At 59.8% G+C, this 55,413-nt stretch carries 54 protein-coding genes and 1 pseudogene; 31 read left to right on the top strand and 24 right to left on the bottom strand.

The window, feature by feature from the left end; translation table 11 throughout:
• Nucleotides 1-262: 262 nt before the first annotated feature.
• Nucleotides 263-1,366 carry an NADH:flavin oxidoreductase gene (locus tag AC07V9_RS24815; RefSeq protein ID WP_495018278.1) on the top strand — a complete coding sequence of 368 codons (1,104 nt, stop codon included), beginning with the start codon at nt 263-265 and terminating at the stop codon, nt 1,364-1,366.
• 155 nt (nt 1,367-1,521) lie between these two features.
• Here the strand turns inward: AC07V9_RS24815 and AC07V9_RS24810 are convergent, their stop codons facing one another.
• Entirely contained in the window at nt 1,522-2,688 is a 1,167-nt protein-coding gene (locus tag AC07V9_RS24810; protein ID WP_495018297.1) for a glycosyltransferase family 4 protein, read from the bottom strand.
• A gap of 317 nt (nt 2,689-3,005) precedes the next feature.
• On the opposite strand from AC07V9_RS24810, the gene AC07V9_RS24805 reads away from it, so the two are divergent.
• Entirely contained in the window at nt 3,006-3,422 is a 417-nt protein-coding gene (locus AC07V9_RS24805) for a flagellar protein FlhE (protein ID WP_495018277.1), read from the top strand.
• A gap of 44 nt (nt 3,423-3,466) precedes the next feature.
• On the opposite strand, the gene AC07V9_RS24800 is transcribed toward AC07V9_RS24805, so the two are convergent.
• A complete protein-coding gene (locus AC07V9_RS24800; protein ID WP_495018276.1) occupies nt 3,467-3,949 on the bottom strand; it encodes a hypothetical protein in 483 nt (160 codons plus the stop codon).
• Nucleotides 3,950-3,995: 46 nt separating this feature from the next.
• Nucleotides 3,996-4,286: a hypothetical protein gene (locus tag AC07V9_RS24795; RefSeq protein WP_495018275.1), complete on the bottom strand. Its 291-nt coding sequence runs from the start codon at nt 4,284-4,286 to the stop codon at nt 3,996-3,998.
• Nucleotides 4,287-4,460: 174 nt separating this feature from the next.
• Between AC07V9_RS24795 and AC07V9_RS24790 the strand changes: the two genes are divergently transcribed.
• The gene (locus AC07V9_RS24790) at nt 4,461-5,069 is read left to right on the top strand and encodes a hypothetical protein (protein ID WP_495018274.1); all 609 of its coding nucleotides are present in this window, start codon (nt 4,461-4,463) and stop codon (nt 5,067-5,069) included.
• Between the two features lie 32 nt (nt 5,070-5,101).
• On the opposite strand, the gene cysZ is transcribed toward AC07V9_RS24790, so the two are convergent.
• Nucleotides 5,102-5,857, bottom strand: a complete 756-nt coding sequence (cysZ, locus tag AC07V9_RS24785) for a sulfate transporter CysZ (RefSeq protein ID WP_495018273.1) — start codon at nt 5,855-5,857, stop codon at nt 5,102-5,104.
• A 262-nt stretch (nt 5,858-6,119) separates the two neighbouring features.
• Between cysZ and AC07V9_RS24780 the strand changes: the two genes are divergently transcribed.
• Together AC07V9_RS24780 and trxB are read left to right on the top strand one after the other, a co-directional pair.
• The gene (locus AC07V9_RS24780; RefSeq protein WP_404633863.1) at nt 6,120-6,719 is read left to right on the top strand and encodes a peroxiredoxin; all 600 of its coding nucleotides are present in this window, start codon (nt 6,120-6,122) and stop codon (nt 6,717-6,719) included.
• 162 nt (nt 6,720-6,881) lie between these two features.
• Nucleotides 6,882-7,847, top strand: coding sequence for a thioredoxin-disulfide reductase (gene trxB / locus AC07V9_RS24775; protein WP_495018272.1), 966 nt, complete (start codon nt 6,882-6,884; stop codon nt 7,845-7,847).
• Between the two features lie 332 nt (nt 7,848-8,179).
• On the opposite strand, the gene AC07V9_RS24770 is transcribed toward trxB, so the two are convergent.
• The 7 genes from AC07V9_RS24770 to AC07V9_RS24740 form a co-directional block, all read right to left on the bottom strand.
• Entirely contained in the window at nt 8,180-8,521 is a 342-nt protein-coding gene (locus AC07V9_RS24770; protein ID WP_495018271.1) for a HopJ type III effector protein, read from the bottom strand.
• Nucleotides 8,514-8,810, bottom strand: coding sequence for a DUF1244 domain-containing protein (locus AC07V9_RS24765; protein WP_166597198.1), 297 nt, complete (start codon nt 8,808-8,810; stop codon nt 8,514-8,516). Before AC07V9_RS24765 ends, AC07V9_RS24770 begins: the two co-directional genes overlap by 8 nt.
• 201 nt (nt 8,811-9,011) lie before the next feature.
• Entirely contained in the window at nt 9,012-9,383 is a 372-nt protein-coding gene (gene folX, locus AC07V9_RS24760) for a dihydroneopterin triphosphate 2'-epimerase (RefSeq protein WP_495018270.1), read from the bottom strand.
• Between the two features lie 3 nt (nt 9,384-9,386).
• Entirely contained in the window at nt 9,387-9,947 is a 561-nt protein-coding gene (gene folE / locus AC07V9_RS24755) for a GTP cyclohydrolase I FolE (protein WP_495018269.1), read from the bottom strand.
• Between the two features lie 20 nt (nt 9,948-9,967).
• Nucleotides 9,968-10,678, bottom strand: a complete 711-nt coding sequence (folM, locus tag AC07V9_RS24750) for a dihydromonapterin reductase (RefSeq protein WP_495018268.1) — start codon at nt 10,676-10,678, stop codon at nt 9,968-9,970.
• 291 nt (nt 10,679-10,969) lie between these two features.
• Nucleotides 10,970-11,539 carry an antibiotic biosynthesis monooxygenase gene (locus AC07V9_RS24745; protein ID WP_495018267.1) on the bottom strand — a complete coding sequence of 190 codons (570 nt, stop codon included), beginning with the start codon at nt 11,537-11,539 and terminating at the stop codon, nt 10,970-10,972.
• A gap of 199 nt (nt 11,540-11,738) precedes the next feature.
• Nucleotides 11,739-12,344 (bottom strand): hypothetical protein, encoded by a 606-nt coding sequence (locus AC07V9_RS24740; RefSeq protein ID WP_495018266.1) that lies wholly within the window; start codon nt 12,342-12,344, stop codon nt 11,739-11,741.
• A gap of 237 nt (nt 12,345-12,581) precedes the next feature.
• On the opposite strand from AC07V9_RS24740, the gene AC07V9_RS24735 reads away from it, so the two are divergent.
• Nucleotides 12,582-13,037: a flavodoxin gene (locus tag AC07V9_RS24735; protein ID WP_495018265.1), complete on the top strand. Its 456-nt coding sequence runs from the start codon at nt 12,582-12,584 to the stop codon at nt 13,035-13,037.
• Between the two features lie 4 nt (nt 13,038-13,041).
• On the opposite strand, the gene AC07V9_RS24730 is transcribed toward AC07V9_RS24735, so the two are convergent.
• Nucleotides 13,042-13,914, bottom strand: coding sequence for a LysR family transcriptional regulator (locus AC07V9_RS24730; RefSeq protein WP_495018264.1), 873 nt, complete (start codon nt 13,912-13,914; stop codon nt 13,042-13,044).
• Between the two features lie 137 nt (nt 13,915-14,051).
• On the opposite strand from AC07V9_RS24730, the gene AC07V9_RS24725 reads away from it, so the two are divergent.
• The 6 genes from AC07V9_RS24725 (at nt 14,052) to AC07V9_RS24700 (ending at nt 18,751) form a co-directional block, all read left to right on the top strand.
• The gene (locus AC07V9_RS24725) at nt 14,052-14,441 is read left to right on the top strand and encodes a CidA/LrgA family protein (protein WP_495018263.1); all 390 of its coding nucleotides are present in this window, start codon (nt 14,052-14,054) and stop codon (nt 14,439-14,441) included.
• Nucleotides 14,438-15,124, top strand: coding sequence for an LrgB family protein (locus AC07V9_RS24720; protein ID WP_495018262.1), 687 nt, complete (start codon nt 14,438-14,440; stop codon nt 15,122-15,124). Before AC07V9_RS24725 ends, AC07V9_RS24720 begins: the two co-directional genes overlap by 4 nt.
• A gap of 189 nt (nt 15,125-15,313) precedes the next feature.
• Nucleotides 15,314-16,063, top strand: a complete 750-nt coding sequence (locus AC07V9_RS24715; RefSeq protein WP_495018296.1) for a class II aldolase/adducin family protein — start codon at nt 15,314-15,316, stop codon at nt 16,061-16,063.
• Nucleotides 16,063-17,037: an alpha/beta fold hydrolase gene (locus tag AC07V9_RS24710; protein ID WP_495018261.1), complete on the top strand. Its 975-nt coding sequence runs from the start codon at nt 16,063-16,065 to the stop codon at nt 17,035-17,037. The genes AC07V9_RS24715 and AC07V9_RS24710 overlap by 1 nt, the downstream gene beginning before the upstream one ends.
• A gap of 101 nt (nt 17,038-17,138) precedes the next feature.
• Nucleotides 17,139-18,050, top strand: a complete 912-nt coding sequence (locus AC07V9_RS24705) for an SDR family oxidoreductase (protein ID WP_495018260.1) — start codon at nt 17,139-17,141, stop codon at nt 18,048-18,050.
• 176 nt (nt 18,051-18,226) lie between these two features.
• Entirely contained in the window at nt 18,227-18,751 is a 525-nt protein-coding gene (locus tag AC07V9_RS24700; RefSeq protein WP_495018259.1) for a hypothetical protein, read from the top strand.
• A gap of 993 nt (nt 18,752-19,744) precedes the next feature.
• Here the strand turns inward: AC07V9_RS24700 and AC07V9_RS24695 are convergent.
• Nucleotides 19,745-20,548 carry a SirB1 family protein gene (locus AC07V9_RS24695; protein ID WP_495018258.1) on the bottom strand — a complete coding sequence of 268 codons (804 nt, stop codon included), beginning with the start codon at nt 20,546-20,548 and terminating at the stop codon, nt 19,745-19,747.
• 206 nt (nt 20,549-20,754) lie between these two features.
• Here AC07V9_RS24695 and AC07V9_RS24690 point away from each other — a divergent pair, with 206 nt between their 5' ends.
• The 5 genes from AC07V9_RS24690 to argH all read left to right on the top strand — a co-directional run bounded on the left by AC07V9_RS24690 (nt 20,755) and on the right by argH (nt 26,807).
• Nucleotides 20,755-21,777 carry a Glu/Leu/Phe/Val dehydrogenase family protein gene (locus AC07V9_RS24690; protein ID WP_495018257.1) on the top strand — a complete coding sequence of 341 codons (1,023 nt, stop codon included), beginning with the start codon at nt 20,755-20,757 and terminating at the stop codon, nt 21,775-21,777.
• Between the two features lie 96 nt (nt 21,778-21,873).
• Nucleotides 21,874-22,974, top strand: a complete 1,101-nt coding sequence (gene pdhA, locus AC07V9_RS24685) for a pyruvate dehydrogenase (acetyl-transferring) E1 component subunit alpha (protein ID WP_495018256.1) — start codon at nt 21,874-21,876, stop codon at nt 22,972-22,974.
• Entirely contained in the window at nt 22,964-23,965 is a 1,002-nt protein-coding gene (locus tag AC07V9_RS24680) for an alpha-ketoacid dehydrogenase subunit beta (RefSeq protein WP_495018255.1), read from the top strand. Before pdhA ends, AC07V9_RS24680 begins: the two co-directional genes overlap by 11 nt.
• A gap of 18 nt (nt 23,966-23,983) precedes the next feature.
• The gene (locus AC07V9_RS24675; protein WP_495018254.1) at nt 23,984-25,090 is read left to right on the top strand and encodes a dihydrolipoamide acetyltransferase family protein; all 1,107 of its coding nucleotides are present in this window, start codon (nt 23,984-23,986) and stop codon (nt 25,088-25,090) included.
• Nucleotides 25,091-25,379: 289 nt separating this feature from the next.
• Nucleotides 25,380-26,807, top strand: coding sequence for an argininosuccinate lyase (gene argH / locus AC07V9_RS24670; protein ID WP_495018253.1), 1,428 nt, complete (start codon nt 25,380-25,382; stop codon nt 26,805-26,807).
• Nucleotides 26,808-26,907: 100 nt separating this feature from the next.
• On the opposite strand, the gene AC07V9_RS24665 is transcribed toward argH, so the two are convergent.
• A complete protein-coding gene (locus AC07V9_RS24665) occupies nt 26,908-27,942 on the bottom strand; it encodes an alpha/beta hydrolase (RefSeq protein WP_495018252.1) in 1,035 nt (344 codons plus the stop codon).
• Between the two features lie 247 nt (nt 27,943-28,189).
• On the bottom strand, nt 28,190-28,462 hold the full coding sequence (locus tag AC07V9_RS24660; RefSeq protein WP_495018251.1) for a YebG family protein: 273 nt from the start codon (nt 28,460-28,462) through the stop codon (nt 28,190-28,192).
• Nucleotides 28,463-28,795: 333 nt separating this feature from the next.
• Here AC07V9_RS24660 and AC07V9_RS24655 point away from each other — a divergent pair, with 333 nt between their 5' ends.
• Nucleotides 28,796-29,284 (top strand): phosphate-starvation-inducible protein PsiE, encoded by a 489-nt coding sequence (locus AC07V9_RS24655; protein WP_495018250.1) that lies wholly within the window; start codon nt 28,796-28,798, stop codon nt 29,282-29,284.
• Between the two features lie 97 nt (nt 29,285-29,381).
• On the opposite strand, the gene AC07V9_RS24650 is transcribed toward AC07V9_RS24655, so the two are convergent.
• Nucleotides 29,382-29,711, bottom strand: coding sequence for a DUF3509 domain-containing protein (locus tag AC07V9_RS24650; RefSeq protein ID WP_495018249.1), 330 nt, complete (start codon nt 29,709-29,711; stop codon nt 29,382-29,384).
• A gap of 555 nt (nt 29,712-30,266) precedes the next feature.
• Nucleotides 30,267-30,686, bottom strand: a complete 420-nt coding sequence (locus AC07V9_RS24645; protein WP_495018248.1) for an HPF/RaiA family ribosome-associated protein — start codon at nt 30,684-30,686, stop codon at nt 30,267-30,269.
• A gap of 414 nt (nt 30,687-31,100) precedes the next feature.
• Here AC07V9_RS24645 and AC07V9_RS24640 point away from each other — a divergent pair, with 414 nt between their 5' ends.
• The 6 genes from AC07V9_RS24640 (at nt 31,101) to AC07V9_RS24615 (ending at nt 37,583) form a co-directional block, all read left to right on the top strand.
• Nucleotides 31,101-31,448 (top strand): DUF3649 domain-containing protein, encoded by a 348-nt coding sequence (locus tag AC07V9_RS24640; protein ID WP_495018247.1) that lies wholly within the window; start codon nt 31,101-31,103, stop codon nt 31,446-31,448.
• Nucleotides 31,445-33,091, top strand: a complete 1,647-nt coding sequence (locus AC07V9_RS24635; protein WP_495018246.1) for a PepSY-associated TM helix domain-containing protein — start codon at nt 31,445-31,447, stop codon at nt 33,089-33,091. The genes AC07V9_RS24640 and AC07V9_RS24635 overlap by 4 nt, the downstream gene beginning before the upstream one ends.
• Nucleotides 33,091-33,423 (top strand): DUF3325 domain-containing protein, encoded by a 333-nt coding sequence (locus AC07V9_RS24630; protein ID WP_495018245.1) that lies wholly within the window; start codon nt 33,091-33,093, stop codon nt 33,421-33,423. Before AC07V9_RS24635 ends, AC07V9_RS24630 begins: the two co-directional genes overlap by 1 nt.
• 7 nt (nt 33,424-33,430) lie before the next feature.
• A complete protein-coding gene (locus tag AC07V9_RS24625; protein WP_495018244.1) occupies nt 33,431-34,036 on the top strand; it encodes an RNA polymerase sigma factor in 606 nt (201 codons plus the stop codon).
• The gene (locus AC07V9_RS24620; RefSeq protein ID WP_495018243.1) at nt 34,033-35,034 is read left to right on the top strand and encodes a FecR family protein; all 1,002 of its coding nucleotides are present in this window, start codon (nt 34,033-34,035) and stop codon (nt 35,032-35,034) included. Before AC07V9_RS24625 ends, AC07V9_RS24620 begins: the two co-directional genes overlap by 4 nt.
• Nucleotides 35,035-35,174: 140 nt before the next feature.
• Complete coding sequence (locus tag AC07V9_RS24615) at nt 35,175-37,583, top strand: TonB-dependent siderophore receptor (RefSeq protein ID WP_495018242.1); 2,409 nt, start codon at nt 35,175-35,177, stop codon at nt 37,581-37,583.
• Nucleotides 37,584-37,735: 152 nt separating this feature from the next.
• Here AC07V9_RS24615 and AC07V9_RS24610 read toward each other — a convergent pair whose 3' ends face one another.
• Nucleotides 37,736-38,608: a helix-turn-helix domain-containing protein gene (locus AC07V9_RS24610; protein WP_495018241.1), complete on the bottom strand. Its 873-nt coding sequence runs from the start codon at nt 38,606-38,608 to the stop codon at nt 37,736-37,738.
• A 148-nt stretch (nt 38,609-38,756) separates the two neighbouring features.
• Between AC07V9_RS24610 and AC07V9_RS24605 the strand changes: the two genes are divergently transcribed.
• A complete protein-coding gene (locus AC07V9_RS24605) occupies nt 38,757-39,656 on the top strand; it encodes a DMT family transporter (protein WP_495018240.1) in 900 nt (299 codons plus the stop codon).
• A gap of 128 nt (nt 39,657-39,784) precedes the next feature.
• Here the strand turns inward: AC07V9_RS24605 and AC07V9_RS24600 are convergent, their stop codons facing one another.
• Both AC07V9_RS24600 and AC07V9_RS24595 read right to left on the bottom strand, forming a co-directional pair.
• On the bottom strand, nt 39,785-40,759 hold the full coding sequence (locus tag AC07V9_RS24600) for a 2-hydroxyacid dehydrogenase (protein WP_495018239.1): 975 nt from the start codon (nt 40,757-40,759) through the stop codon (nt 39,785-39,787).
• Between the two features lie 213 nt (nt 40,760-40,972).
• A complete protein-coding gene (locus AC07V9_RS24595) occupies nt 40,973-41,920 on the bottom strand; it encodes a LysR family transcriptional regulator (RefSeq protein ID WP_495018238.1) in 948 nt (315 codons plus the stop codon).
• Between the two features lie 181 nt (nt 41,921-42,101).
• Between AC07V9_RS24595 and AC07V9_RS24590 the strand changes: the two genes are divergently transcribed.
• The 4 genes from AC07V9_RS24590 (at nt 42,102) to AC07V9_RS24575 (ending at nt 47,010) form a co-directional block, all read left to right on the top strand.
• A complete protein-coding gene (locus AC07V9_RS24590; protein WP_495018237.1) occupies nt 42,102-43,613 on the top strand; it encodes an efflux transporter outer membrane subunit in 1,512 nt (503 codons plus the stop codon).
• A 132-nt stretch (nt 43,614-43,745) separates the two neighbouring features.
• Entirely contained in the window at nt 43,746-45,944 is a 2,199-nt protein-coding gene (locus tag AC07V9_RS24585; protein ID WP_495018236.1) for an FUSC family protein, read from the top strand.
• Complete coding sequence (locus AC07V9_RS24580) at nt 45,934-46,134, top strand: DUF1656 domain-containing protein (protein ID WP_495018235.1); 201 nt, start codon at nt 45,934-45,936, stop codon at nt 46,132-46,134. The genes AC07V9_RS24585 and AC07V9_RS24580 overlap by 11 nt, the downstream gene beginning before the upstream one ends.
• 18 nt (nt 46,135-46,152) lie before the next feature.
• A complete protein-coding gene (locus tag AC07V9_RS24575; protein ID WP_495018234.1) occupies nt 46,153-47,010 on the top strand; it encodes an efflux RND transporter periplasmic adaptor subunit in 858 nt (285 codons plus the stop codon).
• Here AC07V9_RS24575 and AC07V9_RS24570 read toward each other — a convergent pair whose 3' ends face one another.
• From AC07V9_RS24570 to AC07V9_RS24560, 3 genes are all read right to left on the bottom strand, one after another.
• Complete coding sequence (locus tag AC07V9_RS24570) at nt 47,011-49,641, bottom strand: hypothetical protein (RefSeq protein WP_495018233.1); 2,631 nt, start codon at nt 49,639-49,641, stop codon at nt 47,011-47,013.
• Nucleotides 49,642-49,819: 178 nt separating this feature from the next.
• Entirely contained in the window at nt 49,820-50,644 is an 825-nt protein-coding gene (locus AC07V9_RS24565) for an SDR family oxidoreductase (protein WP_495018232.1), read from the bottom strand.
• Nucleotides 50,645-50,674: 30 nt separating this feature from the next.
• On the bottom strand, nt 50,675-51,139 hold the full coding sequence (locus tag AC07V9_RS24560; protein WP_495018231.1) for a multidrug transporter: 465 nt from the start codon (nt 51,137-51,139) through the stop codon (nt 50,675-50,677).
• Nucleotides 51,140-51,294: 155 nt separating this feature from the next.
• Between AC07V9_RS24560 and AC07V9_RS24555 the strand changes: the two genes are divergently transcribed.
• A complete protein-coding gene (locus tag AC07V9_RS24555) occupies nt 51,295-53,976 on the top strand; it encodes an RHS repeat domain-containing protein (RefSeq protein ID WP_495018230.1) in 2,682 nt (893 codons plus the stop codon).
• A gap of 169 nt (nt 53,977-54,145) precedes the next feature.
• Here the strand turns inward: AC07V9_RS24555 and AC07V9_RS24550 are convergent.
• A pseudogene (locus AC07V9_RS24550) lies at nt 54,146-54,490 on the bottom strand (cupin domain-containing protein); the annotation flags it as partial.
• A gap of 106 nt (nt 54,491-54,596) precedes the next feature.
• On the opposite strand from AC07V9_RS24550, the gene AC07V9_RS24545 reads away from it, so the two are divergent.
• Nucleotides 54,597-55,367: a hypothetical protein gene (locus AC07V9_RS24545; RefSeq protein ID WP_495018229.1), complete on the top strand. Its 771-nt coding sequence runs from the start codon at nt 54,597-54,599 to the stop codon at nt 55,365-55,367.
• Nucleotides 55,368-55,413 lie beyond the last annotated feature (46 nt).

Genomic DNA, 55,413 nt, shown 5'->3' with positions numbered 1-55,413 from the left:
CTGTAATCCAGTGGTACTCCTCTGTGGGAGCGAATTCATTCGCGAGAGGTCGGTACACCCGATAGAGCTGTATCGAGCCGACGTCGCATCGCGAATGAATTCGCTCCCACAGGGCGTTAAGTGTTCACCTCGCGGTTCTGTTCACCGTCCTGTTCTATCTTCTAAACCTTAATCAGCTAGATCAATAGTGCTTTGCATCGTGCCTAGGTCGGCTCATTCTGTATGACCTTCATAATATTTTCCTGTAGCCGAGGATGTTTGCATGCCAGTCAAAGCCTTGTTCAAACCCTTTCACATGGGCAGCCTGGAACTCCCGACCCGCGTGGTGATGGCGCCCATGACCCGCTCGTTCTCGCCAGGCGGCGTGCCTAACGCCAAGGTGATCGAGTACTACCGCCGTCGCGCGGCTGCAGGCGTGGGCCTGATCATCACCGAAGGCACTACGGTCGGGCACAAGGCGTCCAACGGTTATCCGAACGTGCCGCAATTCTTCGGCGAAGCGGCGCTGGCGGGTTGGAAGAACGTGGTCGAGGCGGTGCACGCCGAAGGTGGCAAAATCGTCCCTCAGCTCTGGCACGTGGGCGCGGTACGCCGCCTGGGCACTGAGCCGGATGGGACCGTCCCGGCGTACGGCCCGACTGAAAAGCTCAAGGACGGCAACGTTGTCGTTCACGGCATGAGCAAGCAGGACATCGCTGACGTCATCGCCGCATTCGCTCAGGCGGCCAAGGACGCTAAGGCCATCGGCATGGATGGCGTGGAAATCCACGGCGCCCACGGCTATATCGTCGACCAGTTCTTCTGGGAAGGCACCAACCAGCGCACCGACGAATACGGCGGTGATCTGGCCCAACGCTCGCGTTTTGCCATCGAGCTGATTGAAGCCGTGCGTGCTGCCGTCGGCCCGGATTACCCGATCATTTTTCGTTACTCCCAGTGGAAGCAGCAGGACTACACCGCGCGCCTGGTGCAGACGCCGGAGGAATTGGGCGCATTCCTCAAGCCGTTGTCTGACGCAGGCGTGGACATTTTCCACTGCTCGACGCGGCGTTTCTGGGAGCCGGAATTTGAAGGTTCCGACCTCAACCTGGCAGGGTGGACACGCAAGCTGACCGGCAAACCGACCATTACCGTCGGCAGCGTCGGACTGGACGGCGAGTTCCTGCAGTTCATGGTCAACACCGACAAGGTCGCGCAGCCAGCCAGCCTTGAGAACCTGCTCAAGCGGCTGGGGGATGATGAATTCGATCTGGTGGCCGTGGGCCGTGCATTGCTGGTCGATCCGGATTGGGCAGTGAAGGTGCGCGACGGTCGTGAGGACGACATCCTGCCGTTCAGCCGGGATGCGCTGGGTAAACTGGAGTAATTTTGGTTGCACTCTTGCCTTCAGCTCATGGAGGCAATGTGGGAGTTTGCTGGCTCATGAAGACTGACTTACAGGTTCCACATCTGATGTGGATGTCCTGACCTCTTCTTGAGCAAGCTCACTCCCACAGGAAGGGCCGCGGCTGGGAAGCTTTGTTACACCCCTAAAGCGATCCCGTCGCGGGTCTCACTGGCAGTCCGCAGATAACACTCGAACGCCTCGATAATCCCTGCCCAGCCCTGACGGCTCGCGTGCTGTCGCGCATTCAGACGCACCCGGCGCAGCGTCTCGTCGTCCTCCAGCATCCAGCGCGCAGCGTCGATGAAACTCTCTTCATCCCCCGGCATCGCCACGGCGCCGTTGTGCCCGTGACGAATATGCTGGCCCGCCGCCGCTTCGTCATACGCGACCACGCCCAACCCCGAGGCCAGCGCCTCCAGCACAACGTTGCCAAAGGTTTCGGTGAGGCTTGGAAACAGGAACAGATCTCCGGAAGCGTAATGAGTGGCCAAGGCCTCGCCACGTTGCGTACCGCAGAAAATAGCGTCCGGTAATTGTTCTTGCAGCGCTGCGCGCAACGGGCCGTCACCGACGATGATCAGCTTGAGTTTCTTCTCGGGGTAGGCGCTGACCAGGCTGTCAAAACTGGTCTTCAGCAGGCCGAGGTTCTTCTCCGCCGCCAGGCGTCCTACATGCAGGACGGCCGTGTCGTCGGGCAGAAGGCCCCACGTCTCGCGCAGAAAGGTCGAACGTCGGGAAGGATGAAACAGTTGGCAGTCCACACCACGAGACAGCAACTCCAAGCGCTCGAAACCTCGCCGCTCCAGCTCGGTTTTCTGACTGGCACTGGGCACCAGGGTGGCGCTCGAACGGTTGTGGAACCAGCGCAGGTACGAGGTCAGCAAACGCGTCACGAACCCCAGCCCATATTGCCGCGTGTACTGCTGAAAGTTGGTATGAAAGCCACTGACGATCGCAATCCGCAGCCGCCGCGCAGCCCGCAACGCAGAAAGCCCCAGCGGGCCCTCGGTGGCGATGTACAGCACGTCCGGCCGATTGCGCTGCCAGCGCCGCAGCAACTTGTGCATCGACGACTGCCCCCACTGCAACCCCGGATACCCCGGAATCGGCCAGCCGCGACACAGCATCAAATCATCCCCGGCCGCCCGCAATTCATCGTCACTCTGCCGCGGCCGAATCACCTCAACCCGATGCCCGCGCAGGCGCAGACCATCGCACAACCGGCTCAGCGTATTGGCCACGCCATTGATTTCGGGAGCGAAGGTTTCGGTGATCAGCGTGATATGCAGGGATTTACTCATGACAGCCAGTTTCAAAGGCGCGCGTTGCGCTTGTGTGGCGGTTGGGTGATGGATTTGTGACATTGTAAGTTCGTTTTGAAGAACAGAACGGTACATGCCAAAACAGCGCTCGTCCTACAGTTTGTCTTTTTTGGTCTGATGACTGCGTAAGAAGTTTCTGAAAGCTTTTTATCTGGTAGTTCTCCTGTTGACTCAGAGGCGCTCCTGAATAACGTCGGATTATCAGTTATCTTTCTCGTTGTGCGAAGAAGTTACTGATGAGGCCATTTAATCTCATTCTTGAGATTAATAAGTTCGTCTGTTCAGGAAGTGAAAAAATGAAAAACTTTAAAAAGTTGAACGGTATCGCTCTGCGTGCAGGTTTTATATCCGTGGCTTTGTCTCTGTCGGCTCACACGTTCGCCGGAACCTACACCTCTACGGTGCAGCTACCTACGCTGCACTCGAAAAATCATGTCTATACCGCCCATATGCCTATCCCGGTTGGAGTGGGCGAAGGTTTTATAAAAAATATAAGTTGGAACTGGAATGTGCATGGCTGGCCAAGGGGGCTTCAAGTCTATCTGTGCCAAACGTCAACGCGTTGTATCGACGTTTCCCGACAACGAGTTGGCTCAAAGGCTGCTTTCACTCAGTTTCATTCGTCGCAACCGTTCTTTTACGAGCTTAAATTGTCTGATCCTGGTAGGGTGCCGGTGGCCGGCCTGTTAGGCCGGCTCACCGTCAATTGGTGATGTAAGCATAGGTTGTCCCCACAAGTGTGGTGGGGACAACTCTCTTAAATACCAAGCATTTCTCTGAATCGAAGCGGCATGCTGTCATGAATGCTGAATATCTTTTCAAGGATTTCCACGGCAGGTGTTCCTTTGGATGTTTCCTGACGATAAAGGGTATCGCATTGCCTCTGTATTGCTTGGTTGATTTGTTCAAAATAAGCTTGGGTTTTAGAATTCACTAATTCTCCTGTTAGGGAGTAGCGAATGTTAGGGCGATCAGAAAGATCCAATAGTGGCGAGCCTAGAGAGTTGTAAGCGTAGTCATAAGCGAGTCTTGATGCGGCACTAGCGTCGTCTTTCGCTAAGCTTAATATTTCGTTTCTGACGTGGGCCAGTTCCACTTTTCGATCAGTCAAATCAGATTTTGAAAACAGTGCCTGACCTAGAATGCTCGAAAACTCGTTTGAGTGCTTTGTACGATGGTCTCTATTGTTTGCAGATGTATAACCGCTGTCGCCAATTTTTTGATTAGCTTCAATATGCATGGATGCATCCTCACTAAAAGCGCGTTCCCAAGAGTGATCAGCGAATTTAACCGACTGTGAACGGAACAATTCGCGACTTGCCAACCCGTTCCAGCGCTGCTGCCTCAGGCGTGTAGTGAGTTTGTACGGAGTTGAGACTGACGAGATTCAGGTGGCAACGAGTTTTGACCTGTTTCGCAAGATTTGCTGGCTCGGCTTTCAGTGTTTGCGAGGTGGCCGTTTCCACCGCCTCGGCGAGCGTCTGCATGAATCTCGGTGCATTGGGTTCTGGCCTGGGTTTTGTCTTCAGCAGGGTAGAGACGGACTGACTCGAAGCATTGACACGATTCGTTTCCATGGACATGGCACTCCCGATGATCAAGGCGCCCGGAGTGGGCAAGCCCATGGTTGAACAGCTCGGTCGTGGGATGTTTGGAAGACTTTTGTAGGAATGGTCCTGATTTTTTTTGCATTGATTCAACGCGCTTTTTGATCGGTAGGATGCGCGGCACTTACTCACCGAGGGAACGATGTGTCTGAGGTTTTTTATACGCCGCCTGCTGCTGATCTACAGCCAATCAAAAGCGATGACCCCGAGTTTTTCACGGTCGCGCCACGCAAACTGATCGTGATGATGCTGCTAACCCACGGCCTGTACGGCGCTTACTGGCTCTACCAGAACTGGAAACACTACAAAGTTCGCTCAGGTCGCCCGATTTGGCCGTTGGCGCGTACGATTCTCGCGCTCTTCTATGTACCTTCGTTGTTCTGCAAGATCGACAGGGCCTGCAAGTCCGGGGATGAAAGGGGCATGCCTCACTGGTGTGTGAGTGCAGTTCTGTATGTTTTCCTGCCTTTCGCGCCTTTCATTATCGGAATGACCTATGGCCTATACAGGGCGTTTGCCGGTTTCGACTCCGCGCCGGTCGGATTCTGGTTTGAGTTTTTGACAGGGACGGCAGTATTCCTGTCCCAGAGCTTGATCGTTTTGAGGGTTCAACGATTCATCAACCTGATAAATAAAGATCCGAAAGGACAGGCAAACGAACGCTACTCATTGGGTAACGCTATCTGGATCTTCGTTGGAATGCTCATCTGGTTGTGGATGACCATCGGAATGTACATCACATCCCAGCCGTGAAAAAAGGCCTCATCCGAGGCCCTTTCATTTATTCAGCGAATCTTCTCCGCCAGCGATTCCGTTCCCCGTTCTCTCACCCAGAACAACGTCGCCCCCGCCACCGCTGCGGGCATCATCAGGATGTTGACCACCGGAATCAGCAGCACCAGATACACAATCCCGCCAAAGCTCATGCTCTGCCAGCGTTTGGCGCGCAGCCAGGCGAGCATGTCTTGCCAGCTCATCTTGTGGTTGTCGGCGGGGTAGTCGATGTACTGGATAGCCATCATCCAGACGCCGAACAGCAGCCACAGCGGCGCGGCGATGATGTTGACCACGGGAATCCACGACAGGATGAACAGGCCGATGGCGCGGGGCAGGAAGTAGCCCAATTTGCGCATTTCGCGGCTCAGGGTGCGGGGGATCATTTCGATCAGTTCGGCCCAGCTGAAAGCCGGGAAGTCGTCGGTGCCGCGCAGCACCACTTCGACCTTTTCCGAGAGGAAGCCGTTGAAGGGCGCGGCGATGACGTTGGCGATCATGGTGAAGGTGAAGAACACCATCAGCACGACCAGCACCACGAACAGCGGCCAGAGGATGTAATTAAGGAAGCTCAGCCAGCTGGGCAGGGTGGGCATGAACGAGTCGACCCAGAGGCTGAACTCGTGGCCGGCGAAATAGATGAGCGCGCTGAACAGCACCAGGTTGATGGTCAGCGGCAGCAGGACGAACAGGCGCAGGCCGGGGCTCAGGACCAGTTTCAGGCCCTCGCGCAGGTATTGCGGGCCGGACAGGGTGGGTGCGGGCATAGGGGCCTCCAATCGTGGAAAACGCGCCGACCTTACCGGCTTTGTCAGAGCGGCGGAAGCCGGATAGGTGCCATGACATTCGCCGAAACAATCTGGCGAGGTTAAAGTCTATCGACAGATCACCGTGCAAACGTTTGTCGGGATAGGTGCGGTCTATGAGCTGGATTGTGAAACGATATTTCCTTAATCTTCCCCGCCCCGATAAGCTTGGGGGCAACTTTTAGACCTATTCCCATTCACTTTGAACCTCGAAGGAGTCCTAATGAGCGTTCTGGTAAACAAACAAGCCCCTGATTTCACAGCAGCGGCAGTCCTGGGTGACGGGTCGATCGTCGACAGCTTCCAGCTGTCGTCCCTGCGCGGCAAATATGTCGTGCTGTTCTTCTGGCCTCTGGACTTCACGTTCGTGTGCCCGTCGGAAATCATCGCGCACGACAACCGCGTCGCTAAATTCCGCGATCTGGGCGTTGAAGTGGTTGGCGTTTCCGTCGACTCGCACTTCACCCACGCCGCATGGCGCAACACCCCGGTTGAAAAGGGCGGCATTGGCCAAGTCCAGTTCACCATGGTTGCCGACATCAAGCACGAGATCACTCGCGCTTACGGTATCGAACACGAAGACGGCGTTGCGCTGCGCGGTTCGTTCCTGATCGACCAGAATGGCGTGGTTCAGCACCAGGTAGTGAACAACCTGCCGCTGGGTCGTGACGTTGACGAGATGGTACGTCTGGTCGAGGCACTGCAGTTCACCGAACAGCACGGCGAAGTTTGCCCGGCTGGCTGGCGTCCAGGTCAAAAAGGCATGAAGGCTGACGCGTCTGGCGTTGCCGACTACCTGGCCGAGAACGCCAAGAGCTTGTAATACCGTCGCTGCGGCCTCGGCCGCAGCTTCAAGTTTTCAGGATTGGCGAGTCGACCCTTCCCCAAGTGCGCTCGCGGGTCCGTTTTATTCAAGCCGGTGCGCCGGTTCAGATCTCAGTAACTCCGACCACCCGTAACGATGGCCGGTCGATAGGAGTGTGTCATGTCCGATGTACGTCATTCCCGAGTGATTATTCTCGGCTCCGGCCCTGCCGGTTACAGCGCTGCGGTGTATGCGGCCCGTGCCAACCTCAAGCCTCTGTTGATCACCGGCATGCAGGCCGGCGGTCAACTGACCACTACCACCGAAGTCGACAACTGGCCGGGCGATCCCCATGGCCTCACCGGCCCGGTGCTGATGGAGCGTATGCGCGAGCACGCCGAGCGTTTCGAGACCGAGATCGTGTTCGATCACATCAACGCCGTCGATCTGGCGGGTAAACCGTTCAGCCTCAAGGGCGACAGCGGCACCTACACCTGCGACGCGCTGATCATCGCCACCGGCGCCAGCGCTCGTTACCTGGGCCTGCCATCGGAAGAGGCGTTCATGGGCAAGGGCGTATCGGCCTGCGCGACCTGTGACGGTTTCTTCTACCGCAACAAGCCGGTGGCTGTGGTCGGTGGCGGCAACACGGCCGTTGAAGAGGCGCTGTACCTGGCCAACATCGCCAGCAAGGTGACCCTGGTTCACCGGCGCGACACATTCCGCGCCGAGAAGATCCTGATCGACAAGCTGCACGCGCGTGTCGCTGAAGGCAAGATCGAGCTCAAGCTGCATTCGACGCTGGACGAAGTGCTGGGCGACAACATGGGCGTGACCGGTGCGCGTTTGAAGAACGTCAGCGATGGCAGCACGTCGGAGCTCAAAGTCGACGGCGTGTTCATCGCCATCGGCCACACCCCAAACACTTCGCTGTTCGAAGGCCAGCTGGCACTCAAAGACGGCTACATGGTGGTCAATGGCGGTCGCGAAGGTAATGCGACGGCGACCAGCGTGGATGGCGTGTTCGCAGCAGGCGACGTGGCTGATCACGTGTACCGCCAGGCGATTACCTCGGCCGGCGCAGGCTGCATGGCCGCACTGGACGTCGAGCGTTACCTGGATGGCCTGGCGAACGCTTCGTTCTGATCAGGCGCTGCTATAAAAAACCGGCTCATTGAGCCGGTTTTTTTGTGCCGGTATCACGGCGAATGGCGTTAAACCCTGTGGGAGCGAATTCATTCGCGATGCGGTGTATCAGGCGACACATCTGTATCGGCTGTACCAGCCAATCGCGAATGAATTCGCTCCCACAGCAATGCGCAGTCGCTGCGAAGTGCGAGGCCAGGCCAGGCCCGAATCCAACTGTGGGAGCGAATTTATTCGCGAAAAATCGGACAGACGCTGCACAGGTGTCATCTACACGGCCAATCGCGCTCCCACAGAACCAGCGCGCGCCGCATATACCGGCGTAGAGGCGATCAGTCCTTGCGAGCAAGAGGCGGGGCGTTGAACGTCACACCCGCCAGCCCGTGAGCGATCAGCGCACGAATGTTGCCATGGTCGTTGCCCTCAGGGGTCGCAACCACCGAGCGGTAGTGCTCCCCGAACGCCAGCAGGGCTTCTTCGTCGCTCAGGCCTTCCAGCTTCGCCAGACCCAGCGTCTTGCACGAGCCTTCATTCTGGCCCGCAGCGTTTTCCACCGGACCGTTGCTGAAGGCTTGCGGCTGGTAGTCATAGTTCGCAGCCACGAACGCCAGGGTGTCGGCGAAAACGTGCTCGCCGGATGCTAGGCTCACGCGCAGGGTGTTCAGGTCAGTCATGCTTCTTTTCCTTGGCGAACGCCGCTTGCTGATCGGCGCTGGCTTCTTTCTGGTAAAGGGATTTCCACTCGCTGTACGGCATGCCGTAAACCACTTCGCGGGCGTCATCGAGGCTGATGTCGATCTGCTTCTCGTCGGCGGCGGCCTTGTACCACTTGGACAGGCAGTTGCGGCAGAAACCGGAGAGGTTCATCAGATCGATGTTCTGCACGTCCTTGCGGCTGTCCAGGTGCGCGACCAAACGGCGAAAGGCAGCGGCTTCGAGTTCCAGGCGTTGTTGCTCGGTCATGATGGACTCTGTGCGAATGAAGGTGGGGCGGATGATAAGAGGCTGAGCCGGGGTGAGCAATCTTTGCGGGGTGTGAATGCACAACCTGTGGGAGTGAGCTTGCTCACGAAAGCAATCTGTCCTTCACCGTGGGGTGTCAGACCTGCCTTCGTGAGCAAGCTCACTCCCACAGCAGCGGGGGGGCGGCCGGTGATTCGGCTCTCAGCGCTCGGCGGCCAGCGTAATCGACACCGATTCGGCGAAGCGCAGCGCGTGGGGCTTGTCGACTTCGACCTCGGCGTATTGCACCGCGTCGTGAGCCATGACCAGGTCGAGCACTTCCTGTGTCAGACGTTCCAGCAGGGCGAAGCGGTTGCTTTCGACGTGTTGAATGATGGCCTTGGTGATGGTCCGGTAGTTCAGCGCGTGATCGATGTCATTGTCGCGCACCGCCTCTTGGGCCGGGTACAGGATCGTCAGGTTGATCAGCACGTCCTGCTTGTTGAGGATTTCGTCCTCGTTGATGCCGATGTAAGTGCGCAGGCACAGGTCCTTGACCCGGATGCGTGCGGTGCCTGGTTCGAGTCTTGCCATGGACTACTTGCTCCGTCCGATCAGTTGCAGAAATTCCATCCGTGTCGTGTTCGATTCGCGAAACGCGCCGAGCATCACCGAGGTGTTCATGGTCGAGTTCTGCTTTTCGACACCGCGCATCATCATGCACATGTGCCGGGCCTCGATGACCACCGCCACACCCGCGGCGCTGGTTACGCCTTGAATCGCGTCGGCGATCTGGCGGGTCAGGTTCTCCTGAATCTGCAGTCGGCGAGCGAACATGTCGACGATACGAGCGATCTTCGAAAGACCCAAGACTTTTCCGGTGGGGATGTAGGCCACGTGCGCCTTGCCAATGAACGGCAACAGGTGATGCTCACACAGCGAGTACAGCTCGATGTCCTTGACGATGACCATTTCATCGTTGTCCGAAGCGAACAGCGCGCCGTTGACGATCCCGTCCAGCGTCTGGTCGTAGCCATGACACAGGTACTGCATGGCCTTGGCCGCACGCTTGGGGGTGTCCAGCAAGCCTTCGCGCTCAGGATCTTCACCCAGTCCGATGAGGATTTCACGGTAGTGCTGTGGCAGTGACAAGGTCATCAAAAGGTCCTCGGGGCGGCTTACTTGACGTGCCGTCCGCCGTTTACGGTCAGTGTGGTGCCGGTGACGTAGGGGTTATCCAGCAGGTAGCGCAGACTCTGGTAGATCACCTCGGCACCGGGCTCGATGCCCAGCGCGGATTTGGCCAGCGTGCGCGCGCGATATGCCGCATCGTCGTCCGGTTGAAACATCAGCATGGCCGGAGCGATGCCGTTGACCTTGATTTTGGGGGCGTAGCGCGCCGCGAACGACAGAGTCAGGTTGTCCAGCCCCGCTTTGCTCGCGCAGTAGGCGATGTGCTTGCTGCTGCCCTTACGCGTGACGTCGTCACCGATATGGATGATGTCGGCCTGCTCCGAACGCTGCAACAGGTCGGCGCAATGCAGGTTGATCAGATAAGGCGCGAGCATGTGCACATTGAACATGCGCTGGAACACTTCAGCCTCGTCGCCTTCGGTCTCCGGCAGCCACTCTGAGGCGTTGTGAACGATGGCGCGCAGGCTGGGGGTTTGATCCTTGAGCTGCGCGATGAAGGTCATCACGCTGTCCCGGGAGGAAAAGTCCGCCTGAATCGCAACGGCGCCCAATGCCTTCAGTCGCTCGACGCCGGGCCGTTCGCTTCGGTAGGTGATGATCACCGGCTGACCTTCGCCCAGCAGCCGTTCTGCGCAATGCAGGCCGATGCGCTGGCTGGCACCAGTGATCAGGACAGGGGCAGGGGAGGAGGCCATGGCAGCTCACGCGTTTATCAGGGAGAAGAGAACCGGCAGGTCGCGGGCGTATCGGCTCTGGATTGCTGGCGGCAATTACTTGCAATGGGCCATCAGAGAACGAACATCTGGGGCAAAGTTAACCCAATGGTCAGTGGTGTACAACTGCGGCTTGGAGGCAGACGGGATCCTTGTGGGAGCCGGCTTGCTGGCGAATGCGCTGGGTCAGTAACAGGTGATTGACTGACACGCCACGTTCGCCAGCGGAACGGCTTTCACCGGTAAGACGTTGAGGGCCGGGGCGAGTTGTCGTCAGTGGGTAGACGCGGACTCGGCCTGAGCCACGGGCACCTGCGTGTTGCTGTTCAACCACCCGGACAACAAATGCGTCGACAGCGGAATGAACCAGAACACCATCAATGGCGTGAGAATCAGCGTGCTGATCAGGATTCGCGGCAGCAATTCCAACTGCCCGAGCAGCGGGCCGAGGATGTAGTTGAAGATCAGCGACACAGGAAAGAACGCCAGCCAGATGGCCACGGCCTGTTTCCAGCGCGGCGGGCGCTGACCGACGGTGCCGAACCAGCCGTCCATGCCGCGTACACGGTGCACGGAATTCTTGGCGAACAGGCCGCTGCCGCGCACCAACCAGGAGCGCCGGGACGCTGAATGCTCCCAGGCGTGCATGGTGGCTTCATCGGCAAAGCGGAAAATGATCTGGAATTCGTCGTCTCCCGGAGGCGGTGCGAGCACGCCTGAACCCAGGTAGCCGGGGAAGTCGGTGGCCAGTTGCTCGCCTTCATGCAGCCAGGCGATCAGTTCCTGATAGCGGCCATGGGCGACGCGACGGGCGACCATCAGCGTGACGGGTGAGGTAGACATTGTGTATCTCCGATAAACGAGTGAGCTTCCCGGGTAGGGAAATCACATGACGTTACGCCGGGGTGGTGGCGTGGCGTCAGCTTCGCTGAAAAAACAAGCAAGGATTATTCCCGAAGGCACCGGGGAGCCACAAGCGGCAAGCGACAAGATGCCCGTTGCGGCGGCGTTCGCGGCGTGCTGTGCGCTGCTCAAAGCGGTTTCAGAGATGCATCGAAGGGTGGATTTTACGGTGTTCCTGAAGGATGTACTGGCGCAGGCGCTCGGTGTCTTCCTTGCTGTTCTGGCTCAGGCGATACGCCGCAAGGCCGTGTTCGGTCAGGCGTTCGAAGGTGCCACGCAGAGCGATCGGGGCAAGCCCTGCCGGGGTGAACCAGGCGGAGAAATATTTCGGCGGTTTGGTCTGCTTGCGGATTTCCAGCAGGATGCCCTTGAAGGAAATCTCGTGAACCCACAATGCGGTGAGCGAGCCTTTTTCGGTTTCCAGCGCAACGGGTTCAGGCAATATGAGGCGCCAGGGGCGAATGCGCGGGCCTTCTTCAAAAATGCTGGGAGCGCCCAGTTCCAGGTGCAGGGCATGGAATTCGTCTTCGACCAGATGCAGCGGGAAGGTCATCTGTTGGTTGTCGAACTGGGCTTGAATGGTCACTTGCTCGTGAGCAGCCAGACGCGTCAGCAGATCCTGGATCTGGACACCCCCGTTGACCACCAGGCTGCTGGATTTGTCGCGCAGGTTCAGCTTGGGGTTGTGCTGCATGTTCTGGATGAAATCCAGCTCATCCTGCGTGAGGATATTGTCGCGCTGCATGGTCAAGCTCTGTTAACCGGTTATTGAAAAAGCTGACAGCAGATTCGGTTTTAGGTTGCTGCCATTCGTCAGTTGGAATGGATTGCCGGTGCAACGCACGGCCCTGACAGTGAGCTTGCGCCAGTTTCGCGTGCAGTTCGACTACTTTTTGCGGCGCGACAGCTGCGCACATTCTAAGACATTGAGGCGGTCTAGGGCATAATGCCGCACGATTTCAATCAGTCACAGGATCACTCAATGAAAGTCGCCATTGTTTCGGGCTCAGTGTACGGCTCTGCCGAAGAGGTTGCCCGACACGCTCAGCACATCATCAAGGATGCCGGTCACGAAGTATTGTTCAACCCGCGCGTGACATTGGCCGATCTGCAAACCTTCGCCCCTGAGGCGTTTCTGGCCGTGACCTCGACCACCGGGCTTGGCGAATTGCCTGACAACGTCCAGCCGCTGTATTCGCAGATCCGCGACGTGTTGCCTGCCGCCTGGCGCGGCCTGCCGGGCGGCGTGATCGCCCTGGGTGACGCCAGCTATGGCGACACTTTCTGTGGCGGCGGCGAGCAGTTCCGCGAGCTGTTCATGGAACTGGGTATTCGTGAGGTGCAGGAAATGCTGCGTCTGGACGCCAGTGAAACGGTCACCCCCGAATCCGATGCCGAGCCCTGGTTGGCCGAGTTCGTCGAAAAACTAGGCGCGTAAACCGTTATCGACGCACCAGCGCCAGCCAGGCTTGCGCCGCCTTGGACAGATACGCGCCTTCACGCCAAATGAAGGCGATGTCCCAGCGCAGCATGTCGGGCGCCTTGAGCGTCACATGCACGACCCCCGGTCGCACCAGCGCCCGCGCCACCACTTGCGGCAGCAGCACCACGCCTTGACCTGCGGCCACCAGCGCCGCAAGAAAATCCGCCTGCCCGCTGCGCCCGCCTTCCCGAGGCGTGAACCCGACCTGCTGGCAAGCCTGCAGCAGGCGGTCGTTCAGCACGAAACTGCGTTGATATAAAAGGAAGGGCGTGTCGGCCAGTTGGCTCAGCTCCACTTCCTTCAAATGGGCCAGCGGATGATCGGCGGGCAGCAGGGCGTCCAGCGGCTCGTCGCAAAAAGGCTGAGAAGCGAACGCCGCATCGCTGGGCGTGAGGCTTGCGCCCAGTTCAAGCTCGCCGGTCATGACCGCGTGTTCAATAGCGCGGCTGCCGCCCTCGATCAGGTGAATGGTAACGTTGGGGTAGCGCCTGCGGTATTCGGCGAAAGCCTTGGCGAACAGCGTGTCACTGCCCAGCATTGGCAGCCCCAGGTGCAATTCCCCGCGCGCCAGATTGCTCAGGTCGTCCAGTTCCCGGTGCAGGCTGTTGCGCATCATCAGCATTTCTTCTGCGCGGTGCAGCACGATCCTGCCTGCCGCCGTGAGGGAAACTTGTGAGCCATGGCGATCGAGCAGGGTTACGCCCAAGCTTTCTTCCAGCTGCGCGACCTGTTTGCTGACTGCCGACTGGCTGACATACAGCGTCTTGGCCGCTTGGGTGAAACCGCCCTCACGCACCACTTCGATGAAACTGCGCAGCTGTTTGAATTCCATGGTGACCCGTCGCTGGACCTGCAATTCCAGCAATATGAATGATTGGATTCCAAATTGGAATTGTTTGAAGTCTAACAATTCGTTTTTGAGATGGTGTGCCGCTCGGTAAACTGCAGTTCTCAGAGGGTGGAAAGATCATGAAACGTTTGTCCCGTCTCGCGCGTCTGGTGGTCGAACTCGTCGTTTTACTGGCGCTTTATCAAATCGGTTGCGAGATCGCGTCCTGGCTCGACTGGCCGATTCCGGGCGGGGTGATTGGACTTGCGCTGTTGCTGGCGATTTTCGCCGGTGGCGTGGTGAAGCCTTCGTCGCTGCAGACCGGTGCAGGCCTGTTACTGGCCGAGATGCTGTTGTTCTTCATTCCGCCGCTGATGAGCCTTCTGGACTATGGCGCGCTGGTGCGTAACGAGGGCTGGCGGATCATGCTGGTGATCGGCTGCAGCACCTTGATGGTCATGCTGGTGACGGCGGTCACGGTCGAGGCGGTGTGCCGTCTCAAGGACCGCGCGGCGGAGCGTCAGGCATGAAATTCGAACCCATGCCGGTGTTCTGGCTGCTCATCACAGTGGGCGCCTACGTCGGTAGCCGCTGGTTGTACCGGCGCACCGGCCGTTACCTGCTGTCGCCGCTGATCCTGGTCCCGACAGTGTTGTTGGCTATCGCCGCTCCCCTGCACACGGCCTATGCTGAATATTCCACCAACACCCACTGGCTGATGCTGGTGCTGGGCCCGGTGACCGTGGCGTTCGCCATTCCGATCTGGCAACAGCGGGCGTTACTGGTCCGGCACTGGCCAGCGCTGTTGATCGGCATGCTGGCGGGCAGCGCCGCGTCGATTGCCAGTTCGTTCGGCCTGTCCAAGGCGCTGGCGCTGGACACCTCGGTGGTGATGTCGCTGGTGCCGCGCTCCATCACTACCCCTTTCGCCATGCCGCTGGCCCATGATCTGGGCGGTGTGCCGGAACTGACCGCCGTGTTTGTGATGTGCACAGGCGTTTTCGGGGCGGCCCTGGGTGGCGCGCTGCTCAAATGGCTGCCTTTGCGCACAGCCCTGGCGCGAGGGGCATTGTTCGGGGTGGGCGCTCACGGCGCCGGTGTCAGCCGTGCCCGGGAAGTGGGCGGTGAAGAAGGTTCGGTGGCCGGGTTGGTCATGGTGCTGACCGGCCTACTCAATCTTTTTGCCGCGCCATTGCTGGTGTGGATGCTCTGAAATACCTGTTCCAGAGCCTTTTGACTGGGGCTGACTCGCCGGGCCATTAAGGTGGCTGCCAAGGCAAGTACCGGTTTTATCTCGCCTGACTAGACTGCTGATCCATTAGAGCAGAATAACCGCCGAGGAAAGCCAGACGTGAAAGTTGCCCAAGTCGTTGCCGAGTCCGCCAGCCCCCTCAACCCTTCCGTGAAAGAGCAAGTCAGCGCCGCTGAATGGCAGGCGCGGGTCGATTTAGCCGCCTGCTATCGGCTGGTGGCCATGCACGGCTGGGACGACCTGATCTTCACCCACATCTCGGCCAAGGTGCCTGGCACCGAAGACTTTCTGATCAACCCCTACGGCATGATGTTTCATGAGATGACCGCCTCAAGCTTGGTCAAGGTCGATCAGGCAGGCAACAAGCTCATGGACAGCCCCTACGAGATCAACCCGGCGGGCTACACCATCCACAGCGCCGTGCACGAGGTGCGTCATGACGTGATGTGCGTGATGCACACCCATACGGCAGCGGGCGTTGCCGTCTCTGCGCAGAAGCAGGGTGTATTGCCGATCAGCCAGCAGTCGATTTTCGTGCTGGCGAGCATGGGTTATCACGCTTACGAAGGCGTGGCGCTGAATCACGAAGAGAAAGCCCGTCTGCAGGCTGACCTGGGCCAGAGCAATTTCCTGATGCTCAACAATCACGGCCTGCTGACCTGCGCGTCCAGCATCGCTGACACCTTTCTGATGATGTTCACCTTCCAGCGCGCCTGCGAAATCCAGGTCATGGCTCAAAGTGGGGGAGCAGAGCTGATACCCATCGACGGACAGATTCTGGCGGGTGCAAAGGCGATGATCGCTGGGGTTACCCGCAGCGCGCAGGGGATGGGCGGGCAATTGGCCTGGCCTGCGCTGCTGCGAAAGCTTGATCAGTTCTCGCCGGGGTACGCGCAGTAATGAGGCTCGCGGAGATACCCCTCAGCGTATGGCGTACGCGCGGGCATGATTTCACCTTTGGCGGGCATACCATTCGTTACTGGACGGCCGGGCAGGGCGAGCCGCTGTTGCTGATTCATGGTTTCCCCACCGCCAGCTGGGACTGGAACTACCTGTGGCAGCCGTTTTCACGCCAATACCGGGTCATTGCCTGCGACATGCTCGGCTTCGGTGACTCGGCCAAGCCTCGCAACCACCGCTACAGCCTCCTCGAACAGGCCGATTTGCAACAGGCTTTGCTCGATCATCTGGGCATCCGCGAGCCGGTTCACGTCCTTGCCCACGATTACGGCGACAGCGTTGCTCAGGAGTTGCTGGCACGGCAGGCCGAAGGTCGATTCGACATGGCCAGTTGCGTGTTTCTCAATGGCGGGCTGTTTCCCGAGGTTCATCGTCCATTGCGTGCCCAGAAACTGCTGCTCGGACGCGCCGGGTGGCTGCTGAGTCGATTGTTCGATCGAGGCGCTCTGGACCGGGATTTCAGCCGCATTTTCGGGCCCGATACACGCCCCAGCGAAAGCGAGCTCGATGATTTCTGGAGCCTGATTTCTGCCAACCGTGGCCATCACCTGCTGCATCGCCTGATGAGTTACGTGCCCGAGCGGCGCGTACAGCGCGACCGCTGGGTGACTGCGATGCAGCACAGCCGCGTGCCGATGCGCTTTATCAATGGCGCTGCCGACCCGATTTCCGGTGCGCACATGGTCGAACGTTACCGCGAGCTGATCCCTGAGCCCGATACTGTGCTGATCCCCGGCATCGGCCATTACCCTCACACTGAGTCGCCGGCCAGGGTTCTGCGCCTTTACGACGCGTTCCGTCTGCCGTTGACCCACTTCACGCCTGTGCTGGCCGCGCCGCGTGCGCTGCCGGTCAGTGCAGCGACCGATCATCCCTTTGTGTTATCGAACACCATTCAGCCTGCCTCGTGTTGATTGTGACCAGCCGATGACTGGTTGACACTCGATGACTGTTTCGCCCGCTCTCGATCTTCTCTGATGCCAGAGAGCGCGCATCATCATTGGGGGAGAGCGACATGCGTGAGTCCGTACGTTTTGAAGACAAAGTAGTCGTCGTGACCGGCGCCGGTGGTGGCCTCGGGCGGGCGCACGCGTTGCTGTTCGCCCGGCATGGCGCGCGGGTAGTGGTCAACGACCTGGGCGGCTCGGCTCATGGCGAAGGCGCCAACGCTTCGGCAGCCGACCGCGTGGTTGCGGAAATTGGCGAAAGCGGCGGTCAGGCTGTGGCGAATCACGACTCCGTCACCGATGGCGACAAGATCATCCAGAACGCCCTGGACGCCTTTGGTCGTGTCGACGTCGTGGTCAATAACGCCGGCATCCTGCGCGACAAGAGCTTCGCCAAGATGGAAGACGTCGATTGGGATCTGGTCTACAAGGTCCACGTCGAAGGCGCCTACAAAGTGACCCGCGCTGCCTGGCCGCACCTTCGCGAGCAGAACTACGGGCGAGTGATTTTCACCTCCTCCACGTCCGGCATCTACGGCAACTTCGGCCAGTCCAACTACGGCATGGCCAAACTCGGCCTGTATGGCCTGACCCGCACCCTGGCGCTGGAAGGGCGCAAGAACAACATTCTGGTCAACGCCATCGCCCCCACCGGCGGCACACGCATGACCGAAGGCCTGATCCCGGCCAGCGTCTTCGAACTGCTCAAGCCCGAACTCGTCAGCCCGCTGGTGGTGTATCTGGGCAGCGAGCAGTGCCAGGACAGCGCCGGGCTGTATGAAGTCGGCGGCGGCTGGGTCGGTAAAGTCCGCTGGGAGCGCAGCCTGGGCGCTGGCTTCGATCCACGCGCAGGCTTCACTCCGGAAGATGTCGCCGCGCAATGGGGCGTGATCAATGACTTCAACGACGCCGTGCATCCTGCGGATAACGTCGAGGCGTTGAAGGAGATGATGGTGAACGTGCAGAAGTTTGCGGGTTGAAAACGATGTGATGTGTTTCGCGGCCAGTTCGGGGATCGGATTGGCCGTTTTTGTAGGAAGATTATTTTGGTGTGTGTAGGATTGCTCTCTTTATTCTGAGTTGAGTGTTGTTGATTAAAGACCGCCATTTACCTCCCGATAGGACGAGTGTAATTGCTCGCTCTCAGGAGGTTGTCATGCTTCAAAATTTTGTGGAGATACGTCAAAGGCTAAGTGCTTATTCTGTTGTGCCGGATGCCAGGTTCAGAACTCAATCGGGCGCACCTGAGCAAGAAGAAAGCATAAAGCAGAAAGTCCGCCAATATTGGGCCGATGGCAGTATTTCAAATGCGCAAAAACTCAAGGGTTTTACGCTGGATATATCAGGCTTCGACCCGCGAAATACAACGAATAGACAGCTCCGTGAAATTGGAAACGTCCTTGCCGATTTAGGCATCGTCGATTATGGGACGTCGGGTTGGCTCTCGGGTATTGATCTCGAGTTCGATGCGCAAGGTAATGAAGTGGGGCTCGATAAGCCGGTCAATATGTACGATTACTTTCAACGGCAACTTGAATTTCTGAATAAACATGTCTCCGAGGGGCAGGGCTACGCCAGAGACACGTTGACTAAGCTTAAAACAGTCATGTCAGTTACGCAGGCACTAGAAGAGTACGCCAAACGTCCCAGACAAAAATCGCTCGTTAACATTCGCGTCTAGTAGCTGCAAGATCAGAGCCGCGGCAAGCCAGCGGCCCTGTTTTGTCACTGTCAGAGAGGCAGCGAGAAACTGCCGCGGTACGAGATCGGCGTTTTGCCATGTGTGTTATCAAGAATGACGCGGAAGCTTCCTGAACCCCAGTTTACTGTCGGATCATAAGCATCTCTGGTGACTGTTACCCAGCCTGCACCCTGATTACGCTCGACGGTGATGGGTTGCACTGATCCGCCTTGAGTCCTGACGGTCAAGTTATGCATTGTTGTTCCACAGTTCACGGTATAGCTGTGGATCACCTTGTATTCCCCGGCTTGCGCAACACCGGGGGACATTTGGCTGCTGTTTCTGAAGCAGGGAAATGCTTAAGCCGCGGGAGCAGCCACTGCCATGTTTGTCAGCGAAACCACCCCCAGCGCGAGTACCAGTGCTGCCATTGTTTTCTTGTTCATGATGAATCTCCATTAGTCATTAAAATCGCTTGATCAGCGCAAGTTCCCAATCACCGGCCCTGCTCTGATGACTAACGTTTAAACATACTGCGCTGTAGGACTGGGGCTAATAATTCCGTAGGGCATTTCCCAACTGTTTTTACACGTCCCATAATGCCAATAGCACATCCGCCGCGCGATTGCACACCGCCCGCAGTGGCGACTGAAAAACAGCCAAAAAAAAAGCCGCTGCAGCGGCAGCGGCAGCGGCTTAAACAAGACGTCAGATCCAGGAGCATGAAAATCTACGTCGGGGAATCCGTTCGAACAGTCTGATGCGTCAGAGCCAAGTCAGACTAACGAAACGAACTTCCAGTTCGCGGCGAGGGTGGCCGCGAAGTGAGTGAATGGTAAGTTCTTTCGTCTTTATTAAACATAGCTGTTTACGACATGCAGTTTTACCTCGGCGGCAACAATCGGGAAGGTCGCTCTAAACAGGGGGTATCCCTTCGTGTGCACGATGCTCAGGGAGGGCGGACTCACATCCAGGGCAGCCTTTACTGGCCGATTAATGCACAGCCCGACCTGACGGCAGTTGCACCAAACGTTGCGTCAACCTGATCCGCTGCACTGGGTCGTCGCTGAGCAGCAATGCGTGCTCCAGGTCGTAGCGTTCGGCCTGCGGGCATTCCAGGGTCTGATAGAGGCTGGCGCGGGCGAGGTAATCGCTGGTGTTGGCCTGTCCCAATTCAAGGACTCGATTGGCATCTTTCAAAGACGCGATGAGATCATCGTTGATCTGGTGAAGATGACGCAGGTTTCGCGACAAGCGTTGCAGCATTGCCTGCGGGGTGGCCGCGCGCATGTGCTCGGCCTTGAGCGGCATGTCGGGGCCGAACTGGCGCAGCAGTAGTTCGCGGCAGTCCTTGGGGTAGAGCCTGCGGCCGCCACACGGGTCCAGCGTGTGGTCGGCGCCCGGCACGCGCAGCAGGAAATGCCCCGGGAAATTCACGCCTTCCAGGGGAATTTGCAGACGCCATGCCAGCTCCAGCGCCACCATCGCCAGCCCCAGCGGCTGACCGCGGCGCCGTTCGACGATCTTGTGCAGCAGCGCCACCTGCGGTTTGGGCTGGGCGACGTCGTCCTGTTGGAAACCGATCGTCGCCAGTTGCCGCAACAGGGGTTGAGCCAGTTCGACAGGCGGGAGCATGGGCAGCGCCGCACTCACCCGGCGTTGCAGTTGATCGATCAGCTCCAGCGTCTGCCGGGTATCGACTTCGGCGTCGTGCTCGACAGAAATCCACAACGCCGCCTCGAAGGTCGAAGGGGGCGTGCGGTGCAGGCAGTCGAGGCATTGCTGGCGTGGATTCATCTGCGTCTCCAACCGAATCTGGCGTCTGAAACGTCGTCCCTGGAAGCTCCGTTTTAGCCCTGGCGGCGAGGTTAGTCCAGCGGCGAATGCCCGCTGACATGTTCTGCCATGTATCGGCTTTTTTATTATCGGGATGTGTCCGGCGCGGCCGTCGTTTTTTTTGCCAGCGCCTATACTCGCAATACAAAAAAAAGGGAGCACTGCCAATGTTCGCTCTCATGCAAAGTTCGCGCGTTCAATCGTTGCACCTGATCGTCGACTCACACGCCTGCCTCAAAGCCGTGATCGCGATCCACAGTAGCCAGAAAGGTCCGGCTCTGGGTGGCGTTCGCTATCTGTCCTATCCAAATGAAGAGAGCGCTGTCGAAGACGCTATCCAGTTGGCGAGGAACATGAGCTACAAGGCTGTGCTGGCCGGCCTGCCTTTGGGCGGGGGAACGGCGGTAATCCTGCGACCTGCTCATGTGCCCGACCGGGCCGCATTATTCGAAGCGTTCGGACGTTTCATCGAGACCCTCGATGGCCGCTACATTGCTGCCATGGACAGCGGCACGTCCGGCGAAGACATGGACTGCATCGCGCAATCCACCCAGCACGTCACCAGCACCACTAAATCGGGCGACCCCTCGGCCTACACAGCCATGGGGCTGTACGCCGGTATCCGCACCACCGCCATGGCCCGTCTGGGCAGCGACAATCTGGAAGGGCTGCGCGTCGCCGTGCAAGGCTTGGGGCATGTGGGATGGGCATTGGCGGAACAGCTGCATGCCGCTGGCGCCGAATTACTGGTGGCTGATCTCGACAGCGGCAAGGTGCAATTGGCGATGGAGCAGATGGGCGCCAAACCGGTAGCCAGCGAAGCGTTGCTCAGCACCCCCTGCGACATCCTCGCGCCTTGCGGGCTGGGCGGCGTGCTCAACAGTCACAGCGTGACCAAACTGCGTTGCGCCGCCGTGGCCGGTGGCGCCAACAATCAACTGAGCTGTGCGGCCATCGCCGATCAGCTCGAAGCCCGAGGCATTCTTTACGCACCTGACTACGTCATCAATTCCGGCGGGCTGATCTACGTCGCGCTGCAACATCAAGGAGAGAACCAGCACACCATCACCGCACATCTGTCCCAGATAGGAACACGGCTGACTGAAGTATTTGCCCATGCCCAGGCCGAGAAGCGCTCACCCGCGCGGGTTGCCGATGCATTGGCAGAACGCCTGTTGAACCTCGAATAGCGCTTTACCGGTGCGCTTCGAACAGCGCTCGCGACCACAAGTGGCGAGTTGAGACCATCACGTGTCATCCGATACGACGTGTGTAAGGAGTGTGCAATGTCCAATAACAAGATCGATCTTGCGTACACCCGTTACCTCTCCCCCGACGGTCGTCTGACCGGAGAACTTCCCGATTGGGCCGATGACTTCAACCTGCTGACCCGCCTTTACCGACACATGGTGCTCACCCGGCTCTTTGACCAGAAAGCCGTCGCCTTGCAGCGCACCGGCCGCATCGGCACGTATGCCCCGACCCTCGGCCAGGAAGCCATTGGCGTTGCCATCGGCAGCCTGATGCACCCTGAAGACGTGCTGATTCCTTATTACCGCGACACCGCCGTGCAACTCATGCGCGGCGTGCGCATGGAAGAAATCCTCCTGTATTGGGGCGGAGACGAGCGGGGCAGCGATTACGCCGAGCCCGCCGTGGCGCAGGATTTTCCGCTCTGTGTGCCCATCGCCACCCAGGCGCTGCACGCCTGCGGGGTGGCCAGTGCCTTCAAGATTCGCGGCGAGCATCGCGTTGCCGTGACCACCTGCGGCGACGGAGCCACCAGCAAAGGCGACTTCCTCGAAGCACTGAACGTCGCGGGCGCCTGGCAGCTGCCGGTGGTGTTCGTGATCAACAATAACCAATGGGCGATTTCCGTGCCCCGGCGCATTCAGTGCGGCGCCCCAACCCTGGCGCAGAAAGCCATCGGCGCGGGCTTTCATGGCGAGCAGGTCGACGGCAACGACATCCTCGCGGTGTATGACCGCATGCAGGTCGCGCTGGAGCGGGCGCGCAAGGGCAAAGGCCCGGTGCTGCTGGAGTGCCTGAGTTATCGCCTCGGCGACCACACCACGGCAGATGATGCCACGCGCTATCGCGCCGCCGATGAGGTCAAGCAGGCGTGGCAGGAGGAGCCGATCAAACGCCTGCAATCGTTCATGGCCAGCCAGGGCGTCTGGGACGAGAGTCGCGAACAGGCGTTGATCGCTGAATGCAAGGGGTTGGTTCAGCAGTCTGTGGATAACTTTGAACGTGCAGGCAATCAGGCGCCGGAATCGGTCATGGACCATGTCTACGCCCAGTGGCCGGCGCCGCTGGCCGATCAGCGCGAGTGGTTCCTGGAGCGTGTGGCTCGTCGCAATGGAGGTGCCGATCATGGCGAATGATCTGTCCACAGACAAAAAGCTCAGCCTGCTGGAAGCCGTCAATCTGGCGATGCACCGGGCCATGAGCGAGGATGAAAACGTTGTGGTGCTGGGGGAGGACGTGGGCGTCAACGGTGGGGTATTTCGCGCCACTCAGGGCCTACGCGACGCCTTTGGTTTCAAGCGCGTGATCGACTCGCCGCTTGCGGAAACCATGCTCGGCGGATTGGTAGTCGGCATGGCCGCGCAGGGCCTCAAGCCTGTGGTGGAGATCCAGTTTCTGGGCTTCATTTATGCCGCCATGGAGCACTTGGTGTCCCACGCCGCACGCATGCGCAATCGTACGCGAGGGCGGTTGAGTTGCCCGATGGTCATGCGCTCGCCCATGGGCGCGGGGATTCGCGCGCCCGAGCATCACAGTGAAAGCACCGAAGCGATGTTTGCCCACGTGCCAGGCCTTCGTGTCGTGATCCCGTCCTCGCCTGCTCGCGCCTATGGCCTGTTGCTGGCGGCCATCGACGATCCGGACCCTGTCATCTTTCTCGAACCCACTCGCCTGTATCGCATGAATCCGCAAGCCCTTGTCGATGATGGCAAACGCCTGCCGCTGGACACCTGTTTCACCCTGCGCGAGGGCAGCGACATCACCCTTATCAGTTGGGGCGCCAGCGTTCACGAGACCTTTCAGGCGGCCAGTGCCCTGGCCGAGCAGGGCGTGTCGGCGGAAGTGATCGACGTCGCCTGTGTCAAACCGCTGGACCTCGACACCCTCGAAGCCTCTGTGCGCAAGACCGGGCGCTGCGTGATCGTTCACGAAGCCCCTCGCTCCGGTGGGCTGGGTGGGGAGATCGCGGCGAGTTTGTATGAGCGTGTGTTGCTGGATTTGCAGGCGCCCATTCAGCGGGTCACTGCGCCGGACATCCCGCCGCCGCTGTATCGCCTTGAGCAGCTGTACATCCCCAGCGTCGGGGACATCCTTCACGCGTGCGACAGCGCCCTGAATTTCGCCTGACGGCCCAGGAGGCTTGCGATGAAATATTTCAAACTGCCCGATCTGGGCGAAGGCTTGCAGGAAGCGGAAATCGTCGAATGGCACGTCAAGGCGGGCGACACGGTCAAGGCCGACCAACGGGTCGTCTCGGTGGAAACCGCCAAGGCCATCGTCGACATTCCCGCGCCGTACGATGGCGTGGTGGCGAAGGTGTACGGCGGCGATGGTGACATCCTGCACGTGGGCGAACCGCTGATGGCATTCGAAGGCGAGGGCGATGCGGGCACGGTCGTCGGGCGTCTTGAAGGGGGCGGCAACAGCCAGGACGACCCGTTTTTTGTCGGCGCTGCGCCCTCGACCCGCGAACATATGTCGACCCGCGCGACCCCAGCCGTAAGGCAGCTGGCACGGCAATTGGGCGTTGATCTCAACGCGCTGACGGGTTCAGGCAGCGAAGGCCTGATCACCCGCGCCGACGTGGAAAACGCCTCCCAAGCCGAGCGTGACAAGTTCGGCGGCGAGAAGCTGCGCGGCGTGCGGCGCAGCATGGCGCTGAACATGGCCAAATCCCACGCCGAGGTGGTGCCGGTGACGATTTTTGGCGATGCCGATCTGCATCGCTGGGGCGCCGCGCGCGATCCGCTGATCCGCATCGGCAAGGCCATGGCGGCGGCGTGCAAGGTCGAGCCGGTGCTTAACAGCTGGTTTGACGGTAAGTCGCTGTCGATCAAGCATCACGACAATCTGGATCTGGGGATTGCCGTCGACACCCCGGATGGCTTGTTCGTGCCGGTGTTGCGCGACGTCGGCAATCGTGAGTCCGCAGACTTGAAGGAAGGCCTGAGTTGCCTGCGCGCCGATGTGAAAGCCCGCTCAATCCCGCCACGGGAAATGATGGGCGCGACCCTCACTCTGTCCAATTTCGGGACGCTGTTCGGTCGCTATGCCAACCCCATCGTCGTCCCGCCGCAAGTGGCGATCATCGGCGCAGGCGGCATTCGCGAAGAGCCGGTCGCTATGAACGGCCAAGTGGTGGTGCATCCGATCCTGCCGCTGTCGCTGACCTTCGATCATCGCGCCGTGACGGGCGGGGAGGCGGCACGGTTCTTCAAGGCGTTGGTGGAGGCGTTGGAAAAGCCTGAATAATTGACTCATTGCTTTCGTAGCGATTCGGTTTGTCGGCGGTGGCGTCCGTTGGAACGCCTCCGCCGACAGAGTGCGATGCCGGCCGGGTGGCTCAGCCGGGAACTGATCGTCGCTGTGGATTCCCGAAGAGACTGGCGTCGGCTTCCCCGGCGAGCCTTTGCGCCATGGTTTGGCAGGTTTCCAGTTTCCGTAAGTTGACTTGCCATTTGTAACATTTCCCTCCCCGCGGATTGTTCCTAGCATCCCTGCCAAGCGATCGATTCATTCAACGTGTCAACGGAGAAGGTAAATGTCTGATGCTACCGAGCGTCTGTGGGGGGCGCGCTTCAAGTCTGGCCCGGCCGAGGCCATGGCCAATCTTTCACGCTCGCCCCATGCGTATTTTCGCCTGACGCCCTACGACGTGGCCGGGTCCAAGGCTCATGCCAACGAGTTGAACAGGGCAGGGCTGCTGGATGCTGAAGAGACTCGCCTGATCATCGCAGCGCTCACGTCCATCGATGAGGACTTTGCCGCCGGCAAGGTTCAGCCCATCCCGGCGGACGAAGACGTGCACACTTTTATCGAACGTCTGTTGACCGAACGACTCGGCGCGCTGGGCGGCAAGCTGCGGGCCGGGCGCTCGCGTAACGACCAGTCGGCCAACGATCTGCGCCTTTACCTCCGCGATCAGGTTCGTCGGTTGACCCTGGCCATTGTTGAGCTGGAAAAGGCGTTGGTGGGGCAGGCCGAGCAACACATTCACACCATCGCCCCTGGCTTCACCCATCTGCAACAGGCTCAGCCGATCGTGTTCGCCCATCATTTGATGGCTCACGCTCAGGCCATTCATCGGGACATTCAGCGTCTGCAGGATTTCGACAAGCGCTTCAGTCTTTCGCCTTTGGGCGCGGCGGCACTGGCCGGTTCGGCGATCGCCCGCGACCCGCAGCAATCGGCCGCGGAAATGGGCTATGACGGCCCGTGTGAAAACTCCATCGACGCAGTCGCCAGCCGCGATCACGTCGCCGAGTTCCTGTTTTGCAGCAGCATGCTGGGCATCAACATCTCGCGCATGGCCGAGGAGTTTTGCCTGTGGACGTCGCGGCAATTCCGCTGGGTCGAGCTGGACGACGGCTATGCGACCGGCAGTTCCATCATGCCGCAGAAGAAAAACCCCGACATCGCTGAACTTGCGCGGGGCAAATCCGGGCGCATCATCGGCTCGCTGACAGGCATTCTCTCGGTGCTCAAGGCGCAGCCGCTGTCTTACAACCGCGACCTGAGCGAGGACAAACACGCTGTCATCGATACGCTGGAAACCTTGCATCTGGTGCTCCCGGCCTTCACGGGCATGGTCGCGACCATGAACGTGCGCACCGATGAACTGCTGCGTCAGGCGCCGCTTGGTTTCACCTTGGCGACCGAAGTGGCCGACTGGCTGGCAATGCGCGGCGTGCCGTTCAAGGAAGCCCACGAAATCACCGGCCAACTGGTGCAATTGTGCGAAGCGCAGGACATCGGCCTGGAACAGCTAACCCCTGAGATGCTGTCCCGCACCGATGCCCGACTGACGCCGGACGTGCTCGATTGCCTGACCCTGGAAGCCGCGTTGGCGGCGCGCAGTGGTTGGGGCGGTACGTCGCCGGTGCGTGTTACCGAGCAGATCGAACGCTTCAAGGCGCAGTTGGACGCCCATGAAAAATGGGCACTGGCGTATGCCGGCCCTCGGGGCTGAGGCTGGCTTTTCGAGCATTCTGTAACGGCATTTCTCGCCGCCACGCAAAAGCCCGCGAAGGATCAAAGGATCGCTTCGGGGGCTTGATGATGCCTGTGGATCAGTTCAGGTGGGCTTTCAGTTCGCCTGCCGCCTGACGCATGGCCGCCTTGACCTCAGCAATGTTGGCCAGCGGGTTCAGCAGGCCGTAGTCGTGGACCATGCCGTTGTAGCGCACGGCAGTGACATCAACTCCGGCGGCATCCAGCTTGCGGGCATAAGCCTCGCCTTCGTCACGCAGCACGTCCAGGGCGGCTGTCTGCACCAGTGCTGGCGGCAGACCTTTGAGCTGCTCGGTCGTGGCCCGCAGCGGCGACGCGTAGATCTCGGCGCGCTGTTTGGCGTCGGTGGTGTAGCTGTCCCAGAACCAGGCCATCATGTTTTTGGTCAGGAAGTGGCCTTCGGCGTAGGTCTGGTAGGACCCGGTGTCGAAGTTCGCATCGGTCACCGGCCACAGCAGCAGCTGGAATCGCAGTTTCGGCGTGCCTTGTTCCTTGGCTTTGAGGGCCACGACCGCCGCCATGTTGCCCCCGACGCTGTTGCCGGCCACTGCCAGACGCGAGCTGTCGACGTGGATCTCTTTGCCGTGCTGGGCGACCCATTGGGTCGCGGCGTAGGCCTGATTGATCGCAGTCGGGTAGTGCGCTTCCGGCGATGGGGTGTAATCGACGTAAACGGCCACCGCACCCGAGCCCACCACCAAATCACGAATCAGGCGAGCGTGAGTCGGGTAGTCGCCCAGCACCCAGCCACCACCGTGGAAGTACATGAACACCGGCAGTTCACCCTTGACCCCGGCTGGGCGCACGATGGTCAGCTTGATGTTCTGACCGTCGGCCTGGATGGTCTTCTCGCTGACCTGAATGCCCGACATGTCCACTTTCACCGAGTTCTGTGCACCGGTCAGCACGGCACGTGCATCTTTGGGGCTCAGTTGTTCCAGCGGCCGACCGCCCCCCGCGGCCAGTGCATTAAGGAAGGCTTGCGTCTGATGCTCTGGGACGGCGGTTTCAGCGGCGAAGGCGCTGCCGATGGACAGGGCCAGAACGGTAGCGGTCAGTGCTTTCTTGAAGGTGCTCGGGGTGCGAGTAGACATGTCGTGTTCCTTTTGAATTCGATAAAAGGTCGGTAGTTTCGGTCGCCACTGGCAGTTCGTCGTCTGCCTGTTGGCTGGCTTGGAACTGAATTTACGGACTAATCGATGCGGGAACAATTAGGCTAAATTGAGACTCATTGTTTCTATTTTGGGGACTGTTTTGCAGGGCTTGAATTTGCGCGGCCTGGCGAAGTGTCAGGCATAAAAAAACCTCCCGAAGGAGGTCTTTTGAAAACACTTGGGCGACTCAGCTCTCGCTGTCGCCCTCGGCCGGGCTGGACAGTTCGTTCAGCGCCGTGGCGTTGTTCTTGAATGCCGCTGCGAACACCGCGCGGTTCTTCGCCATGTAAATGCTGGCGTCTTCGGCGTGCTTCTCGGAAAGGCCCGGTACGTTCTTCATCAGCACGTCGGTGAGGAGCTCTGCCAGCTCAAGCATTTGATCATGCGCATCGGCGAGTTTGCGGTCCACGAACGTAGTCTCCAAATCGCGGGTACTGCGGTAAAGGGTTTCAACAGCCATTTTGGCCTCGTCGTCATGTCCAGTGTGTTGAGATCGGCCCCGCGCGCTGCGCTGTCTGATGGCCAACAGGGTGGTGCTGAAGCGGTGGCGCAGGACCTGCGTTGCGCGGTGGCAACACGTTTTACTTTTACTGTTTATTTATACAGTGCCAAGCATAGGGGAATCTCTGCCGGTTGAATAGTGGCAATTCACGCGCATTTTCGGCGCCAAGGCCTGCCCTTGCGACAACCGGTCACGTTCTCAACCATAGCCGATGGCCCCTTTAATGCACGGCCATCAGCGCGTCACAGGCGCGCGGCATCATCCGTACCGGGTCATTCAAGGAAGTGCATCGTGAAAATCAACTGGGCCGAATCCCTTCGTCAGCACGTCCACAGCTGCGCCGAATCCATCGGCAACCTGTTCGTCGAAACCTTCCATTACCTGGCACTGTTCGCCATCGGCGCCGTCACCGCGTGGGCGGCGGTCATGGCGTTTCTGGGCATGCTCGACAAGGGTCACATCACGGTCGATGACATCCTGCTGCTGTTCATCTACCTGGAATTGGGGGCGATGGTGGGGATCTACTTCAAGACCAACCACATGCCCGTGCGCTTTCTGATCTACGTCGCGATCACCGCGCTGACGCGCCTGCTCATTTCCGACGTTTCGCACCATGCGCCGCCGGATCTGGGCGTGGTGTACCTCAGTGGTGCAATCCTGTTGCTGGCGTTTGCGATTCTGGTGGTGCGCTATGCGTCGTCGCAGTTTCCGTCGGTGAAGGTGCCGGATCCGCACAGCAATAAGAGGGGCGCTGTGATCGAGGAGAAGGGGGAGATTTAAGGCTCTTCTCAAGCGAAGAAGAGAGGCTGCGAAAAGGGAGGCGATTCAGTGAGTCGCCTCCGTTGTTTTCGCATCATGCGGGCAATCCTGCTGGCTGTCAGATACCCACGTTGAGCTGCGGGCGGTTGAGGAAATGATTGCGTGCAGGGGGTGGCGAAAGTTGTTTGAGGTCGCCATCGGTCATGGCTGCGAGGATCTTGATGGCGCTATGGCCCTGTTCGATGGCGATGCCGAATTGCACGCTCTCGATCAAGCGACGCAAGCGCTTGGGACAGTTGCGTTGCTCGGCGCTGATCAAGCGTTTAGCGACCACGCCTGAATCGTTGGAAAGCGTCAGCATGATGGTGCCGTCGAGGCCCTGGATACTCAGATTGACCCGGTAGTCTGGGTGAAAAGCATCAGTGATCTGTTGAAAAGGATTGTCCATGGCCTAATACCTGATTATCGATCTGCATAAGTTGACTTGGGGTTAGTCCCTTTAGTTCTGGACGCTGGATAGACGGTCGCAAATTTCGCGTCGGGTGAGAGTCAGCGGCCCCATCGAGCCGGAAAGGGCGGGCCTGCAGAGGTGAAGGCTCGATGACGGGATACTTGCAGGGTTCGGGCCATTCAGGACGAACGGCGCAATCAGAAGGTCCATGAGTCCTTTCAGCGCTACAACGTTGAAGCGTTTTGTCTTCTGGATTAATGCTTTAGTACTAGCGAAATGCCGCTTAATTTGCCAGCGAGCACCATTAACGCGCCGAGCGCCTGCTTTGTGTGCGTGTTGTTAGTCGGCGGATGAGGACCTGTGGGAGCGAATTCATTCGCGATGCGGTGGTACAGCCGATAGGAATCTGTCGGATGTACGGGCCAATCGCGAATGAATTCGCTCCCACAGGCTGAGTTCGTCGGACGTATTGAGCGGGGCATAAAAAAAGGCGGGCCTGTCTCCACAGGCCCGCCCCTCATTATCAGGCAGTCGATGTTTCAGGCGGAAGAATCAGCCGTTCAATGCCTGGTCGTTTTCGAGAAATTCTTCCTGTAACAGGGCGTCGGGGTTTTCGGTTTCCCGGCTGCCAGCGCCGCTGGTGGCGTACGCACCACCGCGTTTGCTGCGCAGTTTGCCGAACAGGTGATCCAGGGCGTGATCGAGTTTCACGGCGGCGCCGTCCACGGCCTGATCCAGCGTATCGGCCTTGTGGGTCACGGAAATAGGTTGGTGTCCTTTGGGCCGGGCTTCCATTTGGCAACGGATATCATGAGGGCCGGGCTTATCGCCATTTTCGTCGCGAATATGGACTTCGATGCGGGTGAGATCTTCTTCGTAGCGGTCGAGCGTGCTTTCAACGGTGGTTCGTACCCACTCCTCCAGTCGGATGCTGCTTTCGATGTGGTTATCGCTATTGACCTGGATTTGCATAGTTCTTCCCTTACTTTGGCTTGCTCGGGAGAGTCTCGACGAAGGTGAATTTTCGTCTGCCCTCACTCACAGTGTTGGCGCCGATCGAAGAACAATTCAACCCCCTTGGTGAGAGAAATATTTCGCAGTAGAAATATTTCTACCGTCGGTCTCGTCATTGCGGGAGTCGGCTTGCTGGCAAAAGCGGTGTGTCCGTCAGGGGTTTCTCGTTGCAACCCGCGAGGAGCGCACAAAATGCGCGGGATTCAGACAGGCTATTTTGCATATGAGAATATTTATCATTAATATTGCGTTCTTTTGTTCGGACGCTGCAGGCAATGTCGGTTTGCTCGTCAGATTGGTGGAAGCTTGCCCCATGCGGATTCACTTTATGCACAGCGAAATTGCCGTTGGCCCCGTCGGAGTTTTGCTCTGATGGAGGCTGCATCGGTGAGCGTTCCTGCGCCTGAAAAACGCCTCAAGCCTCGCAAACGCAGTGCTGCGGTTTCCGCGCGTTGGCGTCTGGCTGTGGCCTCTCGGGTGGCTGCCGCGGTGATTGGCGGGTATCTGCTGGCGGCGTTGTCGAGCATCTGTCTGGCGCATTTTCTGCCATTGCCGCGCGTTGAAGCGGTGGTGCTGTCGATGACCCTTTCCTTTCTGGTGTACCTGCCTGCCGTGCTGTGGTGTTTCGCCTGCCGCACCGCGTGGCGCGCGTGGTGGGGGCTATTGTTGCCGAGCGCGTTGCTGGGGGTTGTGTATGCCACTGCGCGGTGGCTGCTGTGAAAGAGGGTTTTCGTCAGGCGATGGCCTGGTTGCACACCTGGGCCGGACTGGTGTTTGGTTGGCTGCTGTTTGCCATTTTTCTGACCGGCACGCTTTCGTATTTCAAAAATGAAATCAGCGAGTGGACGCATCCGGAAATCGTCCCCCACGAAGTCACGGCGCTAGACAGCATCAACCGCGCGCAGCACTGGCTGCAGGACAACGCAGGCGATGCGAAAAGCTGGTTTATCAGCCTGCCGGATGAGCGCTCGCCCGAGCTGGGAGTGAGCTGGATCCCGGCCAAGGGGCGCTTCCAGGAGCGATCGCTGGATTCCCAGAGCGGCGCTCCGGTGCAGGCGCGGGAAAGCAGGGGCGGTGAGTTCTTCTACCGTTTCCATTACCAACTGCAGATGCCCTATCCTTGGGGGCGCTGGCTGGCGTCGATCGCTGCGATGGTGATGCTCGTCGCGCTGATCAGCGGGATCATCACCCACAAGAAGATCTTCAAGGAATTTTTCACCTTCCGCCCGCGCAAGGGCCAGCGCACCTGGCTTGACGGACACAACGCCGTGGCGGTGCTGGTGCTGCCTTTTCACCTGATGATCACCTACAGCAGCCTGGTGATCTTCATGACGATGGTCATGCCGGTGAGCATTCTCACCACGTACGGCACTGACACACGGGCGTTCTTCGACGACCTGTTTCCTGCGTTCAAGACCACAGCCCCTGCGGCTGAGCGCGCACCCTTGGCAGCCATTGCGCCGATGTTCGATGTTGCCGCAGACAAGTGGCCGGGCAGCCGCATCGGCCTCATTACTGTGAACAACCCCGGCAGCGCCAACGCCTCCGTTACCCTGACTCGCCATGGCGGCGACCACATCCCCCATGAGCCCGGCACGGCGCTGACGTTTGACGGCGTCACCGGCGCGCTCAAGGAGCAGAGCACCATGAACGCCGCCGCGTTGCTGCTGGCCGGCGGCATCTACGGGCTGCACATGGGCCATTTCGCCGGGCCGCTGTTGCGCTGGCTGTATTTTCTGGCCGGCCTCGGCGGCACGGCGATGATCGCCACCGGGCTGGTGATCTGGCTGGGCAAACGCAAGCTCAAGCACGCCAAGGCCGGGGTCTTGCCGTTCGAATTGCGGCTGGTGGAAATGCTCAACGTCGCCAGCATGTCGGGGCTGATGCTGGCGGTGGTGAGCTTCTTCTGGGCCAATCGCCTGTTGCCGGTGAGCTTCGCCGGGCGCAGCGACTGGGAAGTGAAGGTGTTCTTTTATGTCTGGGGTGCGGCGTTGCTGCATGCCTTTGTGCGAGTGTTTTTCCGTGACGGGCGCAGCGCCTGGCGTGAGCAGCTTTGCCTGGCGGCCTTTCTGTATTGCACATTGCCGGTTCTCGACATGACGACGGCGGGCAGTTACCTGTGGGCTTCGCTGAAACAGGGCTACATGACCTTGGCGGCACTGGATCTGACGGCGCTGGTCACCGGGATTTTCCTGGCATGGGGCGCGATGAGGTTTCGTGGCGATGGCAAGGTCGCTTTCCTGAGCAAGCTGCCTCCCACGAATTCGCGTCTGGAATCCGATGCCCACGCCACTCAGATTGGCGGGCCTTCGCGTGCTCACCAAGGCGTTGGCACTGTTTCCACTGCTCAGGAGGCCCGCTGATGCTGCTGGCCACCTTGCTCTGTTATGTCGGCTTCACCGCGCTGTGCCTGTCCATGGGCCGTCATTACGCTGATCTGCTCGGCGGTGCGCCGTCTGTTGGGCGTAGTCGAGGGCTGAAGCTGATCGGCTGGGGCGCCTTGGTGCTGTCGCTGTGGGTCGCGATGGGTTCCTTGAGCATCGGACAGGCGCTGGTGCAATGGTTTGCCGCATTGATGAGCAGTGCGTTGCTGCTGGTGTTCGGGATCTCTTACTGGCCAAGGCTGGCCTTGTCGTTGGCGGCAATCGGCGCGTTGCTCGTGCCGGTTGCCGCTTGCCTTCAACTGCTGGCCTGAGCCCGACATGATCGACCTCACCCCTCCCACGCCGAACGCCGCGTCATCTGACGATCAGGACGCCCCGAAGGCGGCGCGTGCGCATTTTCTGAAAGTCTTCCTGTCCCAGCGCCCGCAAATGGAAGCGCTGGTGAGTCGGCGTGTCGGCTGTCGCTCCACGGCGGCGGATCTGGTGCAGGACCTGTTCGTGCGCTTCTGGCGCCGCCCGCTGGTGCAGGTCGAGGAGCTCAACACCTACCTGTTGCGCTGCGCGGGCAATATCGCCATCGATCATCTGCGCACCGAAGGCACCCGCGCGCGCATCAATGAAGGACTGATGCCGGACGAGCAGGACCTGCGCAACGACGAGCCGCAAGCCGCGCTGGAGGCCAGTAACGACCTGCGCCACATCGAAGCGGCGCTGCGCGGTCTGCCGGAAAAGACGCGGCAGATCTTTCTGCTCAACCGCATTCACGGGCGCAAGTACGGCGAGATCGGCAAGGCAATGGGGCTTTCGCAAAGCGCGGTGGAAAAACATATGATGCGCGCCTTGCAAGCCTGCAAGGCGAGCCTGGATCAGGACGCGGCGCGGGTGACTCCCCTTCGTGCGAAGTCCGAGGACGTTCGTCGATGAAAGCGCCTGCGGATCCAGCCCTGATGATTACCCCTGAGCAACATGACGCCGCCCTTAACTGGCTGAGCCTGCTGCACGATGAGCCGAGCGCGGCGGATCAGGCGCGTTTTAGCCGCTGGTTGCAAGCTGACCCCGCTCACGCCGAGGCCTACGCTCAGGTCCAGGTGATGTGGGAGCTGAGCGAGGAGCCTGCAGCGAGGCTTGCGGCTGAAGACGCTGTTGCGCTGCAAGCTTTGCTCGCGGCAATGGACGCACCGGTATCGCCCAGGCGTTCGTGGCCGCAATGGGGCGCAGCCCTCGCGATGGCGGCGTGTCTGGTGATGATGGTCGGCGTTGGGCTCGGTTGGCAGCCGCAGCGCTGGCTGGATGATGTCGGCGCCGATTACGTTTCCGCGCCGGGGCAGGTGCGTACCGTGACGTTGGCCGATGAATCGCAAGTCACGCTGGACGCCGACAGCGCCATCGCCGTGCATTTCGCCAAGGGCGAGCGGCATGTTCAGTTGCGTCGTGGCGCGGCGTTCTTTCAAGTGACCCACACCGGCGAGCCGTTCGTGGTCGATGGCGGCAAGGGCGAAACACGGGTGCTTGGCACCCAGTTTGAGGTGCGCCTGCAGCCAAGCGGGGCGCAGGTCACGGTGTTGTCCGGGCGCGTGGGGGTGAAGGCCGGCGCCGAACTGCCGCAGCAGATTCTCACGGCCGGGCAGCAAGTCCGTTACGACCAGACCCGCACTACCGACCCTCAAGCCGTCGACAGCGAAAACCAGCTGGCCTGGCGCCAGGGCTGGCTCAATTACTACCGCACGCCGCTGGCCGACGTGATCAACGATTTGAGCCGCTACTACCCCGGCCGCATCGTCGTGCTTAACGATGAGCTTGGCGCCAGAAAAGTCAGCGGCAGCTTCCCCAGCAAAGACCCGGTGGCCGTGCTGGCGGCGTTGAAATCGGTGGTGGGGTTCGAGCAATACGAAGCGTTGGGGCGGGTGATCGTCATTCGTTGAGTGAGTCTGCAGCCGGAGTGCACCCCTGCGCGAGCGAATTCATTCGCGATGCGGTCGTACAGCCGGCTCAACTCTGTGGGCTGCCCGTTTTCGCGAACGAATTCGCTCCCAAAGGAAATGGTGCCAGTGCCCTGAAAAGCATGCACATCAACAGGAGGCACATCGGGGTGAACGTCTGGCTCGGCCTGTCGATCCTTGCTGTCTGGACCTCATGTGTTCAGGCGGCGGAGCCTGCCTATGACTTTTCGATCCCTGCCAAACCCTTGCCGCAGGCCCTGAGCGATTTCAGTCGGGTGACCGGGCAGAGCGTGGTTTACACCCAGGACAAGCCCTATGGCCTTCAGGCCCCCACGCTCAAAGGCACGTTCACTGCCGAGCAGGCGCTGCGTCAGTTGTTGAGCCATTCCGGGCTGAATTTCCGCCGCGCCACTGAAAACACCTTCACCCTGGAGCCCGCGCCAAGCGAAGGCGCCATCACTCTGGGCCTGACCCAGATCGATTCCCGGCGCAACGCCGCCGAAAGCTATCAGCCGTCTGCAACCACCTCAGTAATACGCACCTCGACGCCACAACTGGACACCCCCCAGGCCATCAGTGTGGTGCCTGCGCAGGTCCTGCGTGATCAGGCGCCGCGCAACCTCGACGATGCGCTGAGCAACGTCAGCGGCGTCACCCAGGGCAACACCCTCGGCAGCACCCAGGACACCCTGATGAAGCGCGGTTTTGGTGACAATCGCGACGGCTCGATCATGCGCGACGGCATGCCGGTGGTGCAGGGCCGCAGCTTCAATGTCACTGCCGAACGGGTCGAAGTGCTCAAAGGCCCGGCCTCACTGTTGTACGGCATTCAAGACCCTGGCGGGGTGATCAACGTGGTCAGTAAACGCCCGGAGTTGCAGGCGTACAACGCGCTGACAGCCAGAGGCTCAAGCTACGGATCGGGCAAGAACGGCAGCGGCGGCACGCTGGACAGCACTGGCGCGATAGGCAGCGCTGCAGCGCCCGGCCAAGGCCTGGCTTATCGCATGATCATCGATCATGAAGACGAGGATTACTGGCGCAATTACGGCGTGCATCGCGAGTCGTTAGTCGCGCCGTCACTGGCCTGGTATGGCGAGAACACACAGCTGCTCGCCGCCTTTGAACATCGCGAATTTCTCTCTCCGTTCGACCGAGGCACGGCCATCGACCCGCGCACTAATCACCCGCTGAACATCCCTGCCACGCGGCGTCTGGACGAGCCCTTCAACAGCATGGAAGGGCGTTCGGACCTGTATCGCTTTGAAGCCGATCATCAGTTCGACGACAACTGGAAAGGGCATCTGGGTTACAGCTACAACCGCGAAACCTACGACGCCAGCCAAGTGCGGGTGACGGCGGTCAATCCGGCAACCGGCACGCTGACCCGCTCGATGGACGGCACCGGCAATGCCTTGAGCACCGACCGTTTCACCACCCTGACCCTGAGTGGCAATGTCGAGTGGGCCGGGATGCAGCACGATCTGCTGTTCGGCGCCGACGATGAATACCGCAAGATTTATCGCGGCGAGCTGATCCGGCAAAAGAGCAGTACCACCTTCAGTTACCTGAATCCGGTCTACGGCCAGGAGCCTGAAGGCACCTTTGTCAGCGCCCCGGACAGCAATCAGCTGGACATCCTGCGCAGTGATTCGCTGTTCGTTCAGGACTCGATTCACCTCACCGATCAATGGATTTTCCTGGTTGGTGCGCGCTATCAGCTGTTCGATCAGCAAGCGGGCAAGGGCATTCCGTTCACCCGCAACACCGACCTGAACGGCGAAAAATGGGTGCCTCGCGCGGGGCTGGTGTATCGCTACAACGATGAGCTGTCGCTTTACGGCAGCTACACCGAATCCTTCAAACCCAACTCCAGCATCGCGGCACTGGCCGGCGGCACAGTACTGGATTCAGCAACGCTGCCCGAACAGTCCCAGGCCTGGGAGCTGGGCGCCAAGTGGGACGTCGACGATCGCATCAGCGGCACCCTGGCGCTGTTCGACATCAAAAAGCGCAATGTGCTGGTGGCCAATTTCGATTCCCTCACAGCCAATACCGTGTACTCCACGGCGGGTGAAGTGCGCTCGCGTGGCGTCGAGCTGGACCTGAGCGGGCAGTTGTCGGAACGCTGGAGCCTGATCGGCGGCTATGCGTTTACCGATGCCTGGGTGGTCGATGACCCCACCTTGAAGGGCAACCGGCTGCAGAACGTGCCCAGACACAGTGGCTCGCTATCGGCGGTGTATGACGCGGGCGCCGTGTTGGGTGGTGATCGCCTGCGGGTCGGCGCGGGGGCGCATTATGTGGGCGAAAGAGCGGGTAACCCGGATAACGATTTCGACCTGCCGGGCTACACCGTCGCCGATGCTTTCGCCACTTACGAAACGAAGCTGGACGGTCAGAATGTCAGGGTTCAGCTGAACGTGAAGAACCTTTTTGACCGCACCTATTACAGCTCGGCGGTGAGTCGGTATTTCGTGTCCATGGGGGATTCGCGGCAGGTGGTGGTGGCCACGACGCTGGAGTTTTGAGTCCTTTCAAGTGTTCCCCGATCTTCTGTGGGAGCGAATTCATTCGCGAGAGGCCGGTACATTCGGTACATGCGCATCGACTGTACAAATGCCTCGCGAATTCATTGGCTCCCACAGGGTTCCGTGTTGTTGCGGGAATAGGGGGCGTCGCGCTACTCAAACGCCGACCGATATTCCCCGGCTGTCGCACCCATGGCTTGTCTGAATTTGTTGCTGAAATGGCTGGCACTGGCGAAACCGCATTCCAGCGCGACTTCACCAAACGGCATGCGCGTGGTGCGCAACAGTTGCCGGGCGCGGTTCATGCGCCGGGCCAGCAGGTATTGATGGGGTGGCAGGCCGAAACTTTCGCGGAACATGCGGGCGAAGTGGTATTCGGACAGCGCGCACATTCCCGCCAGTTGCCCCAGGCTCAGGGGCTCGGCCAGGTTCGTTTCGATGAACTCCACCAGTTGCCGACGCATGTGCGGCGCCAGCCCGCCCTTCAGACGCAGGCCATCGCGCAGGCCCACTTGGCTGAGGGTCATGTGATCGAGCAGTTCATGGGCCAGGCTGCTGGTCTGCAGGCGCTCGCCGGGCTCGCTCCAGTTCATGCGGATCAGGCGATGAAAACGCTCGGCCTGCGCCGGATCGTCGATGAAGGTGTTTTCCCGCAGCATCATTTCGCGAGGTTCGCGGTCCAGCAGCGTGACGCAGTTGAGGGCGAACTGCTCAGGGCTGATGTAGAGATGCGCCAGACGAATGTCGCCATTGACTACCCACGACGACTGGTGCCCGGCAGGGAGGACGCAAATCTTGTCCGGCGCGCCTTTGCGGTCTGGCCGATCGCGGCGGTAGGTTTGAGTGCCGCCCGCTATGTAGCAGGACAGGGTGTGATGGCTCGGGCCGTGATAGTCCTGAGCGTCATGCCGGTTGTTCCACAAGGCGGCGACCACGCCGTCTCCCAGGGATGCGCTCTGTTCCAGCTGCGCATGAGGCGAGCTGCTGAGCGATTGAAACACCTGAATTTGGTCGAGTGACGACATGGGTTCGGCGCAAGGCTGATGTGCTGTGCCTCGCATCCTACTCCGTAGACGCTGTGCTGCCATCGGGCCACCGATCAAATGCGCAAGATTTTGCAAATCGTGTCCCCCGCGCCGGCCCACACTGGAGCCTCAATGAGGGGAGCCTGTCATGAACATCACGCTGTATCTGCTGACCGTCTTGATCTGGGGCACCACCTGGATCGCCCTGAAACTGCAATTGGGCGAGGTGGCGATTGCGGTGTCGATTGTCTATCGCTTCGGCCTGGCGGCGCTGATTCTGTTCGCCATGCTGCTGGCCGGCGGCAAGCTGCAGAAGGTCAACCGTCGTGGACAGTTGATCTGCCTGGCCCAAGGCGTGTGCCTGTTCTGCGTCAACTTCATGTGCTTCTACACGGCCAGCCGCTGGATTCCGAGCGGACTGGTGGCGGTGGTGTTTTCCACGGCGACCTTGTGGAACGCCCTGAACGCGCGCATTTTCTTCAAGCAGAAAGTCGCCCGTAACGTGCTGACCGGCGGCGCGCTGGGCTTGTTGGGGCTGGGCTGTCTGTTCTGGCCTGAACTGTCGGGGCACAGCGCCAGTCGCGAAACCCTGATCGGTATGGGACTGGCCTTGCTCGGCACGCTGTGCTTCTCGGCGGGCAACATGCTCTCGAGCCTGCAACAGAAAGCCGGCCTGCGCCCGCTGACCACCAACGCCTACGGGATGCTCTACGGCGCGTCGATGCTCTGCGTTTATTGCCTGATCAGCGGCACGCCGTTCGCTTTCGAATGGAACGCGCGTTACATCGGCTCGCTGCTGTATCTGGTGATTCCGGGCTCGGTGATCGGCTTTACCGCCTACCTGACGCTGGTCGGCCGCATGGGTCCGGAGCGCGCGGCGTATTGCACGGTACTGTTCCCGGTGGTGGCGCTGAACGTCTCGGCATTTGCCGAAGGCTACCAATGGACCCTGCCCGCATTGATGGGGCTGGTGTTGGTGATGGTGGGGAATGTGCTGGTGTTCAGAAAGCCCAAGGCGGTGGTGCCGGTGGGGGCCAAATTGGCGTAAAGCAAAAACTGTGGGAGCGGATTCATCCGCCAGAGGCCGGTACAGACGCTAGAGAACCTGCGAATGTACCAGCGTCATCGCGAATGAATTCGCTCCCACCGTGTGGAACCGTATGGACCTGAAGAGGCTCAGCCCTTCCACACCTGCTGATTCACCAGATCCTGCGGCTTCTCGCCCAGCAGTGCAGCGCGCAGGTTGTTGTACGCCCGATCCGCCATGGCCTGGCGGGTCTCGTGGGTGGCGGAGCCGATGTGCGGCAGGGTGACGGCGTTGTTCAGCTGGAACAGCTGCGACTCGGCCAGCGGCTCCTTCTCGTACACATCCAGGCCCGCGCCACGAATGGTGCCGTTTTGCAGCGCCTCGATCAGCGCAGGTTCATCGACGATCGGGCCACGGGCGATGTTCACCAGAATCGCGCTTTTCTTCATCAGGCCCAGTTCACGGGTGCTGATCAGGTGCCTGGTCTTTTCGCTCAGCGGCACGACCAGACAGACGAAATCCGACTCGGCCAGCAGTTGATCCAGCGTGCGGAACTGCGCGCCCAGCTCCTGCTCGACAGCGGTCTTGCGCGAGTTGCCGCTGTACAGAATCGGCATGTTGAAGCCCAGGCGACCGCGACGGGCCACGGCCGCGCCGATGTTGCCCATGCCGACGATCCCCAGGGTCTTGCCGAACACGTCGGTGCCGAAATGTGGCGCTTCGATGCTGCGCGTCCACTTGCCGGCTTTGGTGTAGGCGTCCAGCTCGGCGACGCGGCGGGCGCTGCTCATGATCAGCGAGAAACCCAGGTCGGCTGTGCTTTCGGTCAGCACGTCCGGGGTGTTGGTCAGCATGATGCCGCGTTCGGTGAGGTAGCTGACGTCGTAGTTGTCGTAACCGACCGAGATGCTCGACACCACTTCCAGCTGTTCGGCGCTTTCCAGCTGCTCGCGGCCCAGCTTGCGACCGGCGCCGATCATGCCGTGGCTGTGAGGCAGGGCTTCGTTGAACTGCTGGTTCAGATCACCCTTTTTCGGGTCCGGGATGATCACGTTGAAGTCTTGCTGCAGGCGCTCGGCCATTTCCGGGGACACGCGGCTGAAGGCAAGGACGGTCTTTTTCATCGGATAGCTTCTCTCGGGCGGTTCAGATGGGAAGTGCGTAGCAAGCTAACATTCTTGTTGTTGGATTGGCAGAGTTGCCGCAGGAATGACGTCGGAGTGAGATCTGTGGGAGCGAATTCATTCGCGATGCGGTGGTACAGCCGATAGGAATTTGTCGGGTGTACGGGCCAATCGCGAATGAATTCGCTCCTACAGGTTTAGAGGCGTTGCGAGTTACACCATCTCCGGCAACACATGGGTCTGCAAATCCGCCTCATGGGCCGCCATGATTTCCGGCAGCGAGCCGCGCAGGTATTCGACCCAGGTCTTGATCTTGGCATCCAGGTACTGGCGCGAGGGGTAGATGGCGTACAGGTTCAGCTCGTGGGAGCGGTACTGCGGCAGCACGCGCACCAGCGAGCCGTTGCGCAGGCCTTCGATGGCCGAGTAGATCGGCAGGATCCCGATGCCCATGCCGCTGCTGATCGCCGCTTTCATCGCATCGGCCGAGTTCACCAAAAACGGCGAGCTGGCGATGGTTACGGTTTCCTGGCCTTGCGGACCGTCGAACGCCCATTTTTCCAGCGGGAAGACCGGGCTGACCAGGCGCAGGCAGGCGTGATTCAGCAGGTCCGCCGGTTTGTGTGCCATGCCGAAGGCTTTGACGTAGGCGGGCGATGCGCAAACGATGCTGTAGGTGATGCCCAGACGCTGGGACACGAACCCCGAATCCGGCAGCTCGCTGGCCAGCACGATGGAGACGTCGTAGCCCTCTTCGAGCAAATCCGGCACGCGGTTGGTCATGGTCAGGTCGAACGACACGTCCGGATGATTGCGCCGATAGCGGGCAATCGCATCGATCACGTAATGCTGACCGACGCCCGTCATCGAGTGCACCTTCAATTGCCCCGCCGGACGTGCATGAGCGTCGCTGGCCTCGGCTTCCGCTTCTTCGACATACCCCAGAATCTGCTCGCAACGCAGCAGATAGCGCTTGCCCGCTTCGGTCAGGGCAATACGGCGGGTCGTGCGATTGAGGAGTCGGGTTTGCAGATGCGCTTCAAGATTGGAGACAGCGCGGGAAACGTTGGCAGTGGTGGTGTCCAGTTGAACCGCGGCAGCGGTGAAGCTGCCCGCTTGAGCCACGCAACTGAAAGCGCGCATGTTTTGCAGAGTGTCCATGGGCCGTTCTCTGGTGAGATGGCAAATTGTGACATGAAGTTACTGATCCATGTCAGCCATACCAAAGGATTATCTCTCGTTCCGTAACAAAGATTCACAGAAGTCCCGGCTTATCGCTGAATCAGACGCATCCTAGAATCGCGGCTCACTTCATATCCTCCTCATTCGGGTAATTGCAGCTGTGCCGCGTCGCATCGTCAGGGGCCTCAAACCCCTCAGTGTCTGGGCTTTAACGTTATTCATCAGCGGCTGCATCGGAACCGGGGCAATTGCACCTCAAGGCACCTCGTTGTCGCCAGACACCCTGGCCACCGACGACGCAATCAAGCAAGCCGCCCAAGACGCCCACTGGCCTGACGGTCAATGGTGGCGGGTCTACGGCGACGATCAGCTCAATCACTGGATCGAACTGGCCGCCCTCGGCAGCCCGACCCTGGCAATTGCCGCTGCCCGCGTGCGTCAGGCCAAGGCCATGGCAGGTATTGCCGAGTCTGCCGAGTCCCTGCATATCAATGGCGACAGCACCCTCAAACGCCACAACTGGCCGACTGACCCGTTCTACGGGCCGGGCGAGCTGTCGAACACCAGCACCTGGGACAACAACGCCTCCATCGGCCTGAGCTATTCCCTCGACCTATGGGGCAAGGAAAGCAACAACACCGAGCAGGCGCTGGATATGGCGCACATGAGCGCGGCCGAAGAGCGTCAGGCGCAGCTGGAGTTGCAGGACAACATCGTCCGCGCCTACATCCAGCTGTCGCTCAACTACGCCCAGCGCGACATCGCCGAAGCGACCCTGGCGCAGCAGGAACAGATTCTCGAACTGGCGCAACGTCGTCTGAAGGGCGGCATCGGCACCCATTTCGAAGTCAGCCAGGCCGAAACACCGCTGCCGGAAAGCCATCGTCAGATCGACGCACTGGACGAAGCCATTGCCCTGAGCCGCAACCAGATCGCCGCGCTGGCGGGCAAGGGACCGGGTGAGGGCGCGAGCCTCAAACGTCCGACCCTGTCTTTGGGCGCACCACTGGCGTTGCCTTCAGCGCTGCCTGCGCAGTTGCTGGGCCAACGCCCTGATGTGGTCGCCAGTCGCTGGCGCGTGGCGGCGCAGGCCCGTGGCATCGATGTCGCTCATGCGGGCTTCTATCCCAACGTCGACCTGATGGGCAGCCTGGGCTACATGGCCACCGGCGGCGGCATGCTGGAGTTTTTGACCGGCAAGAAATTCAACTACAGCGTCGGCCCGGCGATCACCCTGCCGATCTTCGATGGCGGCCGTCTGCGCTCGGAGCTGGGCGTGGCCTCGGCCGGTTATGACATCGCTGTGGCGCAGTACAACCAGACCCTGGTGACCGCGCTCAAGAGCATTTCCGATCAGCTGATTCGTCGCGAGTCGATGAACAAGCAACAGGCGTTCGCCGATCAGTCGGTGGCCGCTGCGCAAAAGACCTACGACATCGCCATGATCGCTTATAAACGCGGGCTGACCGATTACCTCAACGTGCTCAACGCTCAGACCCTGCTGTTCCATCAGGAACAGGTGCAGCAGCAGGTCCAGGCCGCGCGCCTGACCGTGCACGCCGAACTGGTGGTGGCATTGGGCGGCGGGTTGTTGGCGGGCAACGATTCGCCAGCGTCCGAGCAGACCGCCGCGCCGAAAACCCCTGCTTTGTTGAATGTGCTGAGTCGGTGAGCCAGATGATGATGTGCCTGCAGCGCCGGACTCGTCGCGGGCAAGCGCGCTCCTACAGAGAAATGCGATCGGCTGTAGGAGCGCGCTTGCCCGCGATAACGCCCGCCCTGACAATCCAGGTCTTGAATTGAAATGACTCAAGCCCTGCAATGGCTCAAATCCCTGGAATTTCGTCGCGAGCTCAACGGTTGGGCGCGCAGCGACGGGGTGACCTGGATCTACATCTTCAAGGTGCTGATCGCAGCGTTCCTGACTTACTGGATCGCCATGCGCCTGGAACTGCCGCAGCCGCGCACGGCAATGATCACGGTGTTCATCGTCATGCAGCCGCAGAGCGGGCACGTGTTCGCCAAGAGTTTCTATCGCCTGCTCGGCACCCTTGCCGGTTCGGTGGTGATGGTCGTGATGATGGCCCTGTTCCCTCAGGACAGCGCGCCGTTTCTGGCGCTCATGGCGCTGTGGGTCGGTTTTTGCTGCGCCGGGGCCGCGCGCTATCGCAACTTTCGCGCGTACGGTTTCGTGCTCGCCGGCTACACCGCGGCCTTCACCGGGCTGCCAGCGCTGGCCCATCCGGAAACCTCGTTCATGGCGGCGGTCTGGCGGTTGCTGGAGATTTCTCTGGGGATCATGTGCTCGACCCTGATCAGCGCCGCGATCCTTCCGCAAAGCTCCGGCGCCGCGATGCGCAACACGGTGTATCAGCGCTTCGGCGTGTTCGCTCAGTTTGTGATCAACGGTCTGCGCGGCCAGAGTGATCCGTCGGCGTTCGAAGCCAGCAACGTGCGCTTCATCGCCGATGCCGTGGGGTTGGAAGGCTTGCGTGCTGTGACGGTGTTCGAAGACCCGCACATGCGTCGCCGCAACGGTCGCCTCAATCGCCTGAACAGCGAGTTCATGACCATCACCACGCGTTTCAACGCTCTGCATCAGTTGCTTGAGCGTCTGCGTCGTCGGGGCGTGACCCTTGCCGTTCAGGCCATCGAACCGGGGCTCGAGGCGCTGGGCGAGTTGCTCGAGCAGTTTGCCGGACGCGCGTTGACCGACGCCGATGCCGCCCTGTTGGCCAGCCGCTTGAGTGCGTTCAAGGCCGACTTGCCCGAGCGGGTTCGCAGCCTGCGCGCCGCGTTCGTCCAGACCGAGCCCAGTGACGATGACCTGCTGGATTTTCACACCGCGTACGAGCTGCTCTATCGCTTCGTCGACGACATGCACGATTACGCCCAGACTCATGCTTCACTGGCCGATCACAGCCATGCGCGGGAGAAGTGGGTCGAGCCGTTCGTGTCCACCACCAACTGGACGCTGTCCCTGGCTTCGGGCCTGAGGGCGCTGGTGGTCATGGCGGTGATGTCGGTCTACTGGGTGCAGACCGCCTGGCCGAGCGGGGCGACGATGACGCTGGTGTCAGCCGCCACCGTGGCCTTGTCGGCGACCACCCCCAACCCGCGCCGTATGGCGTTTCAGATGGCCTGCGGCACCTTGCTTGGCGCGTTGCTGGGGTTCTTCATCACGTTTTTCGTGCTGCCGCGCATCGATGGGTTTCCTCTGCTGTGCATGGTCCTGGCACCGGTTTTCACGCTGGGTGCGTTTCTTACTACGCGGCCGCAGTGGGCCGGTTACGGGCTGGGGCTGCTGATCTTTTTCAGCATCGGCTCGGCGCCGGATAACTTCACGGTCTACAACCCTTACGCCTTCATCAACGACTACATCGGCATGGTCATCGGCATGCTGCTGTGCGCGGCGGCCGGGGCGATCGTGCTGCCGCCCAACAGTCGCTGGCTGTGGCGGCGCCTCGAAGACGACCTGCGTCAGCAAGTGGGTTTTGCCATCAGCGCACCGCTGCGCGGGATCCGCTCCAGCTTCGAGAGCCGCACCCGCGACCTCATGCACCAGGCCTACGGTCTGGCGGCAGGCAAACCCGAAGTGCAGCGCAACTTGCTGCGCTGGATGTTCGTGGTACTGGAAATCGGCCACGCAATCATCGAGCTGCGCCGCGAGCAGGACATCCTGCCGGTGCATCCGAGCTACGCCGAATCCCAGCCCTGGCGTCACGCGATACGCGCCATGGGCCGTGCGCTGGTGCGCCTGTTCATTCAGCCCGATCACCACAACCTGGCGCGCTGTCTGTACGCGGTAGACCACGCGATCATCTGCGTGCAGAACACCGACGAGCCGTTCGCCCCGCATTTCGACACCTCGGCGCTGCGTCGGGTGAAGAGCTACCTGCACTTCATCCGCACCTGCCTGCTCGATCCGCAATCACCACTGGCCGCGTTTGCCCCGGCCCAAGCCGAAGCGCAATCGCAGCAAGGACTCTCCCATGCCTCGTGAGATCGCCTTTCACGGCGTTTACATGCCGACCGTGACCGTGATGTTTCTGGTCGCCATGGTGCTTTCCTGGGCCCTGGACCGCTTCATGTCCGGGCTCGATCTGTACCGTTTTTTCTGGCACCCGGCGCTGCTGCGCCTGGGGCTGTTCAGCTGCATTTTTGGCGCAATGGCGCTGACTGTTTACCGTTGAGGCACATGTGAATTCGAGATGAAAAAGCTCATCAGTCTGATCGCGACGTTATTGATTCTGGCACTGGCTATCTGGATCGGCCGCCTGCTGTGGATTCACTACATGGACACCCCGTGGACCCGTGACGGCCGCGTGCGTGCCGACGTGATCAACGTCGCCGCCGACGTCAGCGGCGTGGTCATCGACGTGCCCGTCAAAGACAACCAGCCGGTGAAGAAGGGCGAGCTGTTGATGCAGATCGACCCCGAGCATTATCAGTTGGCGGTCAAACAGGCCGAAGCCATGGTCGCCTCGCGCAAGGCCACCTGGGAGATGCGCAAGGTCAACGCCGCGCGCCGCAAGGACATGGACGCGCTGGTAATCTCCGCTGAAAACCGCGAAGACGCCTCCAACGTCGCCAACTCTGCCCAAGCCGATTACCAGCTGGCCGTGGCGCAACTGCAAGCCGCGCAGTTGAACCTGCAACGCACCCAAGTGCTGGCCGCGGTCGACGGGTACGTCACCAATCTCAATGTGCATCGCGGCGACTACGCGCGCATCGGCGAAGCGAAGATGGCCGTGGTCGACAAGAACTCGTTCTGGGTTTACGGCTTCTTTGAAGAAACCAAACTGCCCCATGTGAAGATCGGCGACCCGGCGGACATGCAGTTGATGAGTGGGGAAGTGATGAAGGGGCACGTCGAGAGCATCGCTCGGGCGATCTACGACCGCGACAACCCGGAAAGCCGCGAGCTGATCGCTGACGTCAACCCGACTTTCAACTGGGTGCGCCTGGCCCAGCGCGTACCGGTACGCATCCATCTGGATAACGTACCGGACAGCGTGGTGCTGGCAGCGGGGATCACCTGCACCGTGATTGTCAATCCACAGCCGTGATCACCTGTTCTCGGGAAGCGGTTGCGCGACCCCCGATGACACCGCCAGGGTGGCCAGCCTGCGAAGCTCCTTGATGGCCAGCTCACGGGCGTAAATCCTGATCCCGACCGTGTTGGCGATGAACCGGCCTGCGGCGTCGTAGGCACCCAGGATGGCCGTGCCGGGAATACTGTGGCCGTAATTGATTTCGGTGGGGGAGAACTTGATCGGTTTTGCGTTTGGATAGCTCGCGTTGTAATGGTTCTGATAAAGGTGATAGCCGTCGAACTTGCGCGCATCGATCAAGTAGGTGTAGCCGCCTCTCTGGCCGCCGTAGACATAGGCACCCACTTTGTTTCTGTAATAGTAGACCGACGTGGAAATGCCTTTGCCATCGGGGTCCAGCGCATCGCGGCCGCCACCAAACCCCCCGCGCACGCCGGTCACTTTATGGATGTCTTTCTGGATTTCTTCCACAGGAGTTCTGAGCTCGAAGCCCTTTTTGAAGATTTCTTCGGGCGGGCGTGTATCACCTCGAAACACCCTGCCGCGATAGATCACCAGATCGTGGCCTTCAACGGTCCTGTTGATTAACTGACTGTTCTTGTTTACCAGTGCCTGACCCTGTTGCGGGCCTTCGGACAGCTGAGCGACGACGTTGCGCCGGGCCCGGGCAACTTCAGTCGGGGCCAGTTTGAGCCTTTTGTAGGCTACGGCCTGGCCCGGCAGGGGGCGGGTTTTTCTCATGTAGCGATACACCGCCCGCGCGATGCTGGATTTACTGGCGACCGATATGGCTTTACCGGCCAGTTTCCCGGCCACCGGCCCGACCAGCTCAAAGATGGCCGCGAACAGGGCCGCTCTATAGTGAGCCTGGGTTTCTTCAGGGATATCGGCGTGTGCGCCGCGCAGTGCCTGGAGCGCGACGGCGCCGTAGCCCAGCAGGAACGACACCAACAGCCGTACGCCCACCGCGCCTGGCCCCAGCGGCAACGTTGCGACAAAGGACAGGCCTTGAAAGATGTACATGCCGGCTTCCAGCCACTGGTCGGTCAGGCGTTCATCATCGGTCGACACCAAGGTGTCGATGTCGGCGAGCATGCGTTTGATCCTGAGCCCGTGCAGGGCGGCAAAGGCATCGTCGGTATCCAGAAAGCTCAGCGGGGAAAACGGAACGGGGTAGGGACCTATCAGCGTGATCCAGTAAGCCAGCGAATCGTCTTCTTTTTTGATTTGCGCATAGAGGGGCAGTCGTTGCGTGATCAAGGGCCCCAGCCTGGGCGAGTGTTCGATGATGCTGCGGCGGTTGGTAGCGGGGAGTGGAACGACGGACCCGTCTGGTTCGGCATCAAGAAAGACCAACAGGCCGGTGGCTGACTTGTCGTCGGGCCAGGACAGGTAAAGCGCCTGTGCAACTTCGGCCTTCCATGTCCGAGTCCGGAACTCGAGTGTCTGGAGTTTCGCCTCGCCACGGATGTAAGCCTCGACCAGACGCTTTTCCGATTCGGGTGTGTAAGCTCGCTTGGCATAACGTTCCAGGCGATCCTGCACCTCGACCCTGGCCTGCAACTGCAGCATGTACCTGGCATTGGGCGTGTTCAAGCGACGCTCGACGTCAGCTTGATAACGCGATTGCAGGTCCGCCGAGTCCAGCGCTTGAACGAGGTCTTGCGGGTAGTTCGAGGGCCATTTGATCTGCACTTGAGCGTGACCATTGAGCTCTCGCCGAAAGACGTCGGTCACGATTTCGTCGAGTGTGAAGGTCTTTTCTTTCTGGTGTCCGATGATGGTGTCGATTGCGCCGAACAGCGTGTCCGTCCCCACCAGGCCATTGGACTCTGGCGGCTTGGGCTTGTAGCTCACGTTGATGGGGGTTTTTTCGTTGATGCTGTTTTTAAGCTGTTCCGAAGCGCTTGAATGGTCGACGATCTGGCGGATGGACCGATTGATGTATTGCACCGGGTCAAGCAGTTCAGGGTCATAGACGCTGTCGAACAGCGCGATCATGTCGTTGACGGTGCGGGTCAACTCTTGCTCGGTGAGATCCGAAGCGTCGAAATCGGCTAGCGTAATTGCGCTCAGGGATGCCTCGATTACATTCAGTTCATCCAGATCATCCTGATCATCGATTTCCAGTTCTGGACCTTCGGTTTCGAAGTCGGTGGCCAAAAGTGCTTCGGCTTGCCCTTCGAGAGCTGATTGAGTGTCGGGCCCGTAAAACTCGTCGATCGGGAACTGGATGTCGTCATCATCATCGTCATTCCCTTGTGGCTCTCGCCCGTAGAATTCTTCGATGGGGAACTGGATGTCGTCATCATCATCGTCATCCCCTTGTGGTTCTCGTCCGTAGAACTCTGCGATCGGGAACTGGATGTCATCATCGTCATCAACCACATCGCCTCGTCCTGCAAGGTCGGGCTCGACGATGGGGTCGGACGTGGCGGCACCTGCGGCTTCGACGGCGTGGGCGCTGGCCGACTCAAGCGTGGCGAGGAGCGCTTCGAGCTCGATGACCAACGATGACTGGAGGTCGTCATCGCCTTGCGCGAGGTCAATCTGCAGCAATAGCGCCTGGAGATCTGCGGGCATTGGACGCCGGGCGTCGTCGCCATCGCTGGAGGAGCGCGTTTGGCTTAGCGAATCGATATTCATGGTGTCTTCCTTGACAGTTGATCGGCCCCAGCACGAGGCCAGTTAATCAGCCCTGTTCAGGGCCACTGCAGGAAGTATTGGCAGAACAACGGGAGGACTTCTGTAGCCCGTTTCCTCAGGCTACAGGGAATTTAGCGACCGGCCGCGCGCGCTCATTCGCTATCGGGTGGAAGATTGATTACAAAGGCCCCTGCAGTTTGAAGCGCTTGCTGAGAATTCTCTCCAGCAGCGCCTTGGGCAGCAGCCGTGCCATCAAAGGCAGTGCCCGGCTGCCATTGCCGGAGCGCAACAGCCGTGGCGGGTTTGCCTGTTGAACGGCATTGAGCACGTCGCGGGCGAAATCCCTGGCGGGTGTCGGGTTGGTCTGCGAAGCGTTGGCCCGCGCGCGGATGCCATCACGCAACGGCCACCACGGCGAGCCTTCCTGAATGACCTGCTCGGCTTCGTGGCTGGCATTTTTCGCGAACTGCGTATCGATGGCGCCGGGCTGCACCTCCAGCACGCGAATACCGAACGGGGCCAGTTCCATGCGCAGGGCGTCGCTCAGCGAACTGACTGCCGCTTTCGATGCGCAGTAAGCGCCACCGAATGGTGTGGTCAAAACCCCGGACACACTGCCGATGTTCACCACCAGCCCTTTGTTGCGGCGCAGCAGGGGAAACAGCACGCGGGTGACGCCGACGATGGAAAACACATTGGTTTCGAACTGTCTGCGAATGGCCTCGACGCCACCATCGAGCAGTGGACCGATGCCGCCGTAACCGGCGTTGTTGATCAGCACGTCGAGCCCTTTGCCGGGCTGTTGGAGTTGGCTGGCGAGGCGTTCCAGTGCTCCGCTGTCGTTGACGTCGAGTTCAACCGCGTTGAAGCCCGCTGCACTTAGCGCCTGAACATCGGCAGGCTTGCGCGCCGTGGCCCAGACCTCATGCCCTGCGTCCTTGAAGGCATCTGCCATGGCGCGGCCGATGCCGCTGGAACAACCGGTGATCAGAACGACAGGCATGTGATTCATTCCTTGAAGGGCAAGTGGGTATTAGCCGGAGAAGGTGCCTTGCAGGCGCTCGGCGCGGAACTCCAGGGTCTGCGGGCGGTAGCCGTTGCGCAGCGGCGGCAGCGGCAGGCAATCCTGCCACTGGCTGCCGGGCAGCAGTTCGCCGGGCCCGCGATAACGCGGCGCAGTGTAGGTGTCATCAGCCAGATTGACCGTATCGCCCGGCGCGTAAGCGGCGACCTTCCAGCGCAACGCCTGCAGGGGCACTGTGTTGCCGTTATCGATCAGCACCAGCAGCGGCTTGCCGACCGGGCATTGCTCGGGGGCGTAATTCAGGCGCAACTGAAGACGGTCCAGGCGCTGGGCATCGCGCTTGTCTTCCCAGACCACGAAGCCCGCCACGATAGCCAGCCCGATGGCAGCCGCCAGCGACACCGGCAGCGCCTTAGCGGGGTAACGCAGCAGCAGGATCAGCCAGGTGAAGAGCAATACAGCGCCGATAATCATGTCTTCGTTCTCGGGATGCGGATGACGGCATCGTACCGAAAGGGGAGCAACAGACCAATCGGCGTCTGGGCGGACCGCGTGTCTGACCAACGGTCCCATCGCTTGGTCGCCCACCCGCTAGGCTTGAGGAAACGCCGCAATGGATTGCAGTCGTCATGACTCCTCCCTCGTCTGCTCATACGTTCACCCCCACTCTGAGCGTCGTCGATCCGCGCGGCTTGGCGGTGCGTCAGATTGCGTTCTGCCGCACGCAACGGGGTGGTGATACAGCCGCTCGAATCAACCGATCCGCCCACGACGTCGCAGGCAGGCGCGTCAGTCGCTGGGACCCGCGCCTGTGGGCAGCGGCGGATCAACTTCCGAATACGCCCTGCAATGTGGGCACTGTGAGTTCTCTATCAGGCCAAGCGCTTTTTACGGACAGCGTGGATGCCGGATGGAGCGCCGAGTTGCCGGGCGAGGGCGGGCAACGGGTTTGTCGGTGGGATGCGGCAGGGCATTCGCGGCGGATTGAACATGATCAGTTATTGCGCCCTGTGGCGGTGTTTGAAACCAATGGGTCTCGGGAAAGCTGCACTGAACGACTTACCTACGGCGGCCCTGATAAAGCCCCTGCCAATCAATGCGGGCAGTTGATTCGTCACGATGATCCCGCGGGTTCGCTGATCAATGCAGCCTTCAGCCTGACCGGGCAGGTGATCGAGCAAACGCGTCGTTTTTTAAGCGAACTCGCAGTACCTGATTGGCCTGAGTCTGAAAGCGAGCGTGATTCTTTGGTGGAGCCTGATGCGCCAGCAACCACCCATTGGCGATTTGGTGCGCTTGGCGACTCAGCAGAACAGACCGATGCGATAGGTAATACCCAGCGCTTTAGCCACACCGTTTCAGGGCAGTTGAAAGGTACTCGCCTGCAGCTGCTGGGCCAGTCTTTTCAGACCCTCGTCAGCGATATCCGCTACGACGCGCACAGTCGAATCGTGGCTGAAACGCTCGGCAACGGCATCGTCACCACCCTTGATTACGACCCGGCTGATGGCCGCCTGCGCAACTTGCGCTCTGACAGCGGACGCTACCAGGATCTGCATTACACCTACGATCCGGTCGGCAATGTCGTCCGTATCGAAGACCGCGCTCAACCGACACGATTCTTCGCCAATCAGCAAATCGAGCCATTACGCACCTTTGCTTACGACACGCTTTATCAGCTGATCGAGGCGACGGGCTACGAATCGGCCACAGCGAACAAAGGCCCCTCGGCGCACTCTTTTGTGACCGCCAATCAGCTGAGCAACTACACCCAACGCTACGAATACGATGCAGGCGGCAATCTACAGAGACTGATTCATACCGGCGCTCGCAATCACACGCGTACCTTTGCAACTGCCTCGTACAGCAATCGCACTCTGCTGCAAACAGGCGATACCCCTCCGACTGAGGAACAAATTGCGGCAGGCTTTGATGCCAACGGCAACTTGCGAGAACTGGCGCCGGGGCAGACGTTGGGTTGGGATGTGCGTAATCAACTGAGCGAAGTGACGCCGGTGGAACGCGAGTCTGGCATTCATGATCGTGAGGTTTACCAATACGATGCTGCCGGGGCGCGGGTTCGAAAGGTCCGTTCAACCCAATCAACAGCGCTGACTCATCTGAGCGAAGTACGTTATTTGCCTGGCTTGGAAATCCGCAGCAACAGTGCCACCTGCGAAGTGCTGCACGCGATCACTGCAACGGCGGGGCGTAGCGGTGTGCGAGTAATGCATTGGGAAACAGGACGTCCGACAGGCCCTCCCAATAATCAAATACGCCATAGCCTGACCGATCACCTGGGCTCAAGCACGCTTGAGCTGGATAAGAGCGGACAACTGATTAGTCAGGAGGTCTATTACCCTTACGGTGAAACAGCCTGGTTTACGGCACGAAGCGAAGTCGATGCAAAGTACAAGACTGTCCATTACTCCGGGAGAGAACGGGATGCTACAGGCCTCTATTATTATGGTCTTCGCTATTACGCAGCTTGGCTAGGTCGGTGGTTAAATCCTGATCCGGGAGGAAGTATTGATGGGTTGAATCGTTTTGCAATGGTCCGTAATAGGCCACTCAACTACCGGGATCGAGGAGGTTGTGACAGTGAAGAGATGACTGGTAACGTTCCAGCGTCTGTGGAGCCCACTGTACAACCCTCTGTAAGGGTGGCTCGTATCGGAGTCAGTATTTTGAGGAGGGTTTTAGGACTAAGGAGACTGGAAACTCCAGAGATGAACGAGCGAGTCCTTGCAGAGAGCATGGCAACGCGCTCCTGGTCCTCGTCCGATCTCCGCAAAAGCTTGTCGAGCGAGGCGCAGCAGAATTTAGAGGTGATGGAAACGAGTCGGCACTTTGTGGGTGTTATGTCAGTCAAGACGGAGCGAGTCGATCTGGCTATCTCTTCCCAAATCGGTTTGCCGGGTTCTGACGTGGACAAGCCGTTACCTAAAGACGTCATTTACAGAGTAGGGCCGAGAAGTCCGCGCTTTAACTTTCCTCTTGAAGCGTTACACACAGTCGGCAAGCACGCTGATGGGGCGCCGTTGGACTTCACCGGTCATTCAATGATGGTCAAGATACTGGGAGGAGACGAGAAAAATTACATCGGTTTCTCGGGCATAAAACGCAGTGATGAGATTGTGCGTTTGAAATGGACATCCCGTACGCTTAATCCGGAACATGCCTCGTTCGTTTCGAAATATCATCTGGGTAACCCAGGAGTCGAACAGAGGGATTACATATTGTCCAAACGATATCAGGATAAGGTGGTAAAAAAATTCGAGAAGGCTGGATACCAAGTGATTCGAGATTGATACTGCAATGGTCAGCTATTTCGATTTTCACGAGGAGACAGGCTTATTGGCTCTTTCAGAGGGCTTTCATCAAATCCCCGGATGACAAAATAGCCCCCACCCACCCCCATGCGGATGGGGAATACGCAGGGGGCGGGCGGGGGCGCTACAACGGTGGCCAGTCGCTGTCTCAGCGAGCGATGGTCTGGGTTCTCACGCCGGCTTCGATGCCGGGGGTCGAGCGACCGTAGACGTCTTCGAAGCGCTCGATGTCGTCTTCGCCCAGGTAGCTGCCCGACTGCACTTCGATGATTTCCAGCGGGATCTTGCCTGGGTTGCGCAGGCGGTGAACCGAGGCGATCGGGATGTAGGTCGACTGGTTTTCGGTCAGCAGGAACACGTTTTCGTCACAGGTGACCTGAGCGGTACCCGATACGGCAATCCAGTGTTCGGCGCGGTGGTGGTGCATCTGCAGCGAGAGGCTGGCGCCCTGTTTGACCGAGATGTGCTTGAGCTGAAGGCGGCCATCGCAGTCGCCTCTGCATGGGGGACACGTATCACATCGTCCCAGACCGACGGTCATTTCTGACAAGAGTTGGGAGCTAGTCTTCAAGTGTACGTAGCAATGGATTGCACCGATCATGACTGTCCACACCCATACCCCTGTCCTTTCTGTGTTCGAGCCACGCGGTTTATCGGTGCGCTCGGTGGCGTTTTATCGTGCGCAAGTGGGGGACGCTATGGATGAGCGTGTCGATCGGTCTGCTTATGACCTTGCTGGTCGGCGAGCAGATCGCTGGGATGCGAGGTTGTGGAGTGCGGGTAGTGCTCGCAGAAACGTGCGTTCGGTTCACTCCCTGAGTGGGCACGAGCTGCTGAATGACAGTGAGGACGCTGGTTGGCGCCTGGAGTTGTTGGGGGAGGGGGGGGACGGTCAGTTCCACTGGGATGCGAAAGGGCAATTGGGACGGGTTGAATACGATGATTCGCTTCGACCTGTGGCGGTGTTTGAAAGCGATGGTGCATCTGAAAACTGTGTCGAGCGATTGGCTTATGGAGAGCCTGATAAGACGTCATTCAATCAATGTGGGCGCCTGATTCGGCATGATGATCCGGCGGGGTCCTTGTTCAATCTGGAATACGGTTTGGGCGGTGAAATCATTGAACAGTCGCGCAAATTCTTGAGTGCGCTGGGTCCGCCAGATTGGTCTGTCGATATGAAGGCTCGCGATGCTTTTCTTGAGTCAGTTGATGGCTCTGTATCTACCTGGCGGTTTGGTCCACTGGGTGACGCAATTGAGCAAGCCGATGCAGCTGCCAATCGTCAATTGTTCACACAAACCGTCTCGGGGCAATTGAAGAGCACGCGCTTGCAGTTGAAAGGTAACCGTCCGGCCAGCACCCTCTCCTGACAGCCCTCCAAATTAGCCAAGATAGTGGACACCATTTTTTAGTGGA

The organism is Pseudomonas sp. GW821-FHT02A11, from assembly GCF_059421985.1.
Note: the sequence above shows the minus strand (reverse complement) of the source record. Positions and strands in the feature narration are given on the sequence as shown.

Excerpts from the sequence above, each read along its gene's own strand:
- AC07V9_RS24815 (WP_495018278.1), top strand. The coding sequence starts at position 263 with ATGCCAGTCAAAGCCTTGTTCAAACCCTTTCACATGGGCAGCCTGGAA.
- AC07V9_RS24810 (WP_495018297.1), bottom strand. The coding sequence starts at position 2,688 with ATGAGTAAATCCCTGCATATCACGCTGATCACCGAAACCTTCGCTCCC.
- AC07V9_RS24805 (WP_495018277.1), top strand. The coding sequence starts at position 3,006 with ATGAAAAACTTTAAAAAGTTGAACGGTATCGCTCTGCGTGCAGGTTTT.
- AC07V9_RS24800 (WP_495018276.1), bottom strand. The coding sequence starts at position 3,949 with ATGCATATTGAAGCTAATCAAAAAATTGGCGACAGCGGTTATACATCT.
- AC07V9_RS24795 (WP_495018275.1), bottom strand. The coding sequence starts at position 4,286 with ATGGAAACGAATCGTGTCAATGCTTCGAGTCAGTCCGTCTCTACCCTG.
- cysZ (WP_495018273.1), bottom strand. The coding sequence starts at position 5,857 with ATGCCCGCACCCACCCTGTCCGGCCCGCAATACCTGCGCGAGGGCCTG.
- AC07V9_RS24780 (WP_404633863.1), top strand. The coding sequence starts at position 6,120 with ATGAGCGTTCTGGTAAACAAACAAGCCCCTGATTTCACAGCAGCGGCA.
- trxB (WP_495018272.1), top strand. The coding sequence starts at position 6,882 with ATGTCCGATGTACGTCATTCCCGAGTGATTATTCTCGGCTCCGGCCCT.
- AC07V9_RS24770 (WP_495018271.1), bottom strand. The coding sequence starts at position 8,521 with ATGACTGACCTGAACACCCTGCGCGTGAGCCTAGCATCCGGCGAGCAC.
- AC07V9_RS24765 (WP_166597198.1), bottom strand. The coding sequence starts at position 8,810 with ATGACCGAGCAACAACGCCTGGAACTCGAAGCCGCTGCCTTTCGCCGT.
- folX (WP_495018270.1), bottom strand. The coding sequence starts at position 9,383 with ATGGCAAGACTCGAACCAGGCACCGCACGCATCCGGGTCAAGGACCTG.
- folE (WP_495018269.1), bottom strand. The coding sequence starts at position 9,947 with ATGACCTTGTCACTGCCACAGCACTACCGTGAAATCCTCATCGGACTG.
- folM (WP_495018268.1), bottom strand. The coding sequence starts at position 10,678 with ATGGCCTCCTCCCCTGCCCCTGTCCTGATCACTGGTGCCAGCCAGCGC.
- AC07V9_RS24745 (WP_495018267.1), bottom strand. The coding sequence starts at position 11,539 with ATGTCTACCTCACCCGTCACGCTGATGGTCGCCCGTCGCGTCGCCCAT.
- AC07V9_RS24740 (WP_495018266.1), bottom strand. The coding sequence starts at position 12,344 with ATGCAGCGCGACAATATCCTCACGCAGGATGAGCTGGATTTCATCCAG.
- AC07V9_RS24735 (WP_495018265.1), top strand. The coding sequence starts at position 12,582 with ATGAAAGTCGCCATTGTTTCGGGCTCAGTGTACGGCTCTGCCGAAGAG.
- AC07V9_RS24730 (WP_495018264.1), bottom strand. The coding sequence starts at position 13,914 with ATGGAATTCAAACAGCTGCGCAGTTTCATCGAAGTGGTGCGTGAGGGC.
- AC07V9_RS24725 (WP_495018263.1), top strand. The coding sequence starts at position 14,052 with ATGAAACGTTTGTCCCGTCTCGCGCGTCTGGTGGTCGAACTCGTCGTT.
- AC07V9_RS24720 (WP_495018262.1), top strand. The coding sequence starts at position 14,438 with ATGAAATTCGAACCCATGCCGGTGTTCTGGCTGCTCATCACAGTGGGC.
- AC07V9_RS24710 (WP_495018261.1), top strand. The coding sequence starts at position 16,063 with ATGAGGCTCGCGGAGATACCCCTCAGCGTATGGCGTACGCGCGGGCAT.
- AC07V9_RS24705 (WP_495018260.1), top strand. The coding sequence starts at position 17,139 with ATGCGTGAGTCCGTACGTTTTGAAGACAAAGTAGTCGTCGTGACCGGC.
- AC07V9_RS24700 (WP_495018259.1), top strand. The coding sequence starts at position 18,227 with ATGCTTCAAAATTTTGTGGAGATACGTCAAAGGCTAAGTGCTTATTCT.
- AC07V9_RS24695 (WP_495018258.1), bottom strand. The coding sequence starts at position 20,548 with ATGAATCCACGCCAGCAATGCCTCGACTGCCTGCACCGCACGCCCCCT.
- AC07V9_RS24690 (WP_495018257.1), top strand. The coding sequence starts at position 20,755 with ATGTTCGCTCTCATGCAAAGTTCGCGCGTTCAATCGTTGCACCTGATC.
- pdhA (WP_495018256.1), top strand. The coding sequence starts at position 21,874 with ATGTCCAATAACAAGATCGATCTTGCGTACACCCGTTACCTCTCCCCC.
- AC07V9_RS24680 (WP_495018255.1), top strand. The coding sequence starts at position 22,964 with ATGGCGAATGATCTGTCCACAGACAAAAAGCTCAGCCTGCTGGAAGCC.
- AC07V9_RS24675 (WP_495018254.1), top strand. The coding sequence starts at position 23,984 with ATGAAATATTTCAAACTGCCCGATCTGGGCGAAGGCTTGCAGGAAGCG.
- argH (WP_495018253.1), top strand. The coding sequence starts at position 25,380 with ATGTCTGATGCTACCGAGCGTCTGTGGGGGGCGCGCTTCAAGTCTGGC.
- AC07V9_RS24665 (WP_495018252.1), bottom strand. The coding sequence starts at position 27,942 with ATGTCTACTCGCACCCCGAGCACCTTCAAGAAAGCACTGACCGCTACC.
- AC07V9_RS24660 (WP_495018251.1), bottom strand. The coding sequence starts at position 28,462 with ATGGCTGTTGAAACCCTTTACCGCAGTACCCGCGATTTGGAGACTACG.
- AC07V9_RS24650 (WP_495018249.1), bottom strand. The coding sequence starts at position 29,711 with ATGGACAATCCTTTTCAACAGATCACTGATGCTTTTCACCCAGACTAC.
- AC07V9_RS24645 (WP_495018248.1), bottom strand. The coding sequence starts at position 30,686 with ATGCAAATCCAGGTCAATAGCGATAACCACATCGAAAGCAGCATCCGA.
- AC07V9_RS24640 (WP_495018247.1), top strand. The coding sequence starts at position 31,101 with ATGGAGGCTGCATCGGTGAGCGTTCCTGCGCCTGAAAAACGCCTCAAG.
- AC07V9_RS24630 (WP_495018245.1), top strand. The coding sequence starts at position 33,091 with ATGCTGCTGGCCACCTTGCTCTGTTATGTCGGCTTCACCGCGCTGTGC.
- AC07V9_RS24625 (WP_495018244.1), top strand. The coding sequence starts at position 33,431 with ATGATCGACCTCACCCCTCCCACGCCGAACGCCGCGTCATCTGACGAT.
- AC07V9_RS24620 (WP_495018243.1), top strand. The coding sequence starts at position 34,033 with ATGAAAGCGCCTGCGGATCCAGCCCTGATGATTACCCCTGAGCAACAT.
- AC07V9_RS24615 (WP_495018242.1), top strand. The coding sequence starts at position 35,175 with ATGCACATCAACAGGAGGCACATCGGGGTGAACGTCTGGCTCGGCCTG.
- AC07V9_RS24610 (WP_495018241.1), bottom strand. The coding sequence starts at position 38,608 with ATGTCGTCACTCGACCAAATTCAGGTGTTTCAATCGCTCAGCAGCTCG.
- AC07V9_RS24605 (WP_495018240.1), top strand. The coding sequence starts at position 38,757 with ATGAACATCACGCTGTATCTGCTGACCGTCTTGATCTGGGGCACCACC.
- AC07V9_RS24600 (WP_495018239.1), bottom strand. The coding sequence starts at position 40,759 with ATGAAAAAGACCGTCCTTGCCTTCAGCCGCGTGTCCCCGGAAATGGCC.
- AC07V9_RS24595 (WP_495018238.1), bottom strand. The coding sequence starts at position 41,920 with ATGGACACTCTGCAAAACATGCGCGCTTTCAGTTGCGTGGCTCAAGCG.
- AC07V9_RS24585 (WP_495018236.1), top strand. The coding sequence starts at position 43,746 with ATGACTCAAGCCCTGCAATGGCTCAAATCCCTGGAATTTCGTCGCGAG.
- AC07V9_RS24580 (WP_495018235.1), top strand. The coding sequence starts at position 45,934 with ATGCCTCGTGAGATCGCCTTTCACGGCGTTTACATGCCGACCGTGACC.
- AC07V9_RS24575 (WP_495018234.1), top strand. The coding sequence starts at position 46,153 with ATGAAAAAGCTCATCAGTCTGATCGCGACGTTATTGATTCTGGCACTG.
- AC07V9_RS24570 (WP_495018233.1), bottom strand. The coding sequence starts at position 49,641 with ATGAATATCGATTCGCTAAGCCAAACGCGCTCCTCCAGCGATGGCGAC.
- AC07V9_RS24565 (WP_495018232.1), bottom strand. The coding sequence starts at position 50,644 with ATGCCTGTCGTTCTGATCACCGGTTGTTCCAGCGGCATCGGCCGCGCC.
- AC07V9_RS24560 (WP_495018231.1), bottom strand. The coding sequence starts at position 51,139 with ATGATTATCGGCGCTGTATTGCTCTTCACCTGGCTGATCCTGCTGCTG.
- AC07V9_RS24555 (WP_495018230.1), top strand. The coding sequence starts at position 51,295 with ATGACTCCTCCCTCGTCTGCTCATACGTTCACCCCCACTCTGAGCGTC.
- AC07V9_RS24545 (WP_495018229.1), top strand. The coding sequence starts at position 54,597 with ATGACTGTCCACACCCATACCCCTGTCCTTTCTGTGTTCGAGCCACGC.